Below are 56103 nucleotides of genomic sequence, written 5' to 3'. Positions count from 1 at the left end.
GGACGGCTCGCCGCCGACCCAGACCATGTGCCGTCCGGCCGCAACAGCACCGCGGATGCGGTCGCGGCCACCCGAGTCGCCGCGGCCCGGTCCGGACCTTTCTGGGAGGCTGAGGGGATGGGACAGTCGGCATGGCCCGAGATTTCTGCGCTGGCGGCAGCAGCCCCGTATCCGGTGGAGGTGCTTCCGGTCGATCGCCGGCGGGCGGACGCCTGCCTGGAGGCCCTGGCGATCACCACCCGGTCGTGGCTCGGGGCGGTGGTCGCCAACAGCGGCGGGCTGGTGATCGACCACGGTTGGCTTCGGGTGCTCGGGGTGGGCACGATGGGCTTTCCGAGGTGGCTGCCGAGCTGACCGGGGGCGCTGATCGCCTGGTGATCGCGTTCGATGTGCTGGGTGGGCAGTTCGCGTGGCCGCAGGTGCAACCGGGCGCGCGGCCGACGCTTCACTACTTCGGCCCGGAGGACCTGGCTTGGCAGGATCTTGAACTCGGGTACGGCGACTGGCTGGAGGCGATGCTCGCCGGTGCCACGGCCCGGTTCTACGAGGACCTGCGGTGGCCGGGGTGGGAAGCCGAGGTGGCCGGTCTGGCTCTGGACAAGGGAATCAGTGTGTTTCCCCCGCGGACCAGGGAGGGCAGGGACCTCTCGGCCGTGTCCCGCAGGCCCATCCGGCTCTCGGAACTCGTCTCGGCTCACCAGGATGCGGCACGTCAGCTCGGTTTCCGCTGACGCGCCGGGTCGGCAGCCGACGACCGCTGCCTCGTCGGGCTGCCGAACCACCTGGCCAGCGCGCCCTCAAGCGACTGCTGATCGTCGCCCACCAGACCACGTGCCCGTCCGGCCGAAACAGCACCGCCGGTCGAGGTCCATGAGCTGCGCCAGCAACTGCCGTATCGCCTGGGGTCCGAGCTCGTTGGTGGCCAGCAGCATTCTGCGCGCGGGTGTTGGTCAGCACGTCGGCGGCGACCGGGCGCCGCTCGGTCTGGTAGGTGTCCAGTAGGTCGACCGGCGCCCACCCGTTGACGGCCGCCGCCAGCTTCCAGCCCAGGTTGAACGCGTCCTGGATGCCGAGGTTGAGGCTCTGCCCGCCCAGCGGTGGGTGGACGTGGGAGTGCCTGCCGCCCTGTTCCAGGAAGCGCTCCAGCAGCCCGTGCTGGTCCATCACCTCGATGCTGCGGACGTGCAGCCCGAGCGACCGCACGTACACTCGGCGTCCTTCTCCAGCACGAGCACGCCGACGCCCCGAAGGCGCAGTTTGCCCGCCGGCATCATGCCGTTCGGCCCACCGGCGACCACGATCACAGCGAACACACCCGCCCCCGTGTCGAACGTCAGGCGATCGTCCTCCTGGACGGCACGAACCCGCCGGACAGGGAGCGGATGCCCGCCACGAGTGCGGCGACGATCGGCCGCTTATCGAACCGACCATATCCCCCGTGGCGGAAGGCGCGTGCCTCGAAGAACAGGCGCGCGCGCAACTCGTCGACGTCGTCGCCGAGGTGGCCGGTCCGCTCCCACCGCTCGCGTACGGTCCGCGCGGTGGTGGCGAGCGCCTCGAAGCTGCCCTGCAACTCGTAACCGTTGTACGTGCCGGCGAAGCGGAAGAACTCAGTGCTGCCGGCACCGTCGTCCGGCACCTGTACCTGTTCCGCCATGGTCTGCTCCGGTGCTCAGAGGGTCGGGGCGGAGGGTCGAGACTGCAACCGCCGGGCAGGGTCAGGTCGCGCGACGCCCGCCGAGCTTGGCCAGCAGTACGAGGGCGCCACCGCCGATAACGAGACCGATGACGGCGAAGGCGAGCGTCTGGAGCAGCCAGTGGGCGCCGCTGAGCAGCGACGTGGCCAGCCATACGCAGAGCAGAGTGGTCGGCACCGTGAGGACCAGGGCCACCACGACGGCTGTCGTCCACTGCCCGGTCGTGGCCTCCGGGTAGGTGTTCCACCAGCTCTGCTTCGACCCCGTGGCCCGCTCCATGATGGACCGGTTACCCGTGTCGACGCGCCGGCAATCCGGTCAGCCTCGGCGGAACGTACGACGGTAGGCGTCCGGCGGCACGCCGACCGTGCGCTGGAAGTGCCGGCGCAGCGTCGTCGCCGTACCCATGCCGGACGCCTCGGCGACGGCGTCGATGCTGTCGTCGGTGTTCTCCAGCAGTTCCTGCGCGCGCCGGATGCGCTGCGTCGCCAGCCACTGCGACGGTGTGGCGCCGGTCGCGGCGGTGAAGTGGCGGACCAGGTTGCGGGTGCTCATGGTGGCCTGGCGGGCCAGGTCCGCGACGGTCAGCGGGCGGTCCAGCCGCGCCATCGCCCAGGGCAGCAGCGCGGCGAGCGGGTGGTCCTCGCGGGCCGGGACCGGCGTGGTGACGTACTGGGCCTGGCCGCCGGCCCGGTGCGGTGGCACGACCAGGCGGCGGGCGACCGCGTTGGCGACCGTGGAGCCGTGGTCGCGGCGGATCAGGTGCAGGCACAGGTCGATGGCGGCGGCCTTGCCGGCGGAGGCGAGCACGGTGCCGTTGTCCACGTAGAGCACGTCCGGGTCGACGTGGACGCGTGGGTAGCGGGCGGCGAGCGCGTCGGTGTGCGCCCAGTGCGTGGTGGCGCGCAGCCCGTCGAGGATGCCGGCGGCGGCGAGCACGAACGCGCCGGTGCAGAACGAGACCATCCGGGCGCCCGCGGCGTGGGCGGCGCGGACGGCGTCGACCAGGTCGGCCGGCGGCTCGGCGTCGGGGTTCTCGATCGCCGGGACGATCACCGTGTCGGCGCGGGCGAGGTGGTCCAGCCCCTGGTCGGGGGTGATCGTGAACCGGCCGACGCCGACCGGGCCCCGGCCGCAGACCACCAGGTCGTACCAGGGGTCGGCCAGCCCGGTCGGGTCGCGGACGAAGATCTCGCAGGCGGCGGCCAGCTCGAAGTGCAGCATCCCGTCGGTGGCGGCGAGCGCGATGGTGGCCATGTCCGAAACTGTACGGACGCTGGCGTTTGCGACACTGGCCCGGCCCGCACGACCCGGCGACGATCGTCTCAGTCGATCTTCGAGGGGGAGCAGCATGCGGGTGGCGGTGTTCGGGGCGTACGGGCACACCGGGCGGTTCGTGGTGGCGGAGCTGCGCGAGCGGGGGTACGAGCCGCTGCCGCTCGGGCGCGACGCGGGGAAACTGGCGGCTGCTTTCCCCGGGGTGGAGCGCCGGGTGGCGTCGGTCGACGATCCGGCGGCGCTGGACCGGGCGCTGGCCGGGGCGGCGGCGGTGGTCAACTGCGCCGGACCGTTCGCTTCGACCGCCGGACCGCTGATCGAGGCCGTGTTGCGGACGGGGATCCCCTACATCGACGTGGCGGCCGAGATCGAGGCGAACCGGGACACGTTCGCCCACTACGCCGACCGTGCGGAGGCCGCGGGAGTCGCGGTGGTGCCGGCCATGGCGTTCTTCGGCGGGCTCGGTGACCTGCTGGTCACCACCGCGATGGCTGACTGGACGGCGGCCGACGAGGCGCACGTCGCGTACGGGCTGAGCAGCTGGCACCCGACGGCCGGGACGGTCGCCTCCGGCGTCGTCTCGCGTGAGCGCCGCGACGGGCGGCGGCTCCGTTTCACCGACGGGCGCCTGGTGTACGCCGAGGGCGAGCTACCGCGGCTGGACTGGGAGTTCCCGGCACCGCTGGGTGTCCGGCCGGTGCTCGGCGAGTTCACCATGGCCGACGTGGTGACCGTGCCCAGTCACCTGGACATCCCGGAGGTGTGCACGTACATGACCGCGAACGCGGCGGGGGACCTGGCCGCCGGGAAAGCGCCGGCCGCGGCGGACGAGCGTGGCCGGTCCGCGCAGACGTTCACCGTCGACGTGGTGGTGCGCTCCGGCGACGTTCGGCGGCGCGTGGTCGCCCACGGGCAGGACATCTACGCGATCAGCGCGCCGCTGGCGGCGGAGGCGGTGCACCGCGTCCTGACCGGGCGGACCCGGGCGAGGGGTGTCGCTTCGGCCGGCCGGATGTTCGACGCGCCGGATTTCCTGCGCGCCCTATCGGGCCACCTCACCGTGCGGTCGCCGCAGGCGTGACGGCCGGGTGCCGGCGCGGTCTTTCATCCATGCCTGCCGATTGACAATGTTTGGAAGCCAAACTTATTCTCGCGCTGGGCGGGTGCGCGCCCCGCCTGCTCCGTCCACACGCGCACACCCCACCACGAAGGAACCCCCATGGTCGGTCTTCCCCGTACCGCGCACCGGGCCCGATTGCGGGTCGGCCTGGTCGCTGCCACCGCCGCGACACTCGTGGCCGGCACCGCACTGCTGGCGACGAACGCCCAGGCGGCGGCCGGCTGCCGCGTCACCTACACCACCGCCAGCCAGTGGGCCGGCGGCTTCACCGCGAACGTCGACGTGACGAACCTCGGCGACCCGGTCAACGGCTGGAGCCTGCGCTGGACGTTCCCATCCGGCCAGCGGGCCACCCAGGCGTGGAACGCCAACGTCACCTCCTCCGGTGCCGACGTCACCGCCACGAACGTCAGCTACAACGGCGCGATCGCCACCAACGGCAGCGTCTCGTTCGGCTTCAACGGCTCCTGGTCCGGGGTCAACACCGCGCCCACCGCGTTCACGCTCAACGGTGTGGCCTGCACCGGCGGCGTCGGCGGGACCACCCCGCCGCCGGGCACCACGCCACCGCCGACCACCCCGCTCCCGACCACCCCGCCGCCCACGACCCCGCCGCCGGCCGGCAACGCCATGGCCGCCGTCGCCGCCATGCAGCCCGGCTGGAACCTCGGCAACTCGTTCGACGCGGTAGGCGCGGACGAGACCGCGTGGGGCAACCCCCGGGTGACCCAGGCGCTGCTGGACAACGTCCGGGCGCAGGGCTTCAACAGCATCCGCATCCCGGTGACCTGGAGCAACCACCACGGTGGCGCACCCGGCTACACCATCGACGCGGCCTGGCTGAACCGGGTACGCGAGGTGGTCGGCTGGGCGCTCGCCGACGGCTTCTACGTGGTGATCAACATCCACCACGACTCGTGGCAGTGGATCAACACGATGCCCACCGACCGCACGACCGTGCTGAACCGCTACAACGCGCTCTGGACGCAGATCGCCGCCGCGTTCAGGGACACCTCCTCGAAGCTGGTCTTCGAGAGCGTCAACGAGCCGCAGTTCACCGGCAGCTCCGGCGACGCGCAGAACGCCACGCTGCTCAACGAGCTGAACACGTCGTTCCACCGCATCGTGCGCCAGTCCGGTGGCACCAACGCCACCCGGCTGCTCGTGCTGCCGACCCTGCACACCTCCGCCGAGCAGGCCCGGGTGGACGAGCTGGTCAGCACGTTCAACACGCTCAACGACCCCAACCTGGTCGCCACCGTCCACTTCTACGGATACTGGCCGTTCAGCGTGAACATCGCCGGCGGCACCCGCTTCGACGCCACCGTGCAGCAGGACCTGACCGACCAGTTCGACCGGGTCTACAACGCCTTCGTCACCCGCAACATCCCGGTGATCATCGGCGAGTACGGCCTGCTCGGCTTCGACAGACACACCGGCACCATCGAGCAGGGCGAGAAGCTCAAGTTCTTCGAGTTCCTCGGCCACTACGCGCGCAGCCGCAAACTCACCACCCAGCTCTGGGACAACGGCCAGCACCTGGACCGCACGTCCTTCGTGTGGAAGGACCCGGAGCTGTTCGCGCAGATCAGGTCGAGCTGGACCACCCGCTCCGGCACCGCGTCGAGCGACCAGGTGTACGTGCCGCGCACCGGCTCGATCACCGCCAAGACCCTGACGCTCAACCTGAACGGCACCACGTTCCAGGGTCTGCGTCAGGGCAGCACCGACCTGGTCGCCGGCACCGACTACACGGTCTCCGGCAGCACCCTGACGCTCACCGCGTCGGCGCTGACCCGGCTGGTCGGCTCCCGCGCGTACGGGGTGAACGCCAACCTCCAGGCGCGCTTCTCCACAGGCGTGCCCTGGCGGATCAGCATCATCACGTACGACCCGCCGGTGCTGTCCAACGCCACCGGCACCACGGCCGCCTTCACCCTGCCGGCGCAGTTCCGCGGCGACCAACTCGCCACCATGGAGGCGAAGTACGCCGACGGTAGCAACGCCGGGCCGCAGAACTGGACCTCGTTCAAGGAGTTCGACGTGACGTTCGCGCCGAACTACAGCGGCAACACGATCGCGCTGAAGCCGGAGTTCTTCGCCGAGGTCAACGACGGCCAGCGGGTCACCCTGACGTTCCACTTCTGGAGCGGCACGAAGCTGACCTACTACGTCACCAGGTCCGGCAGCGCCGTGACCGGCACGGTGAGCTGACCGCGACGGTACGGCCCGCGGCGGTGGTCGTCGAGACACCGCCGCGGGTCGCACCGGTTTCCCCGATGAGTTCCGGGGCCGGCGACGGTCGACAACAGCATGACCACGCACACTCTCCAGACGCCCGAGGTCGACCTCGTCTACGACGTTCACGCCCCACGGGCCACCGACGGCGGGCACCGTCCGCTGTTCATGATCGGCCAGCCGATGTGCGCCGACGGCTTCACCACGCTGGCCTCGTACTTCCCGGACCGGACCGTCATCACCTACGACCCGCGCGGGTTCGGTCGCAGCGCCCGACGGGACGGCCGGACCGACGCCGTGCCGCAGGTGCAGGCCGCCGACGTGCACGCGGTCATCGAAACCCTCGGCGCGGGCCCGGTCGACATGTTCGCCACCAGCGGCGGCGCGGTGACCGCACTCGCCCTGGTGACGGCGTACCCGGACGCGGTGGCCACCCTCGTGGCGCACGAGCCGCCGCTCGTCGCGCTGCTTCCCGACACCGAGGCCGCCACCCGGGCCACGGCCGTCTGCCAGGAGGCGTACCGCGAGAAGGGCTGGGGTGCCGGCATGGCGGCGTTCCTGGCCATGACGTCGTGGCGGGGTGAGTTCACCGACGACTACTTCGCCCGGCCGCTGCCGTACCCCGCCGCCTTCGGGCTGCCGGCCGAGGACGACGGCACCCGGGACGACCCGTTGCTCTCCGACCGGTCCGCGGCGGTCACCAGCTACCGGCCCGACGCCGAGGCGCTGCGTGCGGCGGGTACCCGGATCGTCGTGGCGGTGGGCGAGGAGTCGGCGGACACCTTCACCGGACGGACGTCGGTGGCCACGGCCGAGCTGCTCGGTGGGCGGCCCGTGGTCTTCCCGAGCCACCACGGCGGGTTCCTCGGCGAGGAAAGCGGCCACGCCGGCAAGCCGGAGGAGTTCGCCCACCGGCTGCGGGAGGTCCTCGACGATGCGGCGTGACGGGTTCAGGCGCGGCGCACGTCGGTGACCATGACCGGGTAGGGGCCGGCGGGTGTCTCCGCCCCCGCCTGGTCGGCGGGGACCACGTTGTCCATCCGCAGTCGCAGCGTCGCCGGGTCGGCGGTGTCGAGGGTGATCCGCCACCGCCAACCGCCGCCGTAGTCGGCGGACAGCTCGACCACCGGCACCCCGCCCGCCGTGCCGGTGAGCGTCATCGGCGTGGGCTGCTGGTGCCAGGAGTCGCCCCACCAGGCGACGAGGGAGCCCGGCTCGTCGCCGGCCGCGACCACCAGCAGACCGTCCTGCGGCCCGTCGTCCGGATGCGACCACGAGTAGGCCACGGTGGTCAGGTGGCCGCCGGCGGCGGACCCGACGGTCAGCGCGGCCGGCGCCTCGGCGAGCGGATCGGCGGGCATCAACCGGAAACCGCTGGTGCCGACCCACGAACCGGTTGCCTCATCGAGAACCATCACCGCAGGATAGGTGCCCCCTGCGACACCGCGCCGCACGCGCACCGCGTGGATCCCGGACGCGGCCGGGCTATGCCGGTGGCAGGGTGGCGGTCAGGTCGGCGGCGTGCCGCAGCGTGTCGGCCAGCCGGTCGCGTTCCTCGGCGGTCAGGTCGACGGCGTCCGCCCGGCGCAACAGCGCCCGCGCGGTCTCCGGATCGTCGAGCAGCAACGCCAGCTCCGCGCGGTACACGAGCGTTTCCACCAGGACGGCCGGGTCGGCGGCGGCGTCCGGCCGGGACAGCGCGCCGTCGAGGATGCGGACGGCCTGCCGGGGGTTGCCACGGGAGTCCGCCTGCACCACGGCGTTTCCCAGCGTACGGGCCAGCCCGCCCTCGCCGCCGTCGTCGGCGTCCGGTTCGGCGGCCCGGCCGACGAACCGGATCCAGTTGCCGCCGGGGTCGACGATGCTGAACCCGGAATGGCCGTCCTGGTTGCGGCGGGGCCGGGGCCGGGTCATCCGGGGCACCCCGGCGACGAGCACCTTTCCGTACGCGGCGCGCAGGCCCGCCGTGAACGCGCGGTGCAGGCCGACCAGGTCGTCCACCAGGACCAGGCAGGAGCCGTACGAGTCGGCCGGGTCGAAGTCGGGCATCCCGAAGAAGTGCAGGTGGAGATCCTCCCGGCGGAGCGCCAGGTAGGGGTTCGGGCGGGCCTGCCGATGCGTCACCGCGAAGCCGAGGGACTGGTAGAAGGGGGCCACGTCGTCAAGGGCGCGGCACGGCAGCAGCGGGATCGTCGTCTCGTTAGCCATCCCCCGAGCCTGGCGGCCGGCGACCGCTGATCGCACATGGAAACGGCCGAACGGCTGACGGGGAATGCCCGAAAAGGCGACGGAGACCGGTCCACGCTGGACCGGTCTCCGTCGTGTTCCTCAGCCCGGGGTCAGGGCTTCCACGACCCGGCGACGCGGAGTCGGTGCTGGTACTCGATGACGCCGTTCCGGTCCCGGACGTCGAAGGCGAGCTGACCGGTGCGCTTCGTGCCCGCCGGAAGGGAGGTGCCGGATTCGAACCGGTCGCCACAGCCGGCGAAGAAGCTGGACAGGGCGGGCGTCTCGGTGCTGTCCGAGCTCTGCCACCTGAAGTACAACGGGTTGATCGACGCACTGCCCTTGGTGACCTCGACCGTCACGTCGACGATCAGGTACATGCCCTTCCTCGGGGGCACACCGGCCTCGCTGCAGGCGGTGGTCCTGGTCTGGAAGTTGCTGACGGTGACCTCGACCTCGCCGTTGATGTCCTCGGCGGTGAGCTTGCTGCCGGCCGGCATGTTGAGGTACTTGCTGGGCGGGGCGGTCGCGGTGATCTCGTTGATCGCCTTCTGGCTCTCCTGCACACTGTTGTAGATACCGAAGACGAGACCGCCGCAGCAGAGCAGCATCACGACCAGCGCCACCACGCCGAGGGTGATGAAGAGGCCCTTGTTCGACTTCTTCGCCGGCGCCCCGAACGGCTGCGCCATCGGCGCGCCCGGCTGGTACGGCCCGCTCGGCGGCGGATAGCCGCCCGGCTGGTACGCCCCGCCCGGCTGGTAGGCCCCGCCCGGTGGGGGGTACGCGCCCGGCTGGGGATACGCGCCCGGCTGGGGGTACGCCCCGGGCTGGGGATACGCCCCACCCGGCTGCTCATAGCCGCCGGGCTGCGCGTACGGTCCGCCGGAGGTCGGCGGTGGCGGGTACGTCTCCGCGGACGGGTACTGCTCGGTCGGCGGCGGGGGGTACGGCGCGCCGGAGGTGGGCGGGGGCGCGTACGGACTGTCCGGCGCGGGCGCTTGCGTGGGGTCGGGATACGCCTGCGTCGAGGGGTCCTGCGGCTGCTGGTTCGGATCCTGTGACCCGAACGGGGGCTGGGGGTGACTCACCGTACTCCTTGGGCGCCGGCGGGGACTATCGGTCGCCAAGACCGTACAAAGTCGAGAACAGCAGCGCTGACCGGGCGTCACCGATTGAGCAGAACAGCGGCGGTGCGGACCAGGTCGTCGTCCACCGCGAACCGTCCGGTCAGCGAGGGCGGTGGATCGGCCACCGCCACGGCGACCGCGGCGGGAAGCAGGTCACGCACGTGCGGCGGTGGGTGACGGCAACACGCCGTGAACGTACCGTAACGCGGGGGCATGCCGCGGGGGCGAGGGTACGGTGCCATAGGCAGTGTCAATCATCGATGTATTGAGGCGGAAGGAGTGGCCGATGGCGCCTGGCGCGGAATTGTCGGGAGCGCGGGACGGCGAGCACGCCCCGACAACCCCCGACTGGACCTGCGACTCGTGCGGCGACAACTGGCCCTGCGCCACGAAGCGCCGCCACCTGCTGCACGAGTACCACGTGGACCGGGCGTCGTTGAGCGTGTATCTCGGCTCCTGCCTGGCCGTGGCCACGCAGGATCTGCGTTCCGTGCCGGTCACCGCGCTGCGGGACCGGTTCATCGGCTGGGTGCCGCGCGGCCCGCGCACGGCGTGAGCGTCGGCGCTCCCGGTGGCCGCCGCGTCGGGTTCACGACGGCCACCGGGAGGGTCCTCAGCGGCGTCGGGGCCGCCGGGTGAGGGCGAAGCCGACCACGCCGGCCACGGCGGCGAGCACTCCGCCCGCGATGGTCCACACCCACCGTGACCCGGCCTGGGGCAGCCAGCCGGTCAGGTCGGTCTGCTCCTCGGCCGCCGGCTCGGGCGTCGGCTCGGCAGCCAGCACCGTCCCGGCCCTGGTGTTCGGCACCAGCGGGGCGGCCAGCTCGCCGTCGTCGTCGGAGGCACCACCCTTGTCGGTCGCGCCGACAAGCAGCTCCACCTCGACCGGCAGGCCGAGGTCGGGCTCGGGCAGGTCGGTGACCGACAGCCGGACGTAGTAGGTGCCGGGCAGCGGATCACCCGACCACGGCTCGGCCCACGGCCGTACGCGCCGCAGCGTGCAATCGAGCGCGACGCTCGTCGCCGCGGTGTCCGCGACGGGCGTCTGCGCGCCGGCCGTGCACGCCTGCCGGCGGCGCAGGCCGTCGAAGACGTCGACGGCCCAGGTGGACGCGCCGGTGCGTCGCTTCGGGAAGGTGACCGTTGCGGTGACCTCGTGCACCTGCCCCGCGTCGGCACGGAACGACCAGTACAGGTGGTCGCCCGTCGACGCGTCCACTCGTACCGGCTGGCCGGCGCTGATGGTCGTGGCGGTGAGGAACGAGGTGCCGGCCTTGGTCACGGGGGTGGCGCCGGGCGACGGGCTGGGCGCGGCCAGGGCCACCGCCGGGGCGAGGGTGAGTCCGGCGGCGGTCACCGCCGCCGCGACTCGGATCTGCGTACGCATCAGTTCTCCCTCCAGGTGGCCACCCACCAGCGGGTGAGCAGCCCGCCGACCAGCCCGGTGAGCAGCCCGGCCAGCGTGAGCAGGAGCAGCAGCACCCAGCCACGACCGAGGTCCGGCCCGTCCGGGGCGGGGGAGGCGGCCACCACGTCCACGGTCAGCTCGACAGGCATCCCGGGTCGGACCTCGGTGCCGGGGCGGGCGGCGAACGAGTTGCTGACCACCAGGCAGACGGTCTGCGCGGCCTGCTGCCCGGTGGGGGTCGGCTCGGGACTCGCCTCGCCGTCGTCCCCGGCGGACCAGCGCAGCCCGGCGGAGATCACATCGGTGCGTCCGCTGCCGGCGTCGACGCCCCGGACCAGTTCCCGCCCGTCCGGCGCGGTGGCGCGCAGCAGCACGCCGTAGTCGGGGTTGACCGGCCGGTCCAGCGCGACGCTCACCGAGGCGCGCAGTTCCTGCCCGGGACGCACCGGCACCCGGTACCAGCGGTGCTCGGAGAACGCCTCCCGGTCGCTGTAGACGCCGGGGGCGAGCAGCGGGGCGCCCGCGCAGGCCGAGGTGCCGCCGACCACCGCCGGCGCGGCCGTGTACGTGTCCCGGGCGCGGTCGACGAGTTGCTTGATCCGACCGGTCAGCTCGTCGGCGCTCTGCGCCGCGGTGTAGGTGCCGCCGGTCGCGCCGGCGATGCAGAGCAACTGCCGGCGTACCTTCTCGTCAGGTGCCAGGCCGAGGGTGTCCACGACCAGGCGGGTGCCCTGGGCGGCGAGTTCGCGGGCCACCTGGCACGGGTCCGGCGGGGCGCAGGTGTCCTCGCCGTCGGTGATCAGCACGATCCGGCGGGCCGTGCTGCCGGTGCCCAGGTCCTGCGCGGCGGAGCGCAGCGCCAACCCGACCGGGGTGAAGCCGGTCGGGCGCAGCCCGGCCACGGCGGCCTTGGCCCGGGTGCGGTCCACCGTGCCGACCGGCACGATCTGCTGGGTGTCCAGGCAACCCTGCTTCTTGTCCTTGCCCCGGTAGGTGGCGCCGAGCACCCGGATGCCGAGCTGTGTCTCGTCGGGCAGGGCGTCGACCACCTCGTTGAACGCCTGCTGCGCGACGGAGATCCGGCTGCGGCCGTCGATGTCGCGGGCCCGCATCGAGCCGCTGACGTCGAGGACCAGTTCGACCTTCGGTGGCTCGGCGACGGGTTCGGTGGTCTCGTCGTCGGCTCCGGCGGGGTTCGGCCCGATCAGCGCGGTCGCCGCCAGCAGTCCGAGAAGGACGACTGTCGATCGTCTCTTGTTGATCACCGGGCGAAGTGTAGTGAGATCCACTTTGGATGATCGTTCGGGTGGGGGCGCGCGCGACCGACCTGCCGTGACGTCCGCCGTCGACGTGGTCGGATCCGGTGGGTTCCCGCCGGATGGCCCACCGTTATCTACCTGATGTAAACCATATGGCCGGTGGTGCAGTCGTCGGAAATCCGACTCAGTCCCACCCGTTGTGTGGTTGCCGGACTGTGGTTAAGCTCTGTCTTGCGCGCCCCGATCGCCCGCTTCCCCCGTGGCAGGCGATAGGGGCGCGCTCTTTCGTGCCCCGGTGCCCCCGCGCCCCGTGCCCCGGGCAGACCCGAGCGCTCGTCGCCATCGGATGTCGCCCCGGCGGGCACCGCCCGCCGGGGCGACACGCGTCAGATCCAGCGGCCGTCCAGCCACATCCGGGCCGACCAGTCCGCGTACGGCAGCACCTTGCCCACGAAGATCGGATAGAAGTAGGCGAAGCAGAGCGCCACCAGCATCATGTACGCGCCCGCGATGATCCCGCCGACAAGTCGACGGTCACTGCTCTGCTCCGGGGTCGGGGGTGGTGCCGTCCCCGTCACCGGTGCCGGGGTGACGATCGCGCCCAGCACGTAGACCACCGCCAGCACCAGGAACGGCACCGCCGGCGCGGCGTAGAACGAGAACATCGTCCGGCCGTCGAGGGCGAACCAGAACCAGGGCAGCAGACCGGCGGCCACGGTGAGCAGGATCGCGCCGGCCCGCCAGTCCCGCCGCGCCAGTCCGAGCCAGGCGGTCGCGGCGAGCGCCGGCAGGAACGACCACCAGAGCAGCGGGGTGCCGAGCAGCAGCACCTCGGAGGCGCAGCTCGCCGCTCCGCAGGCCCCGTCGCCGGCGTAGTGGAACGCCACCGGACGGCCGAGCAGCAGCCACTGCCAGGGCCAGGACTGGTATTTGTGCGGGTCGTCGAGCTGGGTGTGGAAGCCGTACGCGGCCTTGTGGTATTCCCACAGGTTGTTCAGCGCCCCGATGAACGGGGTGTCGCTCAGCTCCGGAACGTTCGGGTAGCGCTCGGCCAGGCGGTAGTAGCCGTCGTCGCCCAGCAGCCAGCCCGACCAGGTCGCGACGTACGTCACCAGGATCAGCGCGCCCGCCGCGAGCATCCAGGGCAACTCGTCGAGCACGGCGTCGCGCCACGGGCGCCGCACGCCGGCCGAACGCCGCACGCCGACCTCCCAGAGCAGCACCAGCAACGCGAACGCCGGCACGAAGTAGATCCCGCTCCACTTGACCGCGCAGGCGCAACCGAGCAGCACACCGGCCGCCAGGCGCCACCACGGCCAGTCCCGCCAGCCCGACGGCGGCCGACCGGCCCGGCCGGGGCGGGTCGGGTCCAGCCCGGACTCCAGCGCCCGCGCCCACCGCCGCCGCCGCGCGTCCCGGTCGAGCACCAGCGCGCCGAACGCGGCGAGCACGAACAGCAGCAGGAAGATGTCGAGGATGGCGGTGCGGGACAGCACGAGGTGGTAGCCGTCCAACGCGAGCAGCAGGCCCGCCGCGCAGCCGAGCACCGTGGAGCGGAACATCCGCCGACCGATGCGGACCAGCAGCAACACCGACAGCGTGCCGGCGACCGCCGCGCCGAAGCGCCAGCCGAACTCCGGCGCGGTCGTGGTCAGGTGCCCGGCCACCGTGATGCCGGAGTCGGCATCCTGGTAGCCGAAGGCCCACTCGCCGAGCCCGATCAGCCACTTGCCCAGCGGCGGGTGCACCACGTACGACGGGCCGTTGTCCTTGTAGTTCCACTCGACGCCGCGGTCGATCAGCCCGTACGCGTCCTTGGCGTAGTAGGTCTCGTCGAAGACCTTGCCGGGCGGCCGGCTGAGGCCGACGAAGCGCAGGATCGCGGCGATCGCCACCACCACGAAGGTGGCCGCCCACGCCTGCCCCTGACCGATGCGGTCGTCGACGGTGGCGAGCCGCCGCCGGACGGCGGCCGGGAGACCGCCCCCGCCGGCGTCGCCCGGGCCGTCCGCGGCGCGGTCGGAGGAGGAGTCCGCGTTGGCGCTCTGTGCTGTCGAGGCACTCGTCACCCGGCGATCGTAGGCTGCGAGAGGGGCCGGTGGCGTCCACCGTCTCCGAAATTGGTACGGCCGTCGATGAAGGAGCACGCACCGTGGGGGAAATGTCCGAGGTAGGGCGGCTTGTGCTGCTCGGTGCGCCGCTGGGTAACCCGGCCGACGCGTCCGCCCGGTTCCGCGAGGTGCTCGCCACCGCCGACGTGGTCGCCGCGGAGGACACCCGGCGGCTCACCCGTCTGGCCCGCGACCTGGACGTGACCGTGCCCGGCCGGATCGTCTCCTACTTCGAGGGCAACGAGGAACGGCGTACCCCGGAACTGGCCGACGTGCTCACCGCCGGCTACACGGTCGCGCTGGTCACCGACGGCGGCATGCCGAGCGTCTCCGACCCCGGCTACCGGCTGGTCCGGGCCGCCCTGGACGCCGGTGTCCCGGTCACCGCCGCGCCCGGGCCCAGCGCGGTCACCACCGCGCTGGCACTGTCCGGGCTGCCCTGCGACCGGTTCTGCTTCGAGGGCTTCCCGCCCCGCACCCCCGGCGCCCGGCGCTCCCGACTGCGCGCGCTGGCCGCCGAGGACCGGACGCTCGTGTTCTTCGAGGCGCCGCACCGCATCGCCGGGACGCTCGCCGACATGGCCGAGGCGTTCGGGGCGGACCGGCCCGCCGCCTTGTGCCGGGAGCTGACCAAGACCTACGAGGAAGTGGTCCACCGGCCGCTGGGCGACCTGGCCGCGTGGGCCGCCGACGGCGACCCCCGGGGCGAGATCACCCTGGTCGTGGCAGGTGCCCCGGCGGCGCCTGCGGTCCGGCCCGACGACGACACGCTGCGCGCGGCGGTGGCCGGGCGGGAGGCCGCCGGGCTGTCCCGGCGGGACGCGATCACCGAGGTCGCCACCGCGTACGGCCTGCGCCGCCGCGACGTCTACACGATCGTGCACAGCTGAAAGGAAGACACCTCACCAGGCGGCGGCCAGGAACCCCAGCGTGAGCAACAGGGGGCCGGCCAGGGCCAGGAGCACCGCCCGGCGGCGCTGCCGGTCGTCGGTCAGCCGGGTCGCGCCCGTCCACCTGGCGATCCCCGCGGCACAGCCGACCACCGCCGCGAGCCCGAGCATCCAGCGCAGGTGCCGGCCCGCGCCGGTGTCCGCGTACGCGGTGGCGCCGTCCGGGCCGGTCATCCGGGCGGGCAGCACGCTGCCGGTGACGGTGGAACCGGTGGGCACCCCGCTGACCCGTACCCCCTGAACCTGGAACCGGTCGCGGTCGGCCTGGAAGATCCCCCGGCACCGCTGGGTCAGGCCGTTCCCCACGCACTCGGTGATCATCACGGTGCCGCCGCTGGAGTGCCCCACCGCGAGCCAGAGCGGGCCCACGCTCACCCAGGCGAAGAACGTGGCGAGCAGGCTCAACGCCAGCAGCGCGGCGAGGCCGGCCGGCGGGTTCGGCGGGAGCGGCGGCCGGGGCGGCACCCGGCGCGCGGGCGGGCGGCGGTGCCGTCGCCGTGGCTCGTCGCGCAGCGGCGTGCCGTCCCAGTGCACCTCCTCGATCGGTGCCCAGTTGCCCGCCGAAACGGCCCCGCGCTGCCACCGTGGCTCGCGTACCGGCACCCGGCGGGGCACGGCGTCCACCGGGGCTCCGGTGGTCGGCTCCACCTCCACCTGCCGGTCGGTCGGGTCGAGGCGGGGCTGCGGGGCGACGCCCGGCCCGGCCGCCGACGCCGACCGCCGGGGGGTGGCCGACGGCCCGGACGCCGCAGGTCTGCTGGTCACGATGTTCATTTCACACCGGTATGCCGGAATCAACCGGCAGCCCTCTCCGCGTGTCGGCGACAAAACGCGGCGTCCGCCCTATTGGTTCGCGGGCCGCCCACGGCAATCACTAGGCTTGACGCTCATGAGTCACGTTCTCGCCGCGGTCGCCTGGCCCTACGCCAACGGTCCGCGCCACATCGGCCACGTCTCCGGCTTCGGCGTTCCCTCCGACGTCTTCGCCCGGTACATGCGGATGGCCGGTCACGACGTGCTCATGGTCTCCGGCACCGACGAGCACGGCACCCCGATCCAGGTGCAGGCCGACGCGGAGGGGGTCACCCCGCGCGAACTGGCCGACCGCTACAACCGGGTCATCGCCGAGGACCTGCGGGCGCTGGGCCTGTCCTACGACCTGTTCACCCGCACCACCACCGGCAACCACTACGCCGTGGTGCAGGAACTGTTCACCGGCCTGCACCGCAACGGCTACATCGTCGCGAAGGTCACCACCGGGGCGATCTCCCCGTCCACCGGCCGGACGCTGCCCGATCGCTACATCGAGGGCACCTGCCCGATCTGCGGCTACGACAGCGCGCGCGGCGACCAGTGCGACAACTGCGGCAACCAACTCGACCCGATCGACCTGATCGACCCCAAGTCGAAGATCAACGGCGAGACGCCGGAGTTCGTGGAGACCGAACACTTCTTCCTCGACCTGCCCGCCCTGGCCGACGCGCTGCGGCAGTGGATGGACACCCGGGACGGCTGGCGGCCCAACGTCCTGCGGTTCTCCCGCAACCTGCTCGACGACCTCCAGCCCCGGGCCATCACCCGCGACCTGGAGTGGGGGGTGCCGATCCCGCTCGACGACTGGCGCGACCGCCCGGACAAGCGGATCTACGTCTGGTTCGACGCGGTCATCGGCTACCTGTCCGCGTCCATCGAGTGGGCCCGCCGCACCGGCGACCCGCAGGCGTGGCGCAAGTGGTGGTCCGCCGACGCCGAAGGGAAGGACGCCCGCTCCTACTACTTCATGGGCAAGGACAACATCGTCTTCCACTCGGTGATCTGGCCGGCGCTGCTCAGCGGCTACTCCGGCGACGGCTCCCGCGACGGCGAGCCCGGCGAACTCGGCCGGCTCAACCTGCCCACCGAGGTCGTCTCCAGCGAATACCTCACCATGGAGGGGCGTAAGTTCTCCTCCTCCCGCAAGGTGGTCATCTACGTCCGGGACTTCCTCGAACGCTACGACGCCGACGCGCTGCGCTACTTCATCGCCGTGGCCGGCCCGGAGAGCAACGACACCGACTTCACCTGGGCGGAGTTCCTGCGCCGCAACAACGACGAACTGGTCGCCGGCTGGGGCAACCTGGTCAACCGCTGCGTGTCGATGGCGGCGAAGAACTTCGGCGCGATCCCGCCGGTCGACCCGGCCGGCCTCACCGACGCCGACCGCGCCCTGCTGGACACCGCGCAGGCCGGCTTCGGCGTGGTCGGCGACCTGATCGCCCGACACCGGCAGAAGCAGGCCATCGGCGAGGCCATGAAGGTCGTCGCCGAGGCCAACAAGTACCTCTCCGAGCAGGCACCCTGGAAGCTCAAGGGCGACGACGACAAGCCCCGGATGGGCACCATCCTGCACGTCGCGCTCCAGGTGGTGAGCGACGCCAACACGTTGCTCACCCCGTTCCTGCCGCACTCCGCCCAGAAGATCCACGAGCTGCTCGGCGGCACCGGCGTGCACGCGCCGATGCCTGTCGTCGAGGAGGTCGACGACCTCGACGGCGGCCCGGCCTACCCGGTGCTGACCGGCGACTACACGGTCGGCGCGCGCTGGGAGTCCGTACCCCTGGAAGCCGGCCGACCGCTCGCGGCGCCGAAGCCGGTGTTCCGCAAGCTCGACCCGTCCATCGTCGACGAGGAACTGGCCCGCCTGGCCGGCTGAGCACGGACGCGACCGCGGCCCGGGGGTGACACCCCCGGGCCGCGCGACGTCCGCCGGTCAGGCCGTGGCCATCCGCGGCGCGCCGATGAAGTCCAGCACCGTCCGGGTGACCTCGCCGGCGTGCGTCCACGGGACGCCGTGCGGGGCACCGGTCAACGTGACCAGCCGGGCGTCGGGCAGCATGTTCACCAACCGTTGGCCGGTCTTCGGGTACGGCAGCACGGCGTCCGCGGTGCCCTGGATGATCAGCACCGGTACGTCGATGTTCGGCAGGTCGCCCCGGAAGTCGGTCAACCAGGCGTCCACCGAGTCGTGGGTGCCCCTGGCGGACGCCTGCGTGCCGATCTGCCAGTGCGCGTGGTAGGCCTGGTCACTCACCGACCGTTCCCGCTTCCCGCCCGCGTCGAAGAACGCGTCGCAGAAGTCGGTCAGATAGGCGAACCGGTCCGCGAGGATGGCCTGCTTGAACCCGTCGAACAGGCTCTGCTCCACCCCCTCCGGGTTGTCCGGGGTCTGCAACAGGTACGGCGCCAACGGCGCGATCAACACCGCCCGGTCCACCCGGTCCGACCCGTACGCGCCCAGATAGCGGGTGACCTCCCCGGTGCCCATGGAGTGCCCGACCAGGATCGCGTTGCGCAGATCCAGCTCGCTGACCAGGACGTCCAGGTCGGCCGCGAACGTGTCGTAGTCGTACCCGGTGGCCGGCTGCGCCGAGTTGCCGAATCCACGCCTGTCGTACGTGATCACCCGGTACCCGGCGTCGAGCAGTGAACCGCTCACCTTCTCCCAGCTCGCCCCGTTGAACGGGAAGCCGTGGATCAGCACGATCGGCTGGCCGGAACCGTGATCCTCGTAGTAAAGGTCCACGGGTGCGGAGTTCTCCGTACCGACGGTCACAAAAGGCATGTCGGAAATTCCCCCTCGCGCGGGTTCTTCGGACGCACTCGCCTTCCCCACCTGCCGGCGGCTATTCGTGCCGCCGGTGGGGTGGCCGCCGGCCGGTGTGTGATGCTGGCCGCGATGACCGAGCAGACCGAAACCCGCAAGCAGCGCGCCGCCCGCCGGGCCGGGGAGTTCCCACCCGCCCCCGAACCGCTGACCGTGCCGGTGCTGGACAGCCACACCCACCTCGACATCACCGTCGGCGAGTTCGGTACGCCACCGGGCGGGGCGGCCGGCGACGACCCGGTGGCCGCCGCCATCGCGGTCGCCGCCCGGGTCGGCGTGGACCGGCTCGTCCAGGTCGGCGTGGACGTCGAGTCGTCCCGGTGGGGCGCCGACGTCGCCGACCGGTACGCCCCGGTGCTCGCGACCGTGGCGCTGCACCCCAACGAGGCGCCCCGGCTGGCCGACCTGGACGAGGCGCTGCGCGAGATCGAGACGCTCGCCGGCCGGGACCGGGTACGCGGCGTCGGCGAGACCGGGATGGACTTCTTCCGTACCGGGGAGGAGGGGCGGGCCACGCAGGAGGAGAGCTTCCGGGCGCACATCGCCATCGCCAAGCGACACGGCAAGGCGTTGGTCATCCACGACCGGGACGCCCATGCCGACGTGCTGCGCGTGCTCGACGACGAGGGCGCACCGCAGACCGTGGTGATGCACTGCTTCTCCGGCGACGCCGACTTCGCCCGCGAATGCGTCCGCCGCGGGTTCCTGCTCAGCTTCGCCGGCACGGTGACGTTCGGCAGCGCCACGGCGCTGCGCGAGGCCGCCCTCGTCACCCCGCCGGAGCAGATGCTCGTGGAGACCGACGCGCCCTACCTCACCCCGATGCCGCACCGGGGCCGGCCCAACGCGTCGTACCTGATTCCGCTGACGGTCCGTTTCCTCGCCGGGACCACCGGCACCGACCTGGACGCGTTGTGCGCCGCCCTGTCCACGAACGGTGAGCGCGCGTTCGGCCCGTGGCGTTAACAAGGGGCCCTTTCATATCGCGAGGCGTTAAGAAGGGGCCCTTCCTTACCTCGGGGCGGGGGCGCTTACGCTACGGGGCGTGACTGGACTCCTCGGCCCGGCGGAGATCCGGGAACTGGCCGCGCGTCTCGGCGTCACGCCGACCAAGAAGCTCGGCCAGAACTTCGTGCACGACCCGAACACCGTGCGCCGGATCGTCACCACGGCCGGGCTGACCCCGGACGACGTGGCGCTCGAGGTCGGTCCCGGCCTCGGCTCGCTCACCCTCGCCCTGCTCCCGGTCGCCGCGCACGTCCACGCGGTGGAACTCGACCCGGTGCTGGCCGCCGCGCTGCCGGCGACCGCCGCCCGCTTCGCCGGCCCGCACGCCGAGCGGCTCACCGTCCACCCGGCGGACGCGTTGCGGATCGCCGCCGCCGACCTGGGTGGCCCGGCGCCGACGGCGCTGGTGGCGAACCTGCCCTACAACGTGGCCGTGCCGGTGGTGCTGCACCTGCTCGCCGAGCTGCCCACGTTGCGGCACGGCCTGGTGATGGTGCAGAAGGAGGTCGCCGACCGGCTCGTCGCCGGCCCCGGCTCCAAGGTGTACGGCATCCCCTCGGTCAAGCTCGCCTGGTACGCCAGCTCCCGCGCCGCCGGGAAGGTGCCGCCGAACGTGTTCTGGCCGGTGCCGAACGTCGACTCGGGGCTGGTCGCGTTCACCCGGCGTGAGCCGCCCCGGCCGGACGTGCCCCGGCGGGCGGTCTTCGCGGTGGTCGACGCCGCGTTCGCCCAGCGCCGCAAGACGCTTCGCGCCGCCCTGGCGGGCTGGGCCGGCGGCGCGGACCGGGCCGCCGCCGCGCTCACCGCCGCCGGGGTGGATCCGGGGGCCCGGGGCGAGTCGCTCACCGTCGAGCAGTTCGCCGCCGTCGCCGCGTCGGCCCCGGACGGCCCCGCCGTCGAGCAGTAGGCTGGCGCCGTTGCCCGACCCGCCGAGGAGCTGACCGTGCAGAAGCCGTTCGACGACCGCCCGCGTTCCCGGGAGTTCACCCGGTGACCGAGGCCTGGCGACCGGAGGACGAGGACGGGCCGCGGCGGGGGACCAGCGGCCCGGTGAAGGTGCGGGTGCCCGCCAAGGTCAATCTGCACCTCGGGGTGGGTCCGCTGCGGGACGACGGCTACCACGAGCTGAACACCGTCTACCACGCGATCTCGGTCTACGACGAGCTGACCGCCCGGCGGGGCGACACCCTCACCCTCACCATGGAGGGCGAGGGCACCGGTGAGCTGGCGCTCGACGACTCGAACCTGGCGATGCGCGCCGCGCACGCGCTCGCCGGCTACGCGGGTGTCGCCCCGCACGCCCGGCTGCACCTGCGCAAGCAGATCCCGCTGGCCGGCGGGTTGGCCGGCGGCAGCGCCGACGCGGCCGCCGCGCTCGTCGCGTGCGACACGCTCTGGGGCACCGGGCTGTCCCGCGACGAGTTGGCCGGCATCGCCGCCGACCTCGGCTCCGACGTGCCGTTCCTCATCCACGGCGGCACCGCGCTGGGCACGGGCCGCGGTGAGGCGGTCAGCCCGGTGCTGGCCCGCCCCACCTCCTGGCACTGGGTGGTGGCGATCGCCGACGGCGGCCTGTCCACCCCGGCCGCCTACCGGGAGTTGGACCGGCTGCGCGACGCGGGGGCCGCCGGTCAACCGCTGGGCAGCACCGACGTGCTGCTCGCCGCGCTACGGCAGCGGGACCCGCGGGTGCTCGCCGCCGCGCTCGGCAACGACCTTCAGGACGCCGCGCTGGCTATGCGCCCGGCGCTGGCCGAGACCCTCAAGGCGGGCGAGGCAGCCGGTGCGCTCGCCGGCATCGTCTCCGGCTCCGGACCCACATGCGTCTTCCTCGCCGCCGGCGCCGCCGACGCCGGGCGGATCGCCGCCGAACTCGCCGCCGCGGGGGTGTGCCGGCAGGCGCGGGTCGCGCACGGCCCGGTGGCCGGCGCCCGCGTCGTCTGAGGACCCGTACCCTTGACTCAGGCGTCCCGGGCTCTCGGGGCGCCTGAGTCGTGAAAGGTGGGGCTGTGGCCAACATCGTCAACCTGGACCGGGTGTCCAAGGGGTACGGCGCCGCCGGGCCGCTGCTCACCGACGTCTCCCTCGGCCTCGACGACGCCGACCGGGTGGGTGTGGTCGGCCTCAACGGCGCCGGCAAGTCGACGCTGCTGCGGCTGCTCACCCGCACCGAGGAACCCGACGACGGCCGGGTCACCCACCGCCGCGACCTGCGGGTGGCGTGGCTGCCGCAGCGCCTCGACCTCGCCCCGGAGCTCACCGTGCGGGACGTGGTTCTCGGCACCGCGTGGCTCGGCGAGAGCATGGGCGCCGAGCACGAGTGGGCCGGCGACGCGGGTGTGCGCGCCATCCTCGACGGCCTCGGCATGCCCCACCTCGGCCTCGACACCCAGGTCGGCCCGATGTCCGGTGGGGAACGCCGCCGGGTCGCGCTCGCCGCGCTGCTGGTGCGCGACGCGGACCTGCTCGTCCTCGACGAGCCCACCAACCACCTCGACGTCGGCGGGGTCGACTGGCTGGCCCGGCACCTGGTCACCCGCAAGGGCGCGCTCGTGGTGGTCACCCACGACCGCTGGTTCCTCGACGCCGTCTGCACCGCCACCTGGGAGGTCGCCGACCAGACCGTCCGGGCGTACGAGGGCGGTTTCGCCGCGTGGACGTTGGCCCGTGTCGAGCGGCAACGGGTCGCCGCCGCCACCGAGGCCCGCCGGCAGAACCTGCTCCGCAAGGAGGTCGCCTGGCTGCGCCGGGGCCCGCCAGCCCGCACCTCCAAGCCCAAGTTCCGCATCGACGCGGCGAACGCGCTCATCGCCGACGTGCCGGAGCCCCGCGACACCATGTCGTTGCAGCGGCTCGCCACCGCCCGGCTCGGCAAGCAGGTGTACGACCTCGAACACGTCAGCCTGCACGCCGGTCCGAAGGAGATCCTGCGCGACACGACCTGGCAGGTGGGACCGGGCGACCGAGTGGCGATCCTCGGCCGCAACGGTGCCGGCAAGACCACCCTGCTGCGGATGCTCGCCGGGCTGTCCCACCCGGACGGCGGGCGCTTCGCCGCCGGGCAGACCGTACGGCCGGCGTTCCTGTCCCAGGAACTCGCCGAACTCCCCGGCCACCTGCGGGTGCTGGAGGCGGTCGAGGAGGTGGCCCGCCGGGTGCAGCTCGGTGACCGGGAGATCAGCGCCGCCCAGCTCGCCGAGGTTTTCGGCTTCGACGACCGGCGGCTCTGGACCCCGGTGAGCGACCTGTCCGGCGGTGAGCGCCGCCGCCTGCAGATGTTGCGGCTGCTCGCCACCGAGCCCAACGTGCTGCTGTTCGACGAGCCGACGAACGACCTGGACACCGACACCCTCGCCGCGCTGGAGGACCTGCTCGACTCGTGGCCCGGCACGATCGTGGTGGCCAGCCACGACCGTTACCTCATCGAGCGGGTCACCGACGTGGCGTTCGGCATGTTCGGCGACGGCCGGTTGGTGCACCTGCCCGGCGGCGTCGACGAATATCTGGCGCGGGCCGCCGCGGTCGACGGCCCGGCGCCCGCCGACCTCACCCCGACGGCGACGGGGGCGGCCCGCGAGGGCATGTCCGCCGCCGAGGTACGCACCGCGAAGAAGGAACTCAACAAGCTGGAACGGCAGATCGCCAAGCTGGAGCAGAAGGAGGCGGGCCTGCACGAGCAGCTCGCCGCGCACGCCACCGACTACTCCCGGGTCGCCGAGCTGGACGCCCAGCTCAAGGAGGTGCGGGCGGAGCGGGACCGCACCGAGGAGACCTGGCTGGGGCTGGCCGAGGAGTTGCCGGGCGGCTGACCTGCCCGCGGGGGTGGGGGGTGTGCGGCGTCACTGACCGGCGTACGGGACAATCACTCGCGGAACCCTCGTCCGAACGGTCTTTGGAGACGCAGAGATGGCCCACACCCCCGTCAACCACCCCGCGCGGCCGATCTACCGGGCGATCGGCGGGCTCGTTGGTCTGTACTTCGTCGTCTTCGGTGCGCTCGGCGTCATCGCCAGCGCCGGCAACGACTTCCTCGCGCAGGACGACACGAAGGTCCTCGGGCAGGGCACCAACATGGCCTTCTCGCTGGTGTCAGTGCTGGTGGGCGTGGTGATCCTGGTGGGCACCGCGATCGGCCGCAACCTGGACGTGGCGATCAACCAGTGGCTGGCCTACACGCTGATGGTGATCGGCCTGGCCGCGCTGGCGTTCATCCAGACCGAGGCGAACATCCTCAATTTCTCGATCATGACGGTCATCGTGGTGCTCACCCTGGCCCTGGTGCTCCTGATGGTCGGCATGTACAGCAAGGTCGGCTCCGACGACGAGCACGAGGCCTGGCAGAAGGCCCGCCTGGTGCTCTGAACCGATCCACCCGAAGGTCCGGCGCGCCCGCGCCGGACCTTCGGCGTTTCCCGGGACGGGGGCGCGCCCGCCGGGGGAGAATTGCCCCGAATCAGTCACATGGCTGGAGGGGTTCCATGGCGCACTTCCCGGTGAACCACCCCGCGCGACCGCTCTACCGGGTGCTGTCCGGTCTCATCGGCCTCTACATCCTGGTCTTCGGCGTCTTCGGCGTCGTCCAGACCTGGGGCGAGGGACTGTTCGGCCGGGAGAGCAACTGGGTGCTCGGTCTGCGCACCAACCTGGCCTTCTCGATCGTCTCGGTGATCTTCGGGGCGGTGCTGCTGATCGGCGCATCCCGGCGCAACAACCTCGGGCACTACATGAACCTCACCGCCGGCGTGGTCTTCCTGGTCACCGGCATCCTCATGATGTCGGTGCTGCAGACCTCGGCGAACTTCCTGAACTTCTCGATGTCCACGGTCATCGTGTCGCTGCTGTTCGGGCTGATCCTGCTCGCCACCGGTCTCTACGACAAGGTCGGTACGCCGGAGCACGCCGAGGAGGAGCGCCAGCGGCGCTACCACCCGATCGCCGAGGGCCACAGGTGAAACCGGCCCGACCGCTCAGTCCGACGTGATCGGCCCGGGCGTCATGTGCAGGTGCGACAACCCGTTCCAGGCCAGGTTCACCAGATGCGCCGCCACCGTCTCCTTGCGTGGCTGGCGGACCTCCAGCCACCACCGACCGGTCAGCGCCACCATGCCGACGAGCGCCTGGGAGTACAGCTCCGCCAACTTCGGGTCGTAGCCGCGGCTGGAGAACTCGGCGCCCAGGATGTGCTCCACCTGGTGCGCCACGTCGTTCATCACGCTGCTGAAGTTGCCCGTCGCGGACATCAGCGGTGACTCCCGGACCAGCACCCGGAACCCGCTGGTCTCTTCCTCGATGTAGGTGAGCAGCGTCAACGCGGCCTGCTCCAGCAACTCCCGCGGATGCCCCGCGGTCAACGCCGTGGTGATCCGGTCCAGCAGGGAACGGACCTCCCGGTCCACCACCACCGCGTAGAGCCCTTCCTTGCCGCCGAAGTGCTCGTAGACCACCGGCTTGGAGACCTTCGCCCGCGCTGCCACCTCCTCGATGGAGGTGGCGTCGAAGCCCCGCTCGGCGAAGATCTGCCGGGCGATCGCGATCAGCTGCTCACGGCGTTGCGTCGCGGACATCCGCACCCGGGAGGGCTTCGTCGGCGGTGCGGGCCGCCGGCGCGCGCGATCGTTGCCGGGAACGTCGGTCACCCGACCCATCCTGCCAGTTCCGGCGTCCGGCGGCGGACCGCCCGGTTGGCGGGCGCGGGCGCGGGCGCCGGATCCGATCCCTCCCGGAGTGGACGACACCCGCTAAGCTGTCAGCGTTCCTTCGGCCGTGGTGTAACTGGCAACACCCAAGATTTTGGTTCTTGTGTTTCAGGTTCGAATCCTGGCGGCCGAGCAATTTCCAGGTACAGGCACCCTTCTCGGGGTACCCGGCACCCTGCGCTCTGCTCTGGTTAGCATGACCGCGAGACTGTCGCCGTCCCGACGGGAGCCACGTCGTGCCCCAGCCCCACCTCCGCACCGTTGTCGTGCTCGCTGCCGGTGAGGGCAAGCGGATGAGGTCGTCCCTGCCCAAGGTGCTGCACCCGCTGCTCGGCCGGACGCTGCTCGGGCACGTCCTGGCCGCGGCCGAGCCGCTGGCCGCGGACCGCACCGTGGTGGTGGTCGGGCACGGCGCGGACCAGGTCCGGGCGCACCTGACCGAGGTCGCCCCGGGCGCCTCGCCGGTGCTCCAGGAGCGTCAGCTCGGCACCGGGCACGCGGTCCGTATCGCGTTGGACGCGCTGCCGGACACGGCCGGCACCGTCGTGGTGATCAACGGCGACGTGCCGCTGCTGCGCCCGCAGACCGTCGCGGCGTTCGTCGAGGCGCACGAGAGCGCCGGGGCGGCGGCGACCGTGCTGGCCGCCGAGGTGCCCGACCCGACCGGGCTGGGCCGGATCGTCCGGGACGTGCAGGGGCGGCTGGAGCAGATCGTCGAGGAACGCGACGCCACGCCCCAGCAGCGTGCGCTGCGGGAGATCAACGCCGGCATCTACGCGTTCGACCTGGCCCGGCTGCGGGAGGCGCTGGGCAAGCTCTCCACCGACAACGACCAGGGCGAGGAATACCTGACCGACGTCTTCGCGCTGCTGCGCGACGCGGGCGAGCCGGTGGCGGTGCACTGCGCCGCCGACCACGTGGAGACGCTGGGCTGCAACGACCGGGTCGAGCTGGCCGCGCTGCGCCGGCTGCTGCGCGACCGGGTCAACGAGGGCTGGATGCGGACCGGGGTGAGCATCCTCGACCCGCACACCACCTGGATCGACGTGACGGTGAGCGTGGGGCGGGACGCGGTGATCGACCAGAACACGCAGTTGCAGGGCGTGACCTCCGTCGGCGAGGGCGCACTCGTCGGCCCGGACACCACGCTCGTCGACACCGTGGTGGCCGAGGGGGCGAGCGTGGTGCGCAGCCACGCGGTGGGCGCCGAGGTGGGCCCGCAGGCCAGCGTCGGCCCGTACGCGTACCTGCGGCCGGGGTCGAGGCTGGCCCGCAAGGCGAAGGTCGGCACGTTCGTGGAGACCAAGAAGGCGTCGATCGGCGAGGGCTCGAAGGTGCCGCACCTGTCCTACGTGGGGGACGCGACGATCGGTGAGCACAGCAACATCGGTGCCGCGACGGTCTTCGTCAACTACGACGGGGTACGCAAGCACCACACCACCATCGGCAGTCACGCGCGTACCGGGGCGGACAACATGTTCGTCGCGCCGGTGCGGGTCGGCGACGGCGCGTACACCGCGGCCGGCTCGGTGATCGTCGCCGACGTGCCGCCGGGCGCGATGGCCGTGGCCCGGGGTCAGCAGCGCAACGTCGACGGCTGGGTGCTGCACAAGCGGGCCGGCACGGACGCCGCGGAGGCGGCGCGGCGGGCCGGCGAGGATGCGTCGGATTCCGGTGCCCCCGCAAGCGAAGGTGACTGAACCCACGGGGACCGCCGGGCAATGGGTGAGCCGGTGAACCCGGGGGATACTGCAACCGCACACTCCCCGGCCCCACCGCCGCCGGACACCACCGACAAACAGGAGCAGACGGGCCCATGGGCAGCATCGTCGCCGAAAACCGCAAGAGCCTGATGCTCTTCTCCGGGAGGGGTTTTCCGGAGCTGGCCAAGGAGATCGGTGAGGTGCTCGGCGTTGCGCCGACGCCGGCCGACGCGTACGACTTCGCCAACGGCGAGATCTTCGTACGGTTCAAGGATTCGGTACGTGGTTCGGACGCCTTCGTGGTGCAGTCCGTGACACACGGGGTGAACACCTGGGTCATGGAGACCCTGATCATGGTGGACGCCCTGAAGCGCGGCTCGGCCAAGCGGATCACCGTGGTGCTGCCGTTCTACCCCTACTCCCGCCAGGACAAGAAGCACCGGGGTCGGGAGCCGATCTCGGCGCGGCTCATCGCCGACCTGTTGAAGACCGCGGGCGCGAACCGGATCCTGACCGTCGACCTGCACACCGCGCAGATCCAGGGTTTCTTCGACGGCCCGGTGGACCACCTGTTCGCGATGGACGTGCTGGCCGAGTACGTGGAGCACAAGTACGCGGGCCGGCCGATGACCGTGGTGGCGCCGGACTCGGGCCGGGTGCGGGTGGCGGAGCGCTGGACGGACCGGCTGGGCGGCTGCCCGCTGGCGTTCATCCACAAGACCCGCGACCCGATGAAGCCGAACCAGGTGGTGGCGAACCGGGTGGTCGGTGAGGTCGAGGGCCGGGTGTGCCTGATCGTGGATGACATGATCGACACCGGCGGCACGATCGCCAAGGCGGCCGACATCCTCAAGGAGTCGGGCGCGGCGGAGATCGTGGTCGCGTCGACCCACGCGCTGTTGTCCGACCCGGCCACCGAGCGGTTGAAGAACAGCCCGATCAGCGAGGTCGTGGTGACGAACACGCTGCCCCTGCCGCCGGAGAAGCAGCTGGACAAGCTGACCGTGCTGTCGATCGCGCCGCTGCTGGCCCGGGCGATCCGGGAGGTCTTCGACGACGGTTCGGTGACCACCCTCTTCGGTGGCCTGAGCTGAGTGTTCCGGTCCGGCCGCCGGGTCGCTCCGGTGGCCGGGCCGACGCCGCGCGTCCGACGGGGCGGTTGGTGGGGACTGCCTGAGGGCCGGGAAACCGCTCGGGTAGACTGGTGCGGTTGCCACGGCGAGGGTGCCCGGCGGGCTGCTGAGAAGCACCGCACGGAGGCGCCGTCATCGACGCGGTGCTCCGGGCGGTCGTTCATGACCTTGAGCCCCAGCGAGCCCCTCGCCCAGCACCGCCAGACGACAAGCCGCCGCAGCGAAGCATCAGGAGTTTCCCCGTGTCCGAGGTAAAGATCAGCGCCGAGCCCCGTACCGAGTTCGGCAAGGGTGGTGCCCGTCGTACCCGCCGGGCCGGCATGGTGCCCGCCGTGCTGTACGGCCACGGCGAGAAGCCGCAGCACATCGCGCTGCCCGCGCGTGAGTTCGCCGCCGCGATCCGTAAGGGCGGCGCGAACCAGCTCTTCGCGATCGAGGTCAGCAACGGCGCCCAGGTGCTGGCGCTGCCGAAGGCGATCCAGCGTGACCCGATCAGGGACACCTTCGAGCACGTGGACCTGCTGCTGGTCCGCCGGGGCGAGAAGGTCACCGTCGAGGTTCCGGTGCAGCTCACCGGTGAGGCCGCGAGGGACACGCTGATCGTGCACGACCACGACACCCTGTCGGTGACCGCCGACGCGACCAAGGTGCCGGATCACCTGGAGGCGTCGATCGAGGGCGCCGAGGCGGGCACCCAGATCACCGCCGGTGACGTGGAGCTGCCGGCCGGCGTCGAGCTGGCCGTGGACACGGAGATGCAGGTCGCCTCGGTGACCGCCGCCCCGACCGCCGAGCAGCTCGAGGCCACGCTCCCCGAGGTCGAGGAGACCGCGGAGGAGGCCGAGGGCGGCGAGGAGGCCACCGAGGCTGCCGAGGGCGAGGGCGCCGCGGCCGAGGGCGAGCAGACCCCGGCCGAGGCGAAGACCGAGGCCTGACCGGTCCGCAGACTGTGCGACAGGCGTCCCCGCCGTGCCGGGGGCGCCTGTCGGCGTATCGGGACGGTTGGTCGGGCGGGCGAGCGGGAAGGGGCGTGCGGTGACGGACGAGGCGGGGCCGTGGCTGGTGGTCGGTCTGGGCAACCCCGGTCGGGAGTACGCGAACAACCGGCACAACGTCGGGTTCATGGTGGCCGACCTGTTGGCCGCCCGGCTGGGCGCGACGTTCGGCCGGCACCGGCGCGCGGTGGCCGAGGTCGCCGAGGGGCGGCTGGGGTTCGGCGGCCCGAAGCTGGTGCTGCTCAAGCCGCTCACCTACATGAACCTCTCCGGCGGCCCGGTGGCCGGGACGGCGCAGTTCCTCAAGATCCCGCCGACCCGGGTGATCGCGGTGCACGACGAACTGGACATCCCGTACGGGCAGGTGCGGGTGAAGTTCGGTGGTGGCGAGGGCGGCCACAACGGTCTGCGGTCGATGTCGAAGTCGTTGGGCACGAAGGACTACGCGCGGGTGCGGTTCGGTGTCGGCCGGCCGCCGGGCCGGCAGGACCCGGCGGACTTCGTGCTGTCGGACTTCTCCGCCGCCGAGCGCAAGGAGTTGGAGTTCCTGGTCGACCGCGCGGCCGACGTGGTGGAGTCGGTGGTCGTCAAGGGTGTGGAGCCGACGCAGAACCTGTACCACGGGGGTTGACGGCCGGTCCGGTGGCGGTCGGTAATCTGCGCCCGAGGCGACGTGGGCCGAGGTGGTGACGGGAGCGGAAGCATCATGGGCAGTCCTCCGATGATCGACGGCGGGTTCGCCCGCTGGCTGGCGTCGCGGGCCGGGCAGGCGTTGCTGGAATTGCGCGCCGAGATGGGGTTCGCCGACCCCGGCGCGCTCCGGTCGGCCGGGGACAAGATCTCGCACGACCTGATCCGTACCGAGTTGGCACGGTGGCGTCCGGCCGACGCGGTGCTCTCGGCGGAGGACGAGGGCTCGCGGCCGGCCCGGACGGCGGCGGCGGGCACCGGGGCGTCGTCCCGGCTGGGCGCGGACCGGGTGTGGATCGTCGACCCGTTGGACGGCTCCCGGGAGTACGCCGAGGAGGGTCGCTCGGACTGGGCGGTGCACGTGGCGCTCTGGTCGCGTCACACCCCTGCGCCGCACGGCCTGGTGGCGGGCGCGGTGGGGCTGCCCGCCCAGCACCGGGTGCTCGGCACGGACCACCCGCCGGCCTATCCGCCGATGACCGTGGAGGCGGCCACGCGGGGCGGCGCGCGGGTCATCCGGTTGGCCGCGAGCCGTAGCCGTCCGCCGGTTTTCCTGACCGACCTGGCAGCGGACGTCGGCGCTCATCTGGTTCCGATGGGATCTGCGGGCGCGAAGATCGCCGCCGTGGTCACCGGTGAGGTCGACGCGTACCTCCACGCCGGCGGTCAGTACGAGTGGGACTCGGCCGCTCCGGTCGCTGTGGCGACAGCCACCGGTCTGCACGCTTCCCGGATCGACGGTTCTGCGCTGAAATACAACGAGGCCGACCCGCGGCTACCGGATCTCCTTGTCTGCCGCAAGGATCTCGCCGGTCGGTTGCTTGCAGCGTTGCAGCGGCATGCCAGGTAGCCTGAGCGTTCTTCTTCACGACTCCGACCTGAAAGGTCTGGATTTCGATGTGCGGTTCCGAGCGGATCGAGTCCGTGTCATGACGTCCCCCGCCGCGTACCAGGTGTCGCACCTCGACGCCCTTGAGGCGGAGAGCATCTTCGTGATGCGCGAGGTCGTCGCCGAGATGGAGCGGCCGGTGCTGCTCTTCTCCGGCGGCAAGGACTCGATCGTGATGCTCCGGTTGGCCCAGAAGGCGTTCGCGCCGGCCAACATCCCCTTCCCGGTGATGCACGTGGACACCGGGCACAACTTCCCCGAGGTGCTCGACTACCGCGACCAGCGGGTCGCCGAGCTGGGCCTGCACCTCATCGTGGCGAGCGTGCCGGAGGCGCTGGCCAGTGGCATGGTGCGGGAGTCGGCCGACGGCATGCGCAACCGGATCCAGACGCCGGTGCTGCTCGACGCGGTGGAGAAGCACCGCTTCGACGCGCTGTTCGGCGGTGCCCGGCGGGACGAGGAGAAGGCGCGGGCCAAGGAGCGGGTGTTCAGCTTCCGCGACGAGTTCGGCCAGTGGGATCCGAAGAACCAGCGTCCGGAGCTGTGGGCGCTCTACAACGGCCGGCACCACCCGGGCGAGTCGATCCGGGTGTTCCCGCTGTCCAACTGGACCGAGCTGGACGTGTGGCACTACATCGCGCGGGAGCGGATCCCGTTGCCGTCGATCTACTACGCGCACGAGCGCGAGGTGATCGAGCGCGACGGCATGTTCTACGCGGTGAACGAGTTCTTCCGGGCCCGCGCCGGTGAGCAGCGGTTCAAGGCCCAGGTGCGCTACCGGACCGTGGGTGACGCCTCCTGCACCGCGGCGGTCCGCTCGGACGCCGACACGGTGGAGAAGGTGATCGAGGAAGTGGCCGCCACCCGGATCACCGAGCGTGGCGCGACCCGCGGTGACGACCGGGTCAGCGAGGCCGCCATGGAGGACCGCAAGCGAGAGGGCTACTTCTGATGAGCGTCGACACCGCGGCCGCCGACTACACGGTGCCCGAGGGGCGGCAGATGGATCTGCTGCGGTTCGCCACCGCGGGCAGCGTCGACGACGGCAAGTCGACCCTGATCGGCCGCCTGCTCTACGACACGAAGTCGCTGTTCACCGACCAGCTCGCCGCGGTCGAGGCGGTCAGCGCCGCCCGGGGCGACGAATACACCAACCTGGCGCTGCTCACCGACGGACTGCGCGCCGAGCGGGAGCAGGGCATCACCATCGACGTGGCGTACCGCTACTTCGCCACGCCGCGGCGCAAGTTCATCATCGCCGACACCCCGGGGCACACCCAGTACACCCGGAACATGGTCACCGGGGCCTCCACCGCCGACCTGGCGCTGATCCTGGTGGACGCGCGCAAGGGCCTGGTGGAGCAGTCCCGCCGGCACGCGTTCCTGTGTTCCCTGCTGCGGGTGCCGCACCTGGTCCTCTGCGTCAACAAGATGGACCTGGTGGACTGGTCGCAGGACGTGTTCGAGCGGATCGCCGACGAGTTCACCGCGTTCGCGGCGAAGCTCGACGCGCCGGACCTGACCGTGGTGCCGATCTCCGCGCTGCGCGGCGACAACATCGTCACCCGGTCGGAGAACATGCCGTGGTACGAGGGCCCGTCGTTGCTGCACCACCTGGAGCGGGTGCACATCGCCTCCGACCGCAACCTGGTGGACGTGCGGTTCCCGGTGCAGTACGTGATCCGCCCGCAGTCGACCACCGTCACCGACTACCGGGGTTACGCCGGTCAGGTGGCCTCCGGTGTGCTCAAGCCGGGTGACGAGGTGATGGTGCTCCCGTCGGGCTTCACCAGCCGGATCGCCGCGGTGGAGACCGCCGACGGCCCGGTGGACGAGGCGTTCCCGCCGATGTCGGTGACGGTCCGGCTGACCGACGAGATCGACATCTCCCGCGGGGACATGATCTGCCGGCCCAACAACGCCCCGGTGGCCGCGCAGGACATCGAGGCGATGGTGTGCTGGATGGACGAGAGCCGGCCGTTGCAGGTCGGCGGCAGGTACGCGATCAAGCACACCACCCGTTCGGCGCGGGCGATCGTGCGCGGCCTGCACTACCGGCTGGACATCAACTCGCTGCACCGGGACGAGACGGCGGGCGAGTTGAAGCTCAACGAGATCGGCCGGGTGCGGCTGCGGACCACCATTCCGCTGCTCGCCGACGAGTACCGGCGCAACCGCACCACGGGCGGCTTCGTGATCATCGACGAGGCCACCAACCGTACGGTCGGCGCCGGCATGATCGTCGAGGCCGGCTAGGTGTGGGGAAGGGGCCCTTCCCCACACCTCAGCGCAGGCGGGTGACGCCGCCGGCGGGCAGGACGGTCAGGGTGCCCGGGGCGGCGTAGCCGCGCTCGGCGTACGCGTCGGTGACGGCGGCCGCCACCACGTCGGCGGCGTCCGCGTCGACCAGGGCGAGCACGCAGCCGCCGAAACCGCCGCCGGTCATCCGCGCGCCGTACGCCCCGGCGGACAACGCCGCCTCGACCGCGATGTCGATCTCCGGCACGGTGATCTCGAAGTCGTCCCGCATGGAGGCGTGCGAGGCGGTCAGCAGCGGCCCGACGTCGCGGATCCGGTCGGCGCGCAGCAGTGTCACGGTGTCGAGCACCCGCTGGTTCTCGGTGACCACGTGCCGTACCCGGCGGCGGGTCTCGTCGTCGTCGAGGCGGGCCAGCGCCGCGTCGAGGTCGGCCACGGCGACGTCGCGCAGGGCGGTCACGCCGAGCGTCGCGGCGGCCTGCTCACAACTGCGCCGCCGGGCCGCGTACTCGCCGTCGGCGTGCCGGTGCGGGGCGCGGCTGTCGACCACCAGCACGGCCAGCCCGGCGCGGTCGAGGTCGAACGGGATCTGTTCGACGTCCTCGGTGCGGCAGTCGAGGAACAGGGCGTGGCCCTCCCGGCCCCGGATCACCGCGGACTGGTCCATGATGCCGGTGGGCGCGCCGACGTAGTCGTTCTCGGCGCGTTGGGCCAGTCGGGGCCACCGGCCGCGCGGCAGGTCGAGGCCGCCGAGGTCGACGAGGGCGGCGAGCACCGCCGATTCGATGGCGGCCGACGAGGAGAGCCCGGAGCCGACCGGAACGTCGGAGGCGACGGCGAGCCGCGCGCCGGGCACGTCGTGGCCGGCGGCGCGCAGTGCCCACACCACCCCGGCCACGTAGGCGGCCCAGCCGTCGACCCGGCCGGGCTCGTCGGCCTGTTCCGCGCCGAATTCCACGGGTGTGTCGTCCAGTTCCGACCAGACCGTCCAGTGCCCGTCCGGTGCGGTGGCGGCGGCGACCACGGTACGCAGCGGCAGGGCGAAGGGCAGCACGAAACCGTCGTTGTAGTCGGTGTGCTCACCGATCAGGTTGACCCGGCCGGGGGCCGCCCACCGGCCGGACGGCTCGGCGCCGTACCGCTGTCGGAAGCCGGCGGTGGCGCGGTCGGCGACCGTCATGTGCGCGCTCCGGCGACGTGTTCGCGGTAGAACGCCCACGCGTCGCCGACCATGTCGTGCAGGGTCGGTTTGGTCGGCGTCCAGCCCAGCTCGGCGCGGGCCAGCGCGGACGAGGCGACCAGTTCGGCCGGGTCGCCCTCGCGGCGGGGTGCCACCTCGACCGGCACGGGGTGCCCGGTGACCTCGCGGACCACGTCGACCACCTGGCGGTTGGTGAAGCCGTTGCCGTTGCCCAGGTTGTAGATGCGGTGCCGGCCGGGGGTGGCCGCGTCGAGGGCGAGCAGGTGGGCGCGGGCCAGGTCCTCCACGTGGATGTAGTCGCGGACGCAGGTGCCGTCGACGGTGGGGTAGTCGTCGCCGAACAGTTGCAGCTTGTCCCGCCGCCCGGCGGCGACGTCGAGGGCGATCGGGATGAGGTGGGTCTCCGGCTCGTGCCGCTCGCCGAGGGCCCGGCCGTCGCGCAGGTACGCCCCGGCGACGTTGAAGTAGCGCAGCGACACGGCACCGAGGTCGTGGGCGACCGCCTCGGAGGTGAGCGCCATGTCGACGGCGAGCTTGGTGGCGCCGTAGGTGTTTGTGGGTGCCTTGACGGCGGTTTCCGGGATGGGCAGCTCGCTGGGGTTGCCGTAGACGGCGGCGGTGGAGGAGAAGACCATCCGGGGCACCCGGGCGGCGCGGACCGCGTCGATGAGCGCGAGGGATCCGACGGTGTTGTTCTGCCAGTAGAGCTCGGGGCGGACCATCGACTCGCCGGCGGCGATCAGGGCGGCGAAGTGCAGCACGCCGTCGAATCCGGCGTCCGGGGTGAGCACCCGGGCCGCTTCGTGCACCGGAAGGTCGACGTGGGTCGAGTCGGGGGCGAGCGCCTCGCGGTGGCCGGTGCGCAGGTCGTCGAGCACGGTCACCCGGTGTCCGTGGTCGAGCAGCATCCGGGTCACCACGCTGCCGATGTAACCGGCGCCGCCGGTGACGAGCAGTTTCACGTCGGTCCTCCTGCCTGGGCCGCGTCGTCGGCCGTCCGTGTGGTCACCCTACGGCCGGGCACGCTGTCCCGGTTGTCGAGTGGAGCGGTCCTCATCTCATCATAATCCACCATGACCGAACAGATTCGAACATCCGCCCTGATGGACCGTGGCCGCTGTCTACCATCCAATCCATGCGGGAGGGAGGTGGTCCCGGGCCCCGACGTCGACCGTCTGGGCGGCCCCGACGCGACCCCGGCCCGCTGGCCCGCGCCCTCGCCCGCCTCGTGGTGCGGGCCGCCGACGGCGCCACCCGACTGGTCACCGACCTGCTCGGCGCCAGCCACACCGCCGGGCGCGAGCGGATCACCGAGGCCGAGCTGCGGGACCTGGTCGCCGCGAACACACTGCTCGATCCGGACGAGCGGCGGATCATCGACGAGGTGCTGGTGGCTGGCGCGCGGCTGGTACGCGAGGTGATGGTGCCCCGCACCGAGGTGGTCTTCCTCTCCGCCGCCCTCCCGCTGGCGCAGGCCCGCCGGCTGGTCGGAACCGATCAACACACCCGCTACCCGGTGGTGGACGGCACCCACGACGACGTGGTCGGCCTGGTGCACCTGCGGGACGTGCTGCTGCGCCCGCAACCCGACCGGCCGCTCGTGGTGGGTGAACTGGCCCGCGAGGTGAAGCGCCTGCCGGACAGCAAACGGGTGCTCGCCGCGCTCACCGAGATGCGCCGGGAAGGCCACCACCTGGCCGTGGTCGTCGACGAGTACGGCGGCACCGCCGGCATCGTCACCTGCGAGGACCTGGTCGAGGAGTTGGTCGGGGAGATCCACGACGAGGGCCACGGACCGCCCGGGCCGGAGGGTGCCGGGCTGCCCGCCGTCGTCGACGGCCGGCTCAACCTGACCGACTTCACCGAGCGCACCGGCGTGGCGCTGCCCGCCGGCCCGTACGAGACGGTGGGCGGGTTCGTGATGGCCGCCCTGGGTCGGCTGCCGGTGGCCGGCGACGAGGTGCCGGTGACCGCCGACCCGACCGACCGGCCGGCCACCGACCCGCCGGGCTGGCTGCTGCGGGTGCTGGCGCTCGACGGCCGCCGGGTGTCCCGCCTGGCGGTCTCCGCCGCGCGGGTGCCCGAGCCGAGGCGCGAGGTCGACGGTGCGCCTCCACCGGTACCCGCCCGATCCGCCGGCCCGTCATGACGGCCGGCGGGGCTTGCTGACAGAATTGCCGCCATGTCCGACGTACCCGCCCGCCCGCGCGTCTTCTCCGGCATCCAGCCGACGGCCGACTCGTTCCACCTCGGCAACTACCTCGGCGCGCTGCGGCACTGGGTGGCGTTGCAGGACAGCCACGACGCCTACTACTGCGTCGTCGACCTGCACGCGATCACCGCCGGCCACGACCCCGCGGTGCTCAAGCGCCGCAGCCGGGTGGCCGCCGCGCAACTGTTCGCGCTGGGCCTCGACCCGGGACGCAGCACGCTGTTCGTCCAGTCGCAGGTGCCCGAGCACGCGCAGCTGGCCTGGGTGCTGGGCTGCGTCACCGGCTTCGGTGAGGCCAGCCGGATGACCCAGTTCAAGGACAAGTCGCAGAAGCAGGGCAACGAGCGGGCCAGCGTCGGGCTGTTCACCTACCCGATCCTGCAGGCGGCCGACATCCTGCTCTACCAGGCCCACGCGGTGCCCGTCGGCGAGGACCAGCGGCAGCACCTGGAACTCTCCCGCGACCTGGCCCAGCGGTTCAACTCGCTGTTCGGCCAGACGTTCACGATGCCCGCACCGCACATCGTGAAGGACACCGCGAAGATCACCGACCTGCAGGACCCGACGGCCAAGATGTCCAAGTCGTCGTCCTCCCCGGCCGGCATCATCGACCTGCTGGACGACCCGGCCCGCTCGGCCAAGAAGATCCGCTCCGCGGTCACCGACACCGGCCGCGAGATCGTCTTCGACGCCGAGGGCAAGCCCGGCATCAGCAACCTGCTCACCATCTACTCCGCGCTCTCCGGCCGGGGCATCGACGATCTCGTCGCCGCGTACGACGGCAAGGGCTACGGCGACCTCAAGAAGGACCTCGCCGAGGTGGTGCGGGAGTTCGTCACCCCGATCCAGGAGCGCACCACCACCTACCTCGCTGACCTCGACCAGCTCGACAAGCTGCTCGTGCAGGGCGCGGAGAAGGCTCGGGCGGTGGCCGCCGAGACGCTGCGTGTCACGTACGAGCGGGTTGGTTTCTTCCCGCCGGTGCGGGCCGAGTAGCGGCCCGGGCGGGCGGGAACGGGTGACGCAGCCGGTGGACGGAGGGGTGGCGCGCGACGTGACGGGCGGTGACTCGGCGCCGGGCGGCGACGACACGATCCAGATCGGGATCGCGGTCGACATCCCCGACCCGTGGGGCGGTCAGCTCACCCGCCGCCGGGTCGAGGCCGGTGACCCGCTGGCCGTGCCGGCGCACGTCACCCTCCTCGGGCCCACCGAGATCCCGGTACGCGTGCTGCCCGCCGTCGAGCGCCACCTGGCCCGGGTCGCCGCCGCGCACCTGCCGTTCACGCTGCACCTGCGCGGCACCGGCACGTTCCGCCCGGTGACCCAGGTGGTCTTCGTGGCGGTCGCCGCCGGGATCAGCGAGTGCGAACTGCTCGCCGCCGCCATCAACGCCGCCCCCGAACTGCGGCGCGAGATGCGTTTCCCCTACCACCCGCACGTCACCGTGGCGCAGGACGTGCCGACCGAGGTGCTCGACAAGGCGTACGAGGACCTGGCCGACTTCTCCGCGTTGTTCGAGGTGGCGGCGTTCACGCTCTTCTCGCACAGCGGGGCGACCCGGTGGCAGCCCCGCCGCGACTTCCGGCTCGGCGGTCCGCGCTGACATCCGACCTGCCGGTGGCCCTCCGCCGGAGGCGAAGATCGGCGAGGATGTCTCCGTGAATGTCTTCGGCCGGATCGAGGCGGCGGTGGGGCGCCGCATCGACGCGGTCCGGGGCCGCTCGTCGGCCATCGACCACGTCTGGCGGGCCGGCACGCTCTACGCCGACCTGCTCGCCGGCCGGCTCGCTGCCGCCATCGCGTACTACGGCTTCTTCGCCGTGTTCGCGCTCGCCCTGGTCGCGTACTGGATCTTCGGCGCGGTCCTGCGGGACAACGAGGACGTCAGCCGCGCGGCGGCCGACTTCCTCCAGGAGAACCTGCCCTTCCTCGACCCGGCGCAGATCTCCGAGAGCAGCAACACCGTCGGTGTCGTCGGCCTGGTCATCCTGGTCTTCACCGGCATCGGCTGGATGGAGGCGATCCGCTCCTCGCAGCGGTTGATGTACGGCTTCAACCAGCAACCCGGCAACCTGGTGATGCGCCGCCTGGTCGACCTGGGCGTGCTGGTCGCGGTGTTCGTGCTGCTGTTCGTCTCGGTCGCCGCCGTGGACGCGTTGGAGTCGCTGCTGCGCTTCCTGCTGCGCAGCACCGGTTCGGCGGGCCTGACCACGATCAGCGCCGTGCTGAGCGTCCTCGTCAACCTGGTGCTGGCCGCCGCGATGCTGCTGGCCGTGCCCCGGCTGCGGATGAGCCGGCGTCGACTGCGCCCGGCGGTGCTGACCATCGCCGTCGGCATCACCCTGCTCAACACCGTGGGGCGTTACTACGTGGTACGCACCGAGCGGAACCCCGCGTACACGGTGGTCGCCACCGCCGTCGGCCTGCTGCTCTACCTTTACCTGCTCAACCAGTTGGTGCTCTTCGGTGCCGCGCTCGCCGCCACCAGCCGGCACGGCCGGGTGGTGGACATGGCCGAGGGCGGGGCGCGGGAGGTGGACGTGGAGGTGGACGTGCGCGACGAGGAGACCGACCCGGGCACGCCCGGAGGCGGGGGATGAACACTCGGGTCCGGCTCGACGCCGGGTCGGCGGTGCCCCCGTACGAGCAGGTGCGCGCGCAACTCGCCGCGATGATCGGCGACGGGCGGCTGCCGGTGGGCACCCGGCTGCCCGCGGTCCGGCAACTCGCCGCCGACCTGGCGCTGGCCGTGAACACCGTGGCTCGGGCGTACCGGGAGTTGGAAGCCGCCGGGCTGGTGCAGACGCGCGGGCGGCACGGCACCGTGGTGGCCCCCGGGCGGGACGACGCCACCGACCGGCTGCACCGGGCCGCCGCCGGGTACGCCGCCGAGGCGCGCCGTCTGGGTGTCCCCCCGGACCGGGCGGTCGCCCTGGTCCGGGCGGCGCTCGACGCCGGTACGGCTGGTTGAGAACGGTCCCCGTGCCGGGGACAGACCGGCGAACGCGTTCCCCCGGCCCGCCGGGGCGACCATGATGGGCCCGTGGGCGCACTCGTGACACTCGACCTGCCGGACGACTCGCCGATGCGGGACCTGCCGTGGATCATCACGTTCGGGCCGCTCGGCGCCGACGACGAGTGGGAGCCGGTGGTGTGCGGGCCGTACGAGCGGGCGCACGCGCTCGGGCTCGCCGAGGCGGTGGTGGCCGAGGAGCAGTTGATGGCGGTGGTGGAGCCGCTGCTGCCGGCGCTGACGCCGGAGGAGATCCGCGGCGAGATCGCCGCCGCTCAGGTCGCCGCCGAGGACGAGACGGCCCAGGCCGACCTCTACGGCGACTTCGAGGACGTCATCGACGACGAGTTGGAGCTGGCCGCGGAGCGTGAGCCGGAGCCGCAACCGGCGAACCCGCCCGACCGGGAGGAGGTCCGGGCCGGGCTCGCCCGGATCGCCGCGCTGCTCACCGCCACCGGCGGCTGATCCTCAGCGCGGCGGGCCGTCGAGCACGCAGAACTCGTTGTCCTCCGGGTCGGCCAGCACCACGAAACCCTCCGCGCCGGTCTGCCCGACGTCGGCCCGCCGCGCGCCGAGCCCGAGCAGCCGCTGCACCTCGGCCGCCTGGCCGCCGTCGGCGACGAGGTCCAGGTGCAGTCGGTTCTTGCCACGCTTGGGGGTGCCGCAGCCCTGCAACCAGACGGTCGGCCCGGGCCGACCGGGCGGTGGGTAGAGCTTCGCGTTTCCGTCGTCGCCGCGCGAGACGGTGTAGCCGAGGGCGGCTGACCAGAACCGGGCCATCACGTCCAGGTCGAAGACGTCGAGGGTGTATTGCGCCAGGTGTGCGGTCATCCCCCGGTAGTACCCGATGTCCCTCGATGGACACCGGCCCTCCGGGAGCGGACTCCCGGAGGGCCGGCGCCATCTCACCCCCCACCACAAGGGGTCGGCAGCCCAGCCGCCCGTCGGCGCGGGGCACAACGGACGGCCAGGTCGATGGCGGGTTACCCGGCTCAGCGCCGTTCGAACCACGCAGCTGCGTCCACCGGCAGGACGTGTCCGTCGCCCCGCTCGGTGAGGTCGGCGCTGGCGACGAGCGGCCGGCCGTGGCCGGTGATCGTCACGTCCGCGCCGCTGATGTTGACCACACAGGTCAGTTCGGCGTTCCCGACGGCACGGCGGAACGCCAGGACGCCGGGCTCCGTCTCCAGCCAGGTGATGTCGCCCAGGCCGGCGAGCGCCGGGTGCTCGTGCCGGATGCGCAGGGCGGTCCGGTAGAGCTCCAGTGTCGAGCCGGGCACCCCGGTCTGGGCGGCCACCGAGAGGGACCGCCAGGTGGTCGGCGCGGGCAGCCAGCTCGACTCGCTGCCGGCCGGCCCGAAGCCGTACGGGGCCAGCTCACCGCTCCACGGGATCGGCACCCGGCAGCCGTCCCGGCTCTCCCCGGTACGCCGGAACGACGGGTCCTGGCGCAACTCGTCGGGCAGGTCCAGCACCTCCGGCAGGCCGAGTTCCTCGCCCTGGTAGAGGTAGGCGCAGCCGGGCAGCGCCAGCATCAGCAGTGCGGCGGCGCGGGCCCGGCGCAGCCCGGCCTCGCCGTCGCCGTACCGGGTGACGTGCCGCTGCCGGTCGTGGTTGGAGAGCACCCAGGTGGTGGGCGCCCCCACGACTGTCGCCTCGGCCAGCGCGGTGTCGATCACCTTGCGGAAGGAGTCGGCCGACCAGGTGGCGTCCAGGAAGTCGAAGCTGAAGGCCTGGTGCAGCTCGTCCGGGCCGATGTAGCGGGCCAGTCGCTGCGGGGTCTCGGCCCACGCCTCGGCCACCGCCATCCGCCCGCCCGGGTAGCTGTCCAGGATCGGCCGCCAGGCGCGGTAGATGTCGTGCACCTCGTCCTGGTCGAAGTAGGGCAGCCGGGCCTTGCCCAGCATCTCGGACTGGCGTTGGCCGGTGGTCATCGAGCTGAACCCGACGTCCGGCAGGCCCTCCGCCTTGATCATCCCGTGCGCCACGTCGATCCGGAAGCCGTCCACGCCGCGGTCCAGCCAGAAGCGCAGGACGTCCTCGAACTCGGCGCGTACCTCGGGGTGACGCCAGTTCAGGTCGGGCTGCGCCGGGTCGAACAGGTGCAGGTACCACTGCCCGTCGGCCACCCGCGTCCAGGCCGGGCCGCCGAAGATGCTCTCCCAGTCGTTGGGGGGCAGCTCGCCGTGCTCGCCCCTGCCGTCGGCGAACAGGTAGCGCTCGCGTTCGGGCGAACCCGGGCCGGCGGCGAGCGCGGCGGTGAACCAGGGGTGCGCGTCGGAGGTGTGGTTGGGCACCAGGTCGACGATGATCCGCAGGCCCAGCCCGTGCGCGTCGGTGATCATCTCGTCGAAGTCGGCCAGGTTGCCGAACAGCGGGTCGACGTCCCGGTAGTCGGCGACGTCGTAGCCGGCGTCGACCTGCGGCGAGGTGTAGAACGGCGTCAGCCAGAGCGCGTCGACACCGAGGTCGCGCAGGTAGGGCAGGCGCTGCCGGATGCCCCGCAGGTCACCGATGCCGTCGCCGTTCGCGTCGGCGAAGCTGCGGACGTAGACCTGGTAGACGACCGCGGACCGCCACCAGTCGTCGTCGGTGGCCGGGGTGGGGGTGAAGGTCATCGGTGACGGTTCCCGTTTCTGGTGGCAGCGCAGGGTGCCCGAGCAGCATGCCGCCCCATCGCTGCAAGAGTCAAGCATTTCTTGCGCAAGAAATGACGCCCGTCACCCTCACCCTGCCGTGACCAGCCCTCTCCTTCCGCGACCTTTGCAGTTGCCGCCCTCGATCTGGGTGATTAATCCCTTTCGCCGGGGCGGAAAGGGCAAGATCGCCGGTGCGAGCTGGGGCGGGGGTCAGGCGGGGAGGGGGTCAGGCGGGGACGGGGAGGGAGGAGGGGGCGGGGCGCTGGCGGGTGGGGGTAGTGGCGGGGCGCAGGACGGCGGTGGAGCCGCGTACCACGAGCTCCGGGCGGAACAGGTACTCCGAGTTCGGTGACGGGTGGCCGTTGATCTCGTCGACCAGGGCCCGCACCGCCGCCACCGCCATCGCGGCGACCGGCTGGCGGACCGTGGTCAGCGGCGGGTCGGTGAAGGCCATCAGCGGGGAGTCGTCGTAGCCGACCACGGAGATGTCGTCCGGCACCGACAGGTCGCGCTGGCGGGCCGCCCGGATCGCGCCGAGCGCCATCAGGTCGGAGCCGCAGACCAGGCCGGTGACGCCGCGTTCCAGGAGCCGGCCGGCGGCGGCCTCGCCGCCCTCCACGCCGAACAGCGACAGCTCGGTCAGCTCGGCCATCTCGTCGTCGGTCACGTCGGTGAGGCGTCGCATCGCGGCCTTGTAGCCGGCCACCTTGCGCTGCACCGGGACGAACCGGTCCGGGCCGGTGATCAGGCCGATCCGGGTGTGCCCGAGCGCGACCAGGTGGGCGACGGCGAGTTCGGCGGACTCGCGGTCGTCGCAGGAGACGAACGGCGCCGGGATCCCCGGGGCGTACCCGTTGATCATGACGATCGGCAGCGGGCGGGCCAGCAGGGTGCGGTACCGGTCGTGGTCGGCGGCGGTGTCGGCGTGCAGGCCGGAGACGAAGACGATGCCGGAGACCTGCCGGTCCAGCAGCATCTCCACGTACTCGTCCTCGCGGACGCCGCCCGGCGTCTGGGTGCACAGCACGGGCGTGTAGCCGGTCGGGGCGAGCGCGGACTCGATGATCTGGGCGAACGCCGGGAAGATCGGGTTGTCCAGCTCCGGCACCACGAGGCCGACCAGCCCGGCGCTGCGCTTGCGCAGCCGGGCCGGGCGCTCGTAGCCGAGCACGTCGAGGGCGGTGAGGACGGCCTGCCGGGTCTCCGGGGCGACACCGGGGCGGTCGTTGAGCACCCGCGACACCGTGGCCTCGCTGACTTCGGCCTGTAGGGCGATGTCGGACAGTCGAGCGCGCATGTGCGGCACTTTAGCCCAACGGCAAAGTCTTGCGTACACTTCTGCAAGCCCTTCCATCCTCTGCAACCTCTTGCTAACGTCCCCGCAACACGCGAGAGCAGCGGCGCAGCACCCGGGCGCCGGGCAGCAAGATTTTTCAGAGGTTCCCACTGGCGACCGCCATTCCCCCGGCGGGCCGCCATGACGACAGGAGTACCGATGCGCATCCGTACCGCGGGTGTGGTCGCCGTCCTCGGCCTGGCGCTCGCCGCGTCCGGCTGTGGTGACAGCGGCAGCGACGAGCCGGCCGCCGGCGAGTCCGCCAAGGCGACCGGTGGCAAGCTGGTCATCTGGGCCGACGACAAGCGCACCGCCGCCCTCAAGCCGTTCGCCGAGGAGTTCGGCAAGGAGAACGGCGTGACCGTCGAGGTCCAGGCCGTCTCCAAGGACCTGCAGACCAACTTCGTCACCGCCTCCCAGCAGGGCAGCGGCCCGGACGTCGTGGTCGGCGCGCACGACTGGATCGGCAACATGGTGCAGAACGGCGCCATCGACCCGGTGCAGCTCCCCGCCGAGCAGAAGTCCGGCTTCAACGAGACCGCGATCAAGGCCGTCACCTTCAACGGCCAGCTCTACGGCGTGCCCTACGCCACCGAGAACGTGGCGCTGATCCGCAACACCGAGCTGGCCCCCGAGGCGCCGAAGACGATCGAGGACCTGGTCGCCGCCGGCAAGAAGCTCAAGGCCGAGAAGAAGGCCAGCGAGATCCTCTGCCTCCAGTCCGGCCAGAACGGCGACGCGTACCACATCTACCCGCTGTACACCTCCGGCGGCGGCTACCTGTTCGGCACCACCGCCAACGGCGACTACGACCCGAAGGACCTGGGCGTGGGCAAGCCGGAGTCGATCGCCGCGTTCCAGAAGATCGCGAAGCTCGGTGAGAAGGGCGACGGCGCGCTGAAGCGTTCCATCACCCCGGAGAACGCCATCTCCACCTTCACCAGCAAGAAATGCGCCTACCTGGTGTCCGGCCCGTGGGCCGTCGCCGACGCCAAGAAGGCCAACATCTCCTACGACATCTCCCCGGTCCCCGGCTTCGCCGGCGCCAAGGAGGCCCAGCCGTTCGTGGGCGTCCAGGCGTTCTACGTCGCCGCCAAGGGCAAGAACAAGGCCCTGGCCCAGGAGTTCGTCACCAACTACGTGACCAAGCCCGAGCTGGCCGTCGCGCTGTACAAGGCCGAGCCGCGCCCGCCGGCGCTGACCGCCGCGTTCGACCAGGTCAAGGGCGAGGACCCGGACCTGGCGAAGTTCTCCGAGGCCGGCAAGAACGGCCAGGCGCTCCCGGCGATCCCGGCCATGGCCGCGATCTGGGACCCGTTCGGCAAGGCCGAGGCCGCCATCATCGGCGGGGCCGACCCGGCCAAGACGATCACGTCCGCCGGCAAGACCATCCAGGGTCAGATCAAGTAATGAACGCGCCGCTGTCCGGCCCGGGGTCCACAGGGACCCCGGGCCGGGAGCCCGTTCAGCCAGGGCTCCCGCGCACATCCCGTACCGCGCGGCACGACGCGCCGATCACCGCGACCGGCCTGGTCGTCAAGGTGCTCCTGCTCGGCCTGGTGGCCGGGATCGCGATCTGGGCGGCGTTCCCGCTCATCGACGCCGAGCAGTGGATCGGGCTGGGCATCCTGGTGGCCACCACCGCCGGGCTGTTCTACCTCTACCTGACCCGCCGGCACATCCCGGGCAAATACCTGGTCCCCGGCACGCTGTTCCTGATCGCCTTCCAGGTCTTCCCGGTGCTCTACACGGCGAGCACCGCGTTCACGAACTTCGGCGACGGTCACCGCGGCAGCAAGGACGACGCGATCGTCGCCATCCAGACCTCCTCGGTGAAGCAGGTCCCCGGCTCGACCGAGTACGCCCTCACCGTCGCCACCAAGGGCGACCCGGCGAGCGGCGCCCTCGTCTTCCTGCTCAGCGACCCGAAGACCAAGGAGGTCTTCGCCGGGGACGCCGACGGGCTGCGCACGCTCGACGCGGCCGACGTCACGGTCAGCAGCCTCAGCGGCAAGATCACCGCCGCGGACGGCTACACCGTGCTGAACATCGGCCAGGCCAGCGGTCGCAGCGACGCCGTCACCGCGCTGATCGTGCCCACCGACGACGGCGCCATCCGCTCCAACGGCCTCACCCGGGCCTACGAGGGCAAGGCCGCCCGCGCCTACGACGCCGGGTGCGACTGCATCAAGGACAACGAGACCGGCAAGACCTGGGTCGCCGACGAGCAGACCGGCTCCTTCGTCGCCGCCGACGGCGAGCGGCTCACCCAGGGCTGGAAGGTGAACGTCGGCCTGAAGAACTTCGCCACCGTGCTCACCGACCCGAACATCTCCGGGCCGTTCTTCGGCACGCTGGCCTGGAACTTCGCCTTCGCGATCGGCTCCACCGGGCTGACGTTCCTGCTCGGCATGGCCATCGCGCTGGCGTTGCACTCACCCCGGATGCGGGGCACCAACCTCTACCGGGTGCTGCTGATCCTGCCGTACGCCATGCCGTCGTTCGCGATGCTGCTGATCTGGCGGGACATGTTCAACACCGACTTCGGCCTGCTCAACAACCTGTTCGGGTTGAACGTCGACTGGTTCGGCGGCTCCTGGTCGGCCCGGATCGCGGTGCTGCTGGTGCAGTCGTGGCTCGGCTACCCGTACATGTTCCTGGTCGCCACCGGCGCGTTGCAGGCCATCCCCCGGGAACTGACCGAGGCCACCTCGGTCGACGGCGCGTCGCCCTGGCAGTCGTTCCGGGCGGTCACCCTGCCACTGCTGCTGGTCGCGCTCTCGCCGCTGCTGATCGCGTCGTTCGCGTTCAACTTCAACAACGTCAACGCGATCCTGTTCACCACCGAAGGTGGTCCGTTCGCGCCGGACAACCCGAGGAACGGGGCCACCGACCTGCTGATCACCTACACGTACCGGCTCGCGTTCGGCGCCCAGGGCGCCGAGTTCGGCCTGGCCGCCACCGTCTCGATCTTCATCTTCGCGATCGTGGCGACGGTGTCGGCGATCAGCTTCCGGCGGACCCGCCAGCAGGAGGAGGTGTACTCGTGACAAGCATCGCGGAAACCCCGGCGGCCGGGAACCGCCGGGTCGGGCGCAACCCGGCCCGCCGCTCGCGTCGCCGCTGGTTCGCCCAGGTGGGCTGGCGACACGTGGTCGGGGTGCTGGCGGTCGCCTTCAGCCTCTTCCCGATCCTGTTCGTGATCTCGGCGGCGTTCAACCCCCTGGGCACGCTGTCCTCCACGGAGTTGCTGCCGACCGGGATGTCGCTGGAGAACTTCACCAACCTGTTCGACAACACCGCGTTCGGCCACTGGTTCCTCAACTCGCTGCTGCTGGCGGGCGTGGCCAGCTTCGCGTCGATCTTCCTGTCGTCGCTGGCGGCGTACGCGTTCTCCCGGATGCGCTTCGCCGGCCGCCGGGTCGGCCTGCTCGCGCTGCTGTTGATCCAGATGTTCCCGCAGTTCCTGGCGATCGTGGCGATTTTCCTGATCTTCACCACGCTCACCGACCTGTACCCGTCGATCGGGTTCAACACCCCGTGGGGTCTGTTCCTGCTCTACATGGGCGGCGCGCTGGGCGCGAACACCTGGTTGATGAAGGGTTTCTTCGACACCCTGCCGAAGGAACTGGACGAGTCGGCGACCATGGACGGGGCCTCGCACGTGCAGATCTTCTTCCGGATCATGCTGCCGCTGGTGGCGCCGATCCTGGCGGTGACCGGTCTGCTCGCGTTCATCGGGTCGATCAACGAGTTCATCATCGCCAACGTGTTCCTCACCGAGCCCGAGGCCAAGACCCTCGCGGTCGGCATGTACGGCCTGGTGGCCGGCGAGCGCAACAACAACTTCGGGATGTTCGCGGCGGGCACCCTGCTCACCGCGATCCCCACGGTGCTGGTGTTCCAACTGCTCCAGCGCTACATCGTCTCCGGGCTCACCTCCGGAGCGGTCAAGGGCTGAGCCTCCTCGGCTCACGCTGCGGCAAGGGCGTCGTGTCGGCGTGCACCGGAGCGGTTTGCGGGCGGGACCGCCGTGGTCGGGAGACCGACCGCGGCGGTCGCCCGCCCACTCTCTGTCGGTACGACGCGAAAGGCCGCATCATGTCCCTCCAGCCCCACCACGACGGCTCCGCCACCTACGTGCCCGAGCAGGAACCCGCGCTCGGCCAGATCGTTCCCGTCCTCGTCCGGGTCCCGGCCGACGCCGGTGTCCACCAGGTGCACGTACGCACCACGGGCGACGGGGAGCCGCGCTTCGCCGAGGCGCGGATCGACCGCACCGCGGACGGTGAGGTGTGGTGGCGGGCCGACGTCGAGGTCCGCAACCCGGTCAGCAACTACCGGTTCCTGCTTGACGGCGACGCCGGCGGCCGCTGGCTGAACGCGGCCGGCCTGGCCGACCACGACGTGCCCGACCACGGCGACTTCAAGCTGGTCAGCTACGCCCCGCCGCCGGCCTGGGCGCGGGACGCGGTGATCTACCAGATCTTCCCGGACCGGTTCGCCCGCTCGGCCGCCGCCGACGGGCGCACCCTGCCGGACTGGGCCGTCGGATGCGACTGGGACACCCCGGTGATCGGTCACGGCCCGCAGACCCCCCGCCAGTTCTACGGCGGCGACCTCGACGGCGTCACCGCCCACCTGGACCACCTGGACCGGCTCGGGGTCAACACCGTCTACCTCACGCCGATCTTCCCGGCCCGCTCCAACCACAGGTACGACGCGTCGAGCTTCGACACCGTCGACCCGCTGCTCGGCGGGGACGCGGCGCTGGCCCGGCTCTCCGACGCGGTGCACGCCCGGGGTTGGCGGCTGCTCGGCGACATCACCAGCAACCACACCGGCGACGCCCACCACTGGTTCACCGCCGCCGTGGCCGACGTGGCCGCGCCGGAACGGGAGCTGTACTACTTCGACCTGGACGGCGGGGACTACGAGTCGTGGAACGGCGTGAAGTCGCTGCCGAAGCTCAACTGGGGCAGCGCGGAACTGCGCCGCCGCTTCGCCACCGCCGAGGACTCGCTGGTGCGCCGCTGGCTGCGCCCGCCGTACGGGCTGGACGGCTGGCGGGTCGACGTGGCGAACATGACCGGGCGGCGGGGCGCGGACGCGTACACCCACGAGGTGGCGCGGCTGCTGCGCGAGGCGGTGGCGCAGATCCGCCCGGACGGCCTGCTGCTCGCCGAGCACGGTCACGACCACACAGGTGACCTGGACCGCGACGGCTGGCACGGCACGATGAACTACGTCGGTTTCACCGACCCGGTGTGGTCCTGGCTGCGGCACGGCGACGACCCGGTGCCGAACTTCCTCGGCACCCCGGGCGGGGTGCGGCGGCGGGACGCGAACGCGGTGCTCGCCACCATGAACACCTACCGGTCGCTGGTGTCCTGGCGGTCGTACACCCACTCGTGGCAGCTGCTCGGCTCGCACGACTCGGCCCGGATCCGCACCGTGGTGGGCGACGCGGACCGGCAGGAGGTGGCCGCCGGACTGCTCGCCACCATGCCCGGCACACCCGTGGTCTTCGCCGGGGACGAACTGGGTCTGACCGGCACGAACGGGGAGGGTTCGCGTACCCCGATGCCGTGGCACCGGCCGCAGGACTGGGACATGCGCACGTTCGACGCGTACCGGTCGCTGCTGGCGTTGCGTCGCGGGGAGCCGGCGCTGCGGGACGGCGGCCTGCGGTGGGTGCACGCGGACCCGGACACGCTCGTCTTCCTGCGGGAGGCGCCGACCGGGACGGTGCTGGTGCTGGCCCGGCGTGCGCCCGGCGCCCCGGTGCGGCTGACCGGGCTGCCGGCCGGCGAGAACGTCTACGGGGGCGCGCCCGCGCTGCGTCCGGACGCCGACGGCACGGTGACCGTCTCCGGCGACGGCCCCACGTTCCAGGTCTGGCGGCTGGGGTGAGCGGCGCGCCCGGCGGCCGGCGGCCGCCGGCCGCCGGCCGCCGGGCGAGGTCACGGTATGACAGCAGGTCGGCGGGGTCACTACTACGAAGCGTCGTTGATGAGGGAGGATGGTTCGCGTGGAAGCTCTTCGACTGATTCTTCTCTACGTCCATCTGATCGGCTTCGCGCTGCTGCTCGGCGGCGGGATCGCCCAGTACGTCACCGGCCGGCTGCGGATCAACGCGGCCATGCTGTGGGGTTCGGTGATCCAGGTCGTCACCGGCATCGGGCTGTCCGCGCCGCTGCGCGACGGCGACGAGCCGCACCCCGCGAAGCTTGTTACCAAGTTGGTGCTCGCGCTGCTGATCTTTGTCATGGTCTTCTTCTCCCGTAAGCGGGAGTCCGTGAACCGCGGTCACTTCCTCGCGATCGTCGGTTTGACCCTGGTCAACGCGGCAGTCGCGGTGTTCTGGCGCTAAGCCGCCAGTCAACCGTAAGACCTGAGCAAACGGACGTTCGCGACACCTGCACACCGGTTTACCAGCACGATTAGTGATCTGCCGCACCCCCGGGTTACGTCGGGATAACGGACGTTCAACAGTCGTGCACGATTGGCGGCCGGTGGGTGGGCGCGCGCGTACGCTCCCGTCCGTAACGTGGGACGCCGGCGGCACTCCGCAGGCCGGCGCAAGGGCTGCCCGTCGCGTATGCGCGGTGGGCAATGGGAAGGAGACGTCTTGCGCTCTGTGCGTGGGATGCGGATCGCCTCCGCCTTCGTGGCAGGTGGCCTCGTACTGGGCGCCACCGCATGTGGTGAGGCTCCCGATGACGACAACAACGCCGGCGACGGCGGCAAGAAGTACAGCGCCTGCATGGTGACCGACGTCGGCGGCATCGACGACAAGTCCTTCAACGCCTCGGCCTGGAAGGGTCTTCAGCAGGCGAAGGACGAGAACAGCAACATCGACATCAAGAACGTCCAGTCGAAGGCCGAGGCGGACTACGAGGTCAACCTGACCGGGTTCGTCAACCAGAAGTGCGACTTCATCCTGGCCGTCGGCGGCCTGATGTCGGACGCGGTCAAGGCGGCGGGTGAGAAGAACCCGAACCAGCAGTTCGGGGTCGTCGACGCCAACCCGGGTGTCAGCAACGTCTACCCGATGCAGTTCGACACCGCGCAGGCCGCGTTCCAGGCCGGCTACCTGGCCGCCGGGATGTCCAAGACCGGCAAGGTGGGCACCTACGGCGCCGTTCCGATCGCGCCGGTCACCATCTTCATGGACGGCTTCGCCGACGGCGTGGCGTACTACAACAAGACCAAGAGCAAGAACGTCCAGGTCCTGGGTTGGGACAAGGCCGCCCAGAAGGGCTCCTTCTCGAACTCGTTCGAGAAGCAGGACGAGGGCAAGAAGGTTTCCGACGCGCTGGTCGCCCAGGGCGCCGACATCGTGATGCCGGTCGCCGGTGGCGCCGGTCTCGGCACCACCGCCGCCGCCAAGGCCTCGGGCGGCAAGTACTCGGTCGTCTGGGTGGACATCGACGGCTGCGAGAGCACCCCGGACTGCTCCGCGATCCTGACCACCGTGGTCAAGAACATCCCAGGTGCGGTCAAGGAGGCCGTGCTGAAGGCCGCCGCCGGCGAGAAGCTCCAGGCCAAGCCGGGCTTCGTGGGCACGCTGGACAACGACGGCGTCTCGATCGCGAAGTACCACGACTTCGACAGCAAGGTCCCGACGGACCTGAAGGCCGAGGTCGAGACGATCAAGTCGGAGATCGCCTCCGGCGCCATCACCGTCACGTCGAAGGCCCAGCCGACCAAGTGACCGCCCCGCCGGCCGCCGCAGTGCGATCATCGGCAGCGGGGGCCGGCGAGCACCAGGTATGACGATCCGGCCGTCCCGGGCGCACGGGGTTCCGACCTCACGCCGCGGGGCGGCCGGTCACCGTGAACACACCCCCGATACCCCCCCCACCCGGCGCGGTGGCGGCGCAGCGGTCGCTACGCTGCACCATCGCTCGCACTCCAGGAGGTTGCGCTGAGACTCGAACTGCGCGGCATCACCAAACGGTTCGGTGACCTGGTCGCCAACGACCACATCGATCTGACGGTGGAGCCTGGAGAGATCCACGCCCTGCTCGGCGAGAACGGCGCCGGCAAGTCGACCCTGATGAACGTGCTCTACGGGCTCTACCAGCCCGACGAGGGCGAAATCCTGGTCGACGGCACGCCGCTGAAGCTGAAGGGCCCGTCGGACGCGATCGCCGCCGGGATCGGCATGGTGCACCAGCACTTCATGCTGGTGCCGGTGTTCACCGTGGCCGAGAACGTGATGCTCGGCGCCGAGCAGGTCAAGGGGCCGCTCGGCGTCCTCGACCGTCGGCGGGCCCGGCGCGAGGTCGCCGAGGTCTCCGAGCGGTACAACCTGCGGGTCGACCCGGACGCGGTGATCGAGAACCTGCCGGTCGGCCTCCAACAGCGAGTGGAGATCGTCAAGGCGCTGACCCGCGACGTCGACCTGCTGATCCTGGACGAGCCGACGGCCGTGCTCACCCCGCAGGAGACCGAGGAACTGCTCACGGTCATGCGGTCGCTCAAGGCCGCCGGCAAGTCGATCGTGTTCATCACCCACAAGCTGGGCGAGGTGAAGGCCATCGCCGACCGGATCACGGTGATCCGGCGCGGGAGGACGGTCGGCACCGCCGAGCCGAGCGCCAGCCGCGACGAGCTGGCCGCGCTGATGGTGGGACGCAGCGTACGGCTGACCGTGGACAAGAACCCGGCCCGGCCCGGCAGGCCGATCCTGGAGGTCGCCGGCCTGGTGGTCGACGACGACCGGCAGGTACGCGCGGTCGACGGCGTGGACCTGACCGTGCACGCCGGTGAGGTGCTGGGCGTCGCGGGCGTGCAGGGCAACGGCCAGACCGAGCTGATCGAGGCGATCATGGGCCTGCGCCCGACGCTCGCCGGCACGGTCAGCCTCGACGGCGAGTCGGTGCACGGCTGGTCGACCAAGAAGGTGCTGCACGCCGGTGTCGGCTACGTGCCGGAGGACCGCAGCGTCGACGGTCTGGTCAAGGAGTTCTCCGTGGCGGAGAACCTGGTGCTGGACATCTACGACCGGCCGCCGTTCGGCAAGGGCCTGTCGCTGAAGCCGGACGCCATCGCGACGTCGGCGGGGGAGCGGATCGCGCAGTTCGACATCCGCACCTCCTCGGCCGACGCGGCGGTCGGCACGCTCTCCGGCGGCAACCAGCAGAAGGTGATCGTGGCGCGGGAGCTGTCCCGCCCGCTGAAGCTCCTCATCGCCGCCCAGCCGACCCGGGGCGTGGACGTCGGTTCGATCGAGTTCATCCACAGCCGGGTGATCCGCGAGCGGGACATCGGCACCGCCGTCGTGGTGGTTTCCAGCGAGCTGGACGAGGTGATCGGCCTGGCCGACCGGATCGCGGTGATGTACCGGGGTCGGATCATCGGCATCGTGGGCCCGGACACCCCGCGCGAGGAGATCGGCCTGCTGATGGCGGGCATCACCCCGGAGGCCGCAGCCCCGGACGCCGACACCCCGACCGCTGACGGCCCTGGCAACGAGGACAAGGCATGACCAACCCGAACCCCGTCTCGGGATCGCCGGACAAGGAACCGGCGACCGAGGCGCAGGAGTCACTCACCGAGGCCCGGGCCACGCCGACGCAGCCGGCCGGCGACCGCGAGCAGACGGTGCCCGCCACCGCCACGGCGCCGGAGCCCGCCCCGAGCATGGGCAGGCTCTTCCTGGAGAACTTCTGGGCCGCCAACACGGTCATGGTGACCGCGCTCGCGGTGGTGCTGGCCATGGTGGTGGGCGCGGTGCTGATCATCGTGTCCGACCCGGAGGTGCTCGCCACCTACAGCTACATCACCGCCCGCCCCACCGACGCGCTCGACGCGAGCTGGACCGTGGTCAGCGAGGCGTACGCCAACCTGTTCAAGGGCGCGGTCTTCGACCCGGACGCGGTCGGTTTCACCGCCGCGATGAGCCCGATCTCGGAGACGCTCACCTACACCGCGCCGCTGGTCTTCACCGGCCTGTCGGTGGCGCTGGCGTTCCGCGGCGGCCTGTTCAACATCGGCGCCCAGGGTCAGGCGACCATCGGCGTCATCCTGGCCGCCGTGGCCGGTTTCGCGCTGCCGCTGCCGCCCCTGGTGCACCTGCTGGTGGCGCTGATCGCCGGCGCGCTCGGCGGTGCGCTGTGGGGCTTCATCCCCGGCATCCTCAAGGCCCGCGCCGGCGCCCACGAGGTGATCAACACGATCATGCTCAACTACGTGGCGGTCTACTTCCTGTCCTGGATCATCGTCCAGAGCGGGGTGCAGAACCCGAGCCGGGCGGACGCGATCAGCAGGCCTGTCGACTCCTCGGCCCAGTTGCCCCGGCTGTTCGGCGCCGACCTGCGGGTGCACGCCGGCATCCTGCTGGCGGTGCTGGCCACCTGGTTCATCGCCTGGCTGCTCAACCGCTCCACGCTCGGCTTCGAACTGCGCGCGGTGGGTGCCAACCCGGACGCCGCCCGCACCGCCGGCATCAGCGTGACCAGGACGTACGTCCTGGTGATGGCGACGGCCGGCATGCTGGCCGGCCTCGGCGGCTCGACGATGGTGCTCGGTACCACCGCCAACGCGCTCACCCCGCTGGTGATCGCGCAGATCGGCTTCGACGGCATCCTGGTCGCGTTGCTCGGCCGGGTGAAGCCGTGGGGCGTGCTGCTGGCCGCGCTGCTGTTCGGCGCGCTCCAGGCCGGCGGCAACCGGATGCAGTCGTACTCCGGGATCTCGCTGGAACTGGTCACGGTGCTGCAGGCGCTCATCGTCATCTTCATCGCCGCGCCCGCCCTGGTGAAGACGATCTTCCAGCTCCGGGCGGCCCGTGCCGCCCGGTTGCAGACGAGCCTCGCGAAGGGCTGGTGAGCATGTCCACCACGGCTGTCCCCGAGGTCGCCGTCACCGCGGTCGACGAGGGTTTCTGGACGCGCAACCGCAAGATCGGTGTGGCTCTGCTGGCGCTCGGTGTGCTCGCGGCGGTGCTGTTCGGCGCGCTCGCGACCGACCAGCACGCGCGGTTCACGCTCAGCGAGACCGAGGGCGGTGCCGCCCTGGAGATCAACGGCACCTTCGGCGCGATCCTGTTCGGGGTGATCACCATCGCGGTCGGCGCCGCGTTGCTGGCCGGTGCGCCCAAGCGCTGGTTCGCGCTGCTGCTCGGTGCCGGCCTGGTCGCGTTCGTGCTGAGCTTCCTGTGCTGGCAGGTGTCCGCAGCCCCCGAGGGCCGCAACTTCATGCCGCTCGTCAACGTGGTCCGGGGCACGTTCATCCTCGCCCTGCCGCTGATCTTCGGCGCGTTGGCCGGTGTGCTGTGCGAGCGTTCCGGCGTGGTCAACGTGGCAATCGAGGGCCAGCTCCTGATGGGCGCCTTCTCCGGCGCGCTGTTCGGCAGCATGTCCGGCAGCGTCTGGGTGGGCCTGGTGGCCGCCGCGATCGGCGGCGCGTCCATCTCGGTGCTGCTGGCCGTGTTCTCCATCCGCTACCTGGTCGACCAGGTGGTCATGGGCATCGTGCTCAACCTGCTGGCGGTCGGCATCACCGGCTTCCTCTACGAGCGGCTGATGCAGAGTGACGCCGAGAAGTACAACAGCGCGCCCCGGTTCGGCAACTGGGAGTTCCCGTCGCTGACGCTCCCGATCTTCGGTGGTTGGGAGATCCCGTCGCTGTCGGACCTCCCGCTGATCGGTCCGGCGTTGTTCCGCGGCAACATCTTCCTCTACCTGGGCCTGCTGCTGGTGCTTGTCATCCACCTGGCGCTGACCCGGACCCGGTGGGGCCTGCGGACCCGGGCGGTGGGTGAGCACCCGACCGCCGCCGACACGCTCGGCGTGAAGGTGCTGCGGCTGCGCTACCGCAACGTCATCCTCGCCGGCATGGTCGCCGGGATCGGTGGCGCGTCGTACACGTTGGCTCTCTACTCGTTCACCAAGAACATGATCGGCGGCAAGGGCTTCATCGCCCTGGCGGCGCTGATCTTCGGCCGGTGGAGCCCGACCGGTGCGCTGCTCGCGGCGCTGTTCTTCGGCTTCGCCGACCAGCTCGCCACCTACCTCGGCGCGATCGGCAGCAGCATCCCGAGCCAGTTCCTGGCGATGCTGCCCTACCTGGCGACGATCCTGGCGGTGGCCGGGCTGGTCGGCAAGGTCCGGGCGCCGGCTGCCGACGGCAAGCCGTACATCAAGGGCTGACCGGCGGACCTCACGGATCGCACCCACGGTGGCGGCGGGCCGCCGCGCCGGGGGGGGGCCGCCCGCGGCGGGGCGGGGGGCGTGTGGGGGGGGCGGGGGCGGTGG

53 protein-coding genes, 1 tRNA gene and 2 pseudogenes (1 of these 56 only partly in view) are annotated in these 56103 nt (G+C 71.8%); 36 read left to right on the top strand and 20 right to left on the bottom strand.

Annotated elements, in window-relative coordinates:
* A pseudogene (locus ACLQ2X_RS05980) lies at positions 1-731 on the top strand (DUF2625 family protein); it begins 75 nt to the left of the window's first position.
* 129 nt (positions 732-860) lie between these two features.
* Here the strand turns inward: ACLQ2X_RS05980 and ACLQ2X_RS05975 are convergent.
* The 5 genes and pseudogenes from ACLQ2X_RS05975 to ACLQ2X_RS05955 all read right to left on the bottom strand — a co-directional run.
* Positions 861-1122: pseudogene (locus ACLQ2X_RS05975) on the bottom strand (FAD-dependent monooxygenase); the annotation flags it as partial.
* A gap of 41 nt (positions 1123-1163) precedes the next feature.
* Positions 1164-1298, bottom strand: coding sequence for a hypothetical protein (locus ACLQ2X_RS05970; RefSeq protein ID WP_425680027.1), 135 nt, complete (start codon positions 1296-1298; stop codon positions 1164-1166).
* 35 nt (positions 1299-1333) lie between these two features.
* On the bottom strand, positions 1334-1657 hold the full coding sequence (locus ACLQ2X_RS05965; RefSeq protein ID WP_425679912.1) for a hypothetical protein: 324 nt from the start codon (positions 1655-1657) through the stop codon (positions 1334-1336).
* A 61-nt stretch (positions 1658-1718) separates the two neighbouring features.
* Positions 1719-1976, bottom strand: coding sequence for a hypothetical protein (locus tag ACLQ2X_RS05960; protein WP_425679911.1), 258 nt, complete (start codon positions 1974-1976; stop codon positions 1719-1721).
* A 39-nt stretch (positions 1977-2015) separates the two neighbouring features.
* Positions 2016-2954: a helix-turn-helix domain-containing protein gene (locus ACLQ2X_RS05955; RefSeq protein ID WP_425679910.1), complete on the bottom strand. Its 939-nt coding sequence runs from the start codon at positions 2952-2954 to the stop codon at positions 2016-2018.
* Positions 2955-3048: 94 nt separating this feature from the next.
* On the opposite strand from ACLQ2X_RS05955, the gene ACLQ2X_RS05950 reads away from it, so the two are divergent.
* From ACLQ2X_RS05950 to ACLQ2X_RS05940, 3 genes are all read left to right on the top strand, one after another.
* On the top strand, positions 3049-4056 hold the full coding sequence (locus ACLQ2X_RS05950) for a saccharopine dehydrogenase NADP-binding domain-containing protein (protein WP_425679909.1): 1008 nt from the start codon (positions 3049-3051) through the stop codon (positions 4054-4056).
* 138 nt (positions 4057-4194) lie between these two features.
* On the top strand, positions 4195-6309 hold the full coding sequence (locus ACLQ2X_RS05945) for a cellulase family glycosylhydrolase (protein WP_425679908.1): 2115 nt from the start codon (positions 4195-4197) through the stop codon (positions 6307-6309).
* 99 nt (positions 6310-6408) lie between these two features.
* Positions 6409-7278 carry an alpha/beta fold hydrolase gene (locus ACLQ2X_RS05940; RefSeq protein WP_425679907.1) on the top strand — a complete coding sequence of 290 codons (870 nt, stop codon included), beginning with the start codon at positions 6409-6411 and terminating at the stop codon, positions 7276-7278.
* A 5-nt stretch (positions 7279-7283) separates the two neighbouring features.
* Here ACLQ2X_RS05940 and ACLQ2X_RS05935 read toward each other — a convergent pair whose 3' ends face one another.
* The 4 genes from ACLQ2X_RS05935 to ACLQ2X_RS05920 form a co-directional block, all read right to left on the bottom strand.
* Positions 7284-7748 carry a hypothetical protein gene (locus ACLQ2X_RS05935; protein WP_425679906.1) on the bottom strand — a complete coding sequence of 155 codons (465 nt, stop codon included), beginning with the start codon at positions 7746-7748 and terminating at the stop codon, positions 7284-7286.
* A 70-nt stretch (positions 7749-7818) separates the two neighbouring features.
* On the bottom strand, positions 7819-8541 hold the full coding sequence (locus tag ACLQ2X_RS05930; RefSeq protein ID WP_425679905.1) for a VOC family protein: 723 nt from the start codon (positions 8539-8541) through the stop codon (positions 7819-7821).
* A gap of 131 nt (positions 8542-8672) precedes the next feature.
* Positions 8673-9650, bottom strand: a complete 978-nt coding sequence (locus ACLQ2X_RS05925) for a DUF4352 domain-containing protein (RefSeq protein ID WP_425679904.1) — start codon at positions 9648-9650, stop codon at positions 8673-8675.
* A 77-nt stretch (positions 9651-9727) separates the two neighbouring features.
* On the bottom strand, positions 9728-9850 hold the full coding sequence (locus ACLQ2X_RS05920; RefSeq protein WP_425679903.1) for a hypothetical protein: 123 nt from the start codon (positions 9848-9850) through the stop codon (positions 9728-9730).
* Between the two features lie 125 nt (positions 9851-9975).
* On the opposite strand from ACLQ2X_RS05920, the gene ACLQ2X_RS05915 reads away from it, so the two are divergent.
* A complete protein-coding gene (locus tag ACLQ2X_RS05915) occupies positions 9976-10245 on the top strand; it encodes a hypothetical protein (protein ID WP_425679902.1) in 270 nt (89 codons plus the stop codon).
* Between the two features lie 57 nt (positions 10246-10302).
* Here ACLQ2X_RS05915 and ACLQ2X_RS05910 read toward each other — a convergent pair whose 3' ends face one another.
* From ACLQ2X_RS05910 to ACLQ2X_RS05900, 3 genes are all read right to left on the bottom strand, one after another.
* The gene (locus ACLQ2X_RS05910) at positions 10303-11076 is read right to left on the bottom strand and encodes a peptidase (protein WP_425679901.1); all 774 of its coding nucleotides are present in this window, start codon (positions 11074-11076) and stop codon (positions 10303-10305) included.
* Positions 11076-12362 carry a VWA domain-containing protein gene (locus ACLQ2X_RS05905; RefSeq protein WP_425679900.1) on the bottom strand — a complete coding sequence of 429 codons (1287 nt, stop codon included), beginning with the start codon at positions 12360-12362 and terminating at the stop codon, positions 11076-11078. Before ACLQ2X_RS05905 ends, ACLQ2X_RS05910 begins: the two co-directional genes overlap by 1 nt.
* A 380-nt stretch (positions 12363-12742) precedes the next feature.
* Positions 12743-14425: a dolichyl-phosphate-mannose--protein mannosyltransferase gene (locus tag ACLQ2X_RS05900; protein ID WP_425679899.1), complete on the bottom strand. Its 1683-nt coding sequence runs from the start codon at positions 14423-14425 to the stop codon at positions 12743-12745.
* A gap of 92 nt (positions 14426-14517) precedes the next feature.
* On the opposite strand from ACLQ2X_RS05900, the gene rsmI reads away from it, so the two are divergent.
* The gene (rsmI, locus tag ACLQ2X_RS05895) at positions 14518-15357 is read left to right on the top strand and encodes a 16S rRNA (cytidine(1402)-2'-O)-methyltransferase (protein ID WP_425679898.1); all 840 of its coding nucleotides are present in this window, start codon (positions 14518-14520) and stop codon (positions 15355-15357) included.
* Between the two features lie 12 nt (positions 15358-15369).
* Here rsmI and ACLQ2X_RS05890 read toward each other — a convergent pair whose 3' ends face one another.
* Positions 15370-16191, bottom strand: a complete 822-nt coding sequence (locus ACLQ2X_RS05890; RefSeq protein ID WP_425679897.1) for a hypothetical protein — start codon at positions 16189-16191, stop codon at positions 15370-15372.
* Between the two features lie 115 nt (positions 16192-16306).
* On the opposite strand from ACLQ2X_RS05890, the gene metG reads away from it, so the two are divergent.
* On the top strand, positions 16307-18109 hold the full coding sequence (gene metG / locus ACLQ2X_RS05885) for a methionine--tRNA ligase (protein ID WP_425679896.1): 1803 nt from the start codon (positions 16307-16309) through the stop codon (positions 18107-18109).
* A gap of 57 nt (positions 18110-18166) precedes the next feature.
* Here the strand turns inward: metG and ACLQ2X_RS05880 are convergent, their stop codons facing one another.
* A complete protein-coding gene (locus tag ACLQ2X_RS05880) occupies positions 18167-19018 on the bottom strand; it encodes an alpha/beta fold hydrolase (RefSeq protein WP_425679895.1) in 852 nt (283 codons plus the stop codon).
* 102 nt (positions 19019-19120) lie between these two features.
* Between ACLQ2X_RS05880 and ACLQ2X_RS05875 the strand changes: the two genes are divergently transcribed.
* The 6 genes from ACLQ2X_RS05875 (at position 19121) to ACLQ2X_RS05850 (ending at position 25020) form a co-directional block, all read left to right on the top strand.
* Positions 19121-20026, top strand: a complete 906-nt coding sequence (locus ACLQ2X_RS05875; protein WP_425679894.1) for a TatD family hydrolase — start codon at positions 19121-19123, stop codon at positions 20024-20026.
* A 79-nt stretch (positions 20027-20105) separates the two neighbouring features.
* Positions 20106-20975, top strand: a complete 870-nt coding sequence (gene rsmA, locus ACLQ2X_RS05870) for a 16S rRNA (adenine(1518)-N(6)/adenine(1519)-N(6))-dimethyltransferase RsmA (protein ID WP_425679893.1) — start codon at positions 20106-20108, stop codon at positions 20973-20975.
* An 83-nt stretch (positions 20976-21058) separates the two neighbouring features.
* Positions 21059-22012: a 4-(cytidine 5'-diphospho)-2-C-methyl-D-erythritol kinase gene (locus ACLQ2X_RS05865; protein WP_425679892.1), complete on the top strand. Its 954-nt coding sequence runs from the start codon at positions 21059-21061 to the stop codon at positions 22010-22012.
* Positions 22013-22077: 65 nt separating this feature from the next.
* Positions 22078-23877, top strand: a complete 1800-nt coding sequence (locus tag ACLQ2X_RS05860) for an ABC-F family ATP-binding cassette domain-containing protein (protein WP_425679891.1) — start codon at positions 22078-22080, stop codon at positions 23875-23877.
* A gap of 97 nt (positions 23878-23974) precedes the next feature.
* The gene (locus ACLQ2X_RS05855; protein WP_425679890.1) at positions 23975-24430 is read left to right on the top strand and encodes a DUF4383 domain-containing protein; all 456 of its coding nucleotides are present in this window, start codon (positions 23975-23977) and stop codon (positions 24428-24430) included.
* A gap of 116 nt (positions 24431-24546) precedes the next feature.
* The gene (locus ACLQ2X_RS05850; protein WP_425679889.1) at positions 24547-25020 is read left to right on the top strand and encodes a DUF4383 domain-containing protein; all 474 of its coding nucleotides are present in this window, start codon (positions 24547-24549) and stop codon (positions 25018-25020) included.
* Between the two features lie 15 nt (positions 25021-25035).
* Here the strand turns inward: ACLQ2X_RS05850 and ACLQ2X_RS05845 are convergent, their stop codons facing one another.
* Positions 25036-25704: a TetR family transcriptional regulator gene (locus tag ACLQ2X_RS05845; protein WP_425679888.1), complete on the bottom strand. Its 669-nt coding sequence runs from the start codon at positions 25702-25704 to the stop codon at positions 25036-25038.
* 121 nt (positions 25705-25825) lie between these two features.
* On the opposite strand from ACLQ2X_RS05845, the gene ACLQ2X_RS05840 reads away from it, so the two are divergent.
* The 8 genes from ACLQ2X_RS05840 to cysN all read left to right on the top strand — a co-directional run bounded on the left by ACLQ2X_RS05840 (position 25826) and on the right by cysN (position 33430).
* Positions 25826-25897, top strand: a tRNA-Gln gene (locus tag ACLQ2X_RS05840).
* Positions 25898-26000: 103 nt separating this feature from the next.
* A complete protein-coding gene (gene glmU, locus ACLQ2X_RS05835; protein ID WP_425679887.1) occupies positions 26001-27464 on the top strand; it encodes a bifunctional UDP-N-acetylglucosamine diphosphorylase/glucosamine-1-phosphate N-acetyltransferase GlmU in 1464 nt (487 codons plus the stop codon).
* A 116-nt stretch (positions 27465-27580) separates the two neighbouring features.
* The gene (locus ACLQ2X_RS05830; RefSeq protein ID WP_425679886.1) at positions 27581-28561 is read left to right on the top strand and encodes a ribose-phosphate diphosphokinase; all 981 of its coding nucleotides are present in this window, start codon (positions 27581-27583) and stop codon (positions 28559-28561) included.
* A 281-nt stretch (positions 28562-28842) separates the two neighbouring features.
* Positions 28843-29535, top strand: a complete 693-nt coding sequence (locus ACLQ2X_RS05825) for a 50S ribosomal protein L25/general stress protein Ctc (RefSeq protein WP_425679885.1) — start codon at positions 28843-28845, stop codon at positions 29533-29535.
* Between the two features lie 100 nt (positions 29536-29635).
* Positions 29636-30226, top strand: a complete 591-nt coding sequence (gene pth / locus ACLQ2X_RS05820; RefSeq protein ID WP_425679884.1) for an aminoacyl-tRNA hydrolase — start codon at positions 29636-29638, stop codon at positions 30224-30226.
* 75 nt (positions 30227-30301) lie between these two features.
* Positions 30302-31135 (top strand): inositol monophosphatase family protein, encoded by an 834-nt coding sequence (locus tag ACLQ2X_RS05815; protein WP_425679883.1) that lies wholly within the window; start codon positions 30302-30304, stop codon positions 31133-31135.
* Between the two features lie 79 nt (positions 31136-31214).
* Positions 31215-32126 carry a sulfate adenylyltransferase subunit CysD gene (gene cysD / locus ACLQ2X_RS05810; protein ID WP_425679882.1) on the top strand — a complete coding sequence of 304 codons (912 nt, stop codon included), beginning with the start codon at positions 31215-31217 and terminating at the stop codon, positions 32124-32126.
* Positions 32126-33430: a sulfate adenylyltransferase subunit CysN gene (gene cysN / locus ACLQ2X_RS05805; protein ID WP_425679881.1), complete on the top strand. Its 1305-nt coding sequence runs from the start codon at positions 32126-32128 to the stop codon at positions 33428-33430. Before cysD ends, cysN begins: the two co-directional genes overlap by 1 nt.
* A gap of 28 nt (positions 33431-33458) precedes the next feature.
* Here the strand turns inward: cysN and galK are convergent, their stop codons facing one another.
* Together galK and galE are read right to left on the bottom strand one after the other, a co-directional pair.
* Complete coding sequence (gene galK / locus ACLQ2X_RS05800) at positions 33459-34613, bottom strand: galactokinase (RefSeq protein ID WP_425679880.1); 1155 nt, start codon at positions 34611-34613, stop codon at positions 33459-33461.
* Entirely contained in the window at positions 34610-35596 is a 987-nt protein-coding gene (gene galE, locus ACLQ2X_RS05795) for a UDP-glucose 4-epimerase GalE (protein ID WP_425679879.1), read from the bottom strand. Before galE ends, galK begins: the two co-directional genes overlap by 4 nt.
* Before the next feature lie 173 nt (positions 35597-35769).
* On the opposite strand from galE, the gene ACLQ2X_RS05790 reads away from it, so the two are divergent.
* The 6 genes from ACLQ2X_RS05790 to ACLQ2X_RS05765 all read left to right on the top strand — a co-directional run bounded on the left by ACLQ2X_RS05790 (position 35770) and on the right by ACLQ2X_RS05765 (position 40327).
* Positions 35770-36783, top strand: coding sequence for a hemolysin family protein (locus ACLQ2X_RS05790; protein ID WP_425679878.1), 1014 nt, complete (start codon positions 35770-35772; stop codon positions 36781-36783).
* 33 nt (positions 36784-36816) lie between these two features.
* Positions 36817-37842 carry a tryptophan--tRNA ligase gene (trpS, locus tag ACLQ2X_RS05785; protein ID WP_425679877.1) on the top strand — a complete coding sequence of 342 codons (1026 nt, stop codon included), beginning with the start codon at positions 36817-36819 and terminating at the stop codon, positions 37840-37842.
* A gap of 46 nt (positions 37843-37888) precedes the next feature.
* On the top strand, positions 37889-38452 hold the full coding sequence (locus ACLQ2X_RS05780; protein WP_425679876.1) for a 2'-5' RNA ligase family protein: 564 nt from the start codon (positions 37889-37891) through the stop codon (positions 38450-38452).
* A 55-nt stretch (positions 38453-38507) separates the two neighbouring features.
* Positions 38508-39449 (top strand): YhjD/YihY/BrkB family envelope integrity protein, encoded by a 942-nt coding sequence (locus ACLQ2X_RS05775; protein WP_425679875.1) that lies wholly within the window; start codon positions 38508-38510, stop codon positions 39447-39449.
* Positions 39446-39820, top strand: a complete 375-nt coding sequence (locus ACLQ2X_RS05770; protein WP_425679874.1) for a GntR family transcriptional regulator — start codon at positions 39446-39448, stop codon at positions 39818-39820. Before ACLQ2X_RS05775 ends, ACLQ2X_RS05770 begins: the two co-directional genes overlap by 4 nt.
* A 72-nt stretch (positions 39821-39892) precedes the next feature.
* Positions 39893-40327 (top strand): hypothetical protein, encoded by a 435-nt coding sequence (locus ACLQ2X_RS05765; protein ID WP_425679873.1) that lies wholly within the window; start codon positions 39893-39895, stop codon positions 40325-40327.
* 3 nt (positions 40328-40330) lie between these two features.
* On the opposite strand, the gene ACLQ2X_RS05760 is transcribed toward ACLQ2X_RS05765, so the two are convergent.
* The 3 genes from ACLQ2X_RS05760 to ACLQ2X_RS05750 form a co-directional block, all read right to left on the bottom strand.
* The gene (locus ACLQ2X_RS05760) at positions 40331-40693 is read right to left on the bottom strand and encodes a VOC family protein (RefSeq protein WP_425679872.1); all 363 of its coding nucleotides are present in this window, start codon (positions 40691-40693) and stop codon (positions 40331-40333) included.
* Between the two features lie 161 nt (positions 40694-40854).
* Positions 40855-42480, bottom strand: coding sequence for a glycoside hydrolase family 13 protein (locus ACLQ2X_RS05755; protein WP_425679871.1), 1626 nt, complete (start codon positions 42478-42480; stop codon positions 40855-40857).
* A 247-nt stretch (positions 42481-42727) separates the two neighbouring features.
* Complete coding sequence (locus ACLQ2X_RS05750; protein ID WP_425679870.1) at positions 42728-43798, bottom strand: LacI family DNA-binding transcriptional regulator; 1071 nt, start codon at positions 43796-43798, stop codon at positions 42728-42730.
* Between the two features lie 198 nt (positions 43799-43996).
* Here ACLQ2X_RS05750 and ACLQ2X_RS05745 point away from each other — a divergent pair, with 198 nt between their 5' ends.
* The 9 genes from ACLQ2X_RS05745 to ACLQ2X_RS05705 all read left to right on the top strand — a co-directional run bounded on the left by ACLQ2X_RS05745 (position 43997) and on the right by ACLQ2X_RS05705 (position 55998).
* On the top strand, positions 43997-45247 hold the full coding sequence (locus ACLQ2X_RS05745) for a sugar ABC transporter substrate-binding protein (protein ID WP_425679869.1): 1251 nt from the start codon (positions 43997-43999) through the stop codon (positions 45245-45247).
* The gene (locus ACLQ2X_RS05740) at positions 45247-46887 is read left to right on the top strand and encodes an ABC transporter permease subunit (RefSeq protein WP_425679868.1); all 1641 of its coding nucleotides are present in this window, start codon (positions 45247-45249) and stop codon (positions 46885-46887) included. The genes ACLQ2X_RS05745 and ACLQ2X_RS05740 overlap by 1 nt, the downstream gene beginning before the upstream one ends.
* Positions 46884-47798 (top strand): sugar ABC transporter permease, encoded by a 915-nt coding sequence (locus ACLQ2X_RS05735; RefSeq protein WP_425679867.1) that lies wholly within the window; start codon positions 46884-46886, stop codon positions 47796-47798. Before ACLQ2X_RS05740 ends, ACLQ2X_RS05735 begins: the two co-directional genes overlap by 4 nt.
* Before the next feature lie 140 nt (positions 47799-47938).
* Positions 47939-49750: a glycoside hydrolase family 13 protein gene (locus ACLQ2X_RS05730; protein WP_425679866.1), complete on the top strand. Its 1812-nt coding sequence runs from the start codon at positions 47939-47941 to the stop codon at positions 49748-49750.
* Positions 49751-49868: 118 nt separating this feature from the next.
* Positions 49869-50210, top strand: a complete 342-nt coding sequence (locus ACLQ2X_RS05725; RefSeq protein WP_425679865.1) for a hypothetical protein — start codon at positions 49869-49871, stop codon at positions 50208-50210.
* 276 nt (positions 50211-50486) lie between these two features.
* Positions 50487-51554 (top strand): BMP family lipoprotein, encoded by a 1068-nt coding sequence (locus tag ACLQ2X_RS05720; RefSeq protein ID WP_425680026.1) that lies wholly within the window; start codon positions 50487-50489, stop codon positions 51552-51554.
* Between the two features lie 213 nt (positions 51555-51767).
* Positions 51768-53333 (top strand): ABC transporter ATP-binding protein, encoded by a 1566-nt coding sequence (locus ACLQ2X_RS05715; protein ID WP_425680025.1) that lies wholly within the window; start codon positions 51768-51770, stop codon positions 53331-53333.
* Positions 53334-53488: 155 nt separating this feature from the next.
* The gene (locus ACLQ2X_RS05710) at positions 53489-54676 is read left to right on the top strand and encodes an ABC transporter permease (RefSeq protein WP_425680024.1); all 1188 of its coding nucleotides are present in this window, start codon (positions 53489-53491) and stop codon (positions 54674-54676) included.
* A gap of 2 nt (positions 54677-54678) precedes the next feature.
* On the top strand, positions 54679-55998 hold the full coding sequence (locus ACLQ2X_RS05705; RefSeq protein WP_425679864.1) for an ABC transporter permease: 1320 nt from the start codon (positions 54679-54681) through the stop codon (positions 55996-55998).
* Positions 55999-56103 lie beyond the last annotated feature (105 nt).

Origin of the sequence: Micromonospora sp. DT31 (genome assembly GCF_049841795.1) — a bacterium.
Lineage (GTDB): Bacteria > Actinomycetota > Actinomycetes > Mycobacteriales > Micromonosporaceae > Micromonospora.
This window is presented reverse-complemented; position numbering and strand designations above follow the sequence as displayed.

What these genes read in the sequence shown, in the direction of transcription:
- ACLQ2X_RS05950 (WP_425679909.1), top strand. Translation starts at nt 3,049, where the DNA reads ATGCGGGTGGCGGTGTTCGGGGCGTACGGGCACACCGGGCGGTTCGTG.
- ACLQ2X_RS05750 (WP_425679870.1), bottom strand. Translation starts at nt 43,798, where the DNA reads ATGCGCGCTCGACTGTCCGACATCGCCCTACAGGCCGAAGTCAGCGAG.
- ACLQ2X_RS05910 (WP_425679901.1), bottom strand. Translation starts at nt 11,076, where the DNA reads ATGCGTACGCAGATCCGAGTCGCGGCGGCGGTGACCGCCGCCGGACTC.
- ACLQ2X_RS05880 (WP_425679895.1), bottom strand. Translation starts at nt 19,018, where the DNA reads ATGCCTTTTGTGACCGTCGGTACGGAGAACTCCGCACCCGTGGACCTT.
- ACLQ2X_RS05915 (WP_425679902.1), top strand. Translation starts at nt 9,976, where the DNA reads ATGGCGCCTGGCGCGGAATTGTCGGGAGCGCGGGACGGCGAGCACGCC.
- ACLQ2X_RS05815 (WP_425679883.1), top strand. Translation starts at nt 30,302, where the DNA reads ATGGGCAGTCCTCCGATGATCGACGGCGGGTTCGCCCGCTGGCTGGCG.
- ACLQ2X_RS05745 (WP_425679869.1), top strand. Translation starts at nt 43,997, where the DNA reads ATGCGCATCCGTACCGCGGGTGTGGTCGCCGTCCTCGGCCTGGCGCTC.
- trpS (WP_425679877.1), top strand. Translation starts at nt 36,817, where the DNA reads ATGTCCGACGTACCCGCCCGCCCGCGCGTCTTCTCCGGCATCCAGCCG.
- ACLQ2X_RS05710 (WP_425680024.1), top strand. Translation starts at nt 53,489, where the DNA reads ATGGGCAGGCTCTTCCTGGAGAACTTCTGGGCCGCCAACACGGTCATG.
- ACLQ2X_RS05890 (WP_425679897.1), bottom strand. Translation starts at nt 16,191, where the DNA reads ATGAACATCGTGACCAGCAGACCTGCGGCGTCCGGGCCGTCGGCCACC.
- ACLQ2X_RS05960 (WP_425679911.1), bottom strand. Translation starts at nt 1,976, where the DNA reads ATGGAGCGGGCCACGGGGTCGAAGCAGAGCTGGTGGAACACCTACCCG.
- ACLQ2X_RS05720 (WP_425680026.1), top strand. Translation starts at nt 50,487, where the DNA reads ATGCGGATCGCCTCCGCCTTCGTGGCAGGTGGCCTCGTACTGGGCGCC.
- ACLQ2X_RS05875 (WP_425679894.1), top strand. Translation starts at nt 19,121, where the DNA reads ATGCTGGCCGCGATGACCGAGCAGACCGAAACCCGCAAGCAGCGCGCC.
- ACLQ2X_RS05705 (WP_425679864.1), top strand. Translation starts at nt 54,679, where the DNA reads ATGTCCACCACGGCTGTCCCCGAGGTCGCCGTCACCGCGGTCGACGAG.
- galK (WP_425679880.1), bottom strand. Translation starts at nt 34,613, where the DNA reads ATGACGGTCGCCGACCGCGCCACCGCCGGCTTCCGACAGCGGTACGGC.
- ACLQ2X_RS05730 (WP_425679866.1), top strand. Translation starts at nt 47,939, where the DNA reads ATGTCCCTCCAGCCCCACCACGACGGCTCCGCCACCTACGTGCCCGAG.
- ACLQ2X_RS05830 (WP_425679886.1), top strand. Translation starts at nt 27,581, where the DNA reads ATGGGCAGCATCGTCGCCGAAAACCGCAAGAGCCTGATGCTCTTCTCC.
- ACLQ2X_RS05740 (WP_425679868.1), top strand. Translation starts at nt 45,247, where the DNA reads ATGAACGCGCCGCTGTCCGGCCCGGGGTCCACAGGGACCCCGGGCCGG.
- ACLQ2X_RS05930 (WP_425679905.1), bottom strand. Translation starts at nt 8,541, where the DNA reads ATGGCTAACGAGACGACGATCCCGCTGCTGCCGTGCCGCGCCCTTGAC.
- ACLQ2X_RS05755 (WP_425679871.1), bottom strand. Translation starts at nt 42,480, where the DNA reads ATGACCTTCACCCCCACCCCGGCCACCGACGACGACTGGTGGCGGTCC.
- cysD (WP_425679882.1), top strand. Translation starts at nt 31,215, where the DNA reads ATGACGTCCCCCGCCGCGTACCAGGTGTCGCACCTCGACGCCCTTGAG.
- rsmI (WP_425679898.1), top strand. Translation starts at nt 14,518, where the DNA reads ATGTCCGAGGTAGGGCGGCTTGTGCTGCTCGGTGCGCCGCTGGGTAAC.
- ACLQ2X_RS05965 (WP_425679912.1), bottom strand. Translation starts at nt 1,657, where the DNA reads ATGGCGGAACAGGTACAGGTGCCGGACGACGGTGCCGGCAGCACTGAG.
- ACLQ2X_RS05855 (WP_425679890.1), top strand. Translation starts at nt 23,975, where the DNA reads ATGGCCCACACCCCCGTCAACCACCCCGCGCGGCCGATCTACCGGGCG.
- ACLQ2X_RS05955 (WP_425679910.1), bottom strand. Translation starts at nt 2,954, where the DNA reads ATGGCCACCATCGCGCTCGCCGCCACCGACGGGATGCTGCACTTCGAG.
- ACLQ2X_RS05935 (WP_425679906.1), bottom strand. Translation starts at nt 7,748, where the DNA reads ATGGTTCTCGATGAGGCAACCGGTTCGTGGGTCGGCACCAGCGGTTTC.
- ACLQ2X_RS05760 (WP_425679872.1), bottom strand. Translation starts at nt 40,693, where the DNA reads ATGACCGCACACCTGGCGCAATACACCCTCGACGTCTTCGACCTGGAC.
- metG (WP_425679896.1), top strand. Translation starts at nt 16,307, where the DNA reads ATGAGTCACGTTCTCGCCGCGGTCGCCTGGCCCTACGCCAACGGTCCG.
- ACLQ2X_RS05945 (WP_425679908.1), top strand. Translation starts at nt 4,195, where the DNA reads ATGGTCGGTCTTCCCCGTACCGCGCACCGGGCCCGATTGCGGGTCGGC.
- ACLQ2X_RS05790 (WP_425679878.1), top strand. Translation starts at nt 35,770, where the DNA reads ATGCGGGAGGGAGGTGGTCCCGGGCCCCGACGTCGACCGTCTGGGCGG.
- ACLQ2X_RS05850 (WP_425679889.1), top strand. Translation starts at nt 24,547, where the DNA reads ATGGCGCACTTCCCGGTGAACCACCCCGCGCGACCGCTCTACCGGGTG.
- ACLQ2X_RS05770 (WP_425679874.1), top strand. Translation starts at nt 39,446, where the DNA reads ATGAACACTCGGGTCCGGCTCGACGCCGGGTCGGCGGTGCCCCCGTAC.
- cysN (WP_425679881.1), top strand. Translation starts at nt 32,126, where the DNA reads ATGAGCGTCGACACCGCGGCCGCCGACTACACGGTGCCCGAGGGGCGG.
- ACLQ2X_RS05940 (WP_425679907.1), top strand. Translation starts at nt 6,409, where the DNA reads ATGACCACGCACACTCTCCAGACGCCCGAGGTCGACCTCGTCTACGAC.